The sequence below is a fragment of the Massilia sp. CFBP 13721 genome (assembly GCF_014842025.1).
In the GTDB taxonomy this organism is placed as follows: domain Bacteria; phylum Pseudomonadota; class Gammaproteobacteria; order Burkholderiales; family Burkholderiaceae_D; genus Telluria.
The window spans coordinates 1-57,671 of record NZ_JACYUY010000015.1 but is presented as its reverse complement, the minus strand read 5'-3'; the positions used below and the strand labels follow the sequence as shown (position 1 = coordinate 57,671).

Genomic DNA, 57,671 nt, shown 5'->3' with positions numbered 1-57,671 from the left:
GCGGGTGCTGGTCGGCAGGTTGGTGGTGAAGATCACCAGCTCGCTGGACGTGTTATTGAGCAGCACGACCTCGGTACGCCAGTCGCCGTGGATATCGCCGAAGAACATCGGATTGCGGTTGTTCAGGCGCGGCGAACCCCAGGTCGAACTGGTCATCGAGACCAGGCGCGGCAGCGAGTTGCTGGTGCGCGGCACGAGCGGGTCCCACTTCTCGATCTTGAAGTCGTTCAGCCCTTCGGCCAGCACGTCGCCATCCCACCAGATCGAATGGCTCGGCCACGGCGAGAGGTCGGTGCTGGCCTGGGTCAGCGTGTTGGTTTCGCCGTTGAAGACGCCCGAGAACGACCACACCTCGAAGCCCGGGAAGCGCGGATCGATGTCGCCCACCAGGCCGCGGCCGACGTCGACGATGTTGCCCGGCGTCGTGCTGTGGTTCCAGATGATCGAACCCGCGGTCGCATCGTAGTAATACTCGAGCAGCCCGCTCGGGTTGTTCTGCTGGATGCCGTAGCCGCGCATGCCGGCATGGTGCTTGTCGAATTTGCCGATGAAGAAGCGGTCGCCGTGGATCACGCCCGGCAGGATGTAGCGCAGCGAGCCGTCGCTGTTGATCATGAAATTGCCGGTCGCGACTTCGTCCTTGCCGTCGCCGTCGACGTCGATGATGCGCATCTGGTGCGAGGCCTGCTTGCCGCTGGCCTCGTCCAGCGGCATGCGCCAGTTTTCGCGGATCTCGGCGCCGCCGCTCCAGGTGTAGGATGCGAACACGTCGTTGAAGCTCTTGTCGCGGTTGCGGTTGCGGCCCCAGAAATAGAAGGTCGGATTGACGCCGTCGGCGTAACCGATGCCGAGCTGGGTACCCATCCGCCCCGCCTGGGCATAGAAGTCCGCCGGGAACGGGCGCGTCGCCAGCGGCGTGCCGGTGAGGCCATCGAGGACCGCGAAGTGCTGCTGGTTGGGGTCGGCATGGGTGAAGGTGCTGCCATCGCCGAACTTGACGCCATCGGCCACCTTGAGCACCACTTCGGCCTTGCCGTCGTTGTTCAGGTCATACACGGTCACGCCGTCGTACATGCCCATGCTGAGCGTGGTCGGACCGGGCGTGATGTTGTAGGTGTTGCGGCTGCCCGGGCCAAGGTCGATTTGCCACAGCCGGGTGCCGTCGCGCTTGTAGGCTTCGAGGTACTGGTTGCCGGTGCCGAGGTCGTCGTTGCTGCCGGCGACGAAGGGGGCGATGCGGTCGATCACGAAGTCGTATTCGCCGTCGCCGTCGAGGTCGCCGACCCAGACGTAATTGGTGGTGTAGCCTTCACCCGGCACGGCGGCGAGCGGAATGCGCACGATCGGTTCGGATGCGCCGTTGGCTTTCAGGGTGAACGATCCGCTGGCAGGCCCCTCGACGCCGCTCACCACCGGCCGCACCGAATAAGTGAAGGCGCCAAGGGCGCGGTTGGCGCTCGTGTCGCTGTAGTTGGTGCCGCCCGTCAGCGGCGCCGCGTTGAGCTTGACCGGGGCGGCGCCATTGAGCGAGCGGTAGACGTTGAAGGCGATCCCGTCGGGGTCGAGGCCCAGCAGGCGCCAGCTGACGAAGGCGGCGCTCGTCGAGGTGCGCACCGCGACCACGCCGCGGCCCAGGTTTTCCATCACACGCGCCGGGCCGGCGCTGGCCGCAGTGGCCGCCGTGCTGCCGACTACCGATGCAGTGGCCAGCCCTTTCGCTTCCGGCGTAATGCTGTCTCCGCCGCCGCAAGCGGCGAGCGCTGCCGACAACAACGTGGCGCTGCCGAGGGTGCGCGCCGTCCTTCCTTTGTTCAGAATGTCCAAGCTTGTCTCCGTCATGTTTTTTGATGGGGATGCCCCGGCGAGCCGCAGGGGCGGAACGTCATGCAAACGCAGCAGACAACGAAAACTGGTCAGGTACGAGCTAAGGCAGCACGAGCGGCCTTGCGCCGTGCGGCGCCGGCAGCGGCCAGGCCGGCAACCAGCAAGCCGAGGCTGGCCGGTTCGGGCACGTCGCCGGCGGCCGCGGCGATGGTCCAGGACAGCAATGGCGACTGGTCGAGCTGGCCCGGAAGGTAATAGGCGTAGTCGGACGACCAGTCGTACAGGCTGTTGTCCATCGCCGTGTCGACGCCGAGGCTGGCGCCGAGGTCGACCAGGTGCAGGTAGAAGGCGGCGTCGTAGTCGTCCGGATCGCTGCCGTTGGCATTCGTGAACGACGCCCATGGGTCCGCGGGTTCAGCGTGGGAGACGTTCCAGACGTCGGTGATCGCGGTCGTTTGCGCGATGTCGGTCAGGGTGCCGCTGACTTGCAGCACGCGGTAAGGCGAGGCGTTATCGTAGAACATCTGGCCGCTGAAACTGCCGTCGCGCCAGGTGAGATCCAGGGTGTACCAGCCGACCGGCGCGGCAGCGGCGCTCCCGATCCAGCAGCCGAACAGCGTGCACAGCAGGGCAATTTTCTTGAACATGTTTGTCTCCGTTGTTTGAGCTAATGTATTAGTACTCTAGCGAGCCAGGACATTAGAACATGGAGATTTATTGACAACTAGTGTACTTACGCACCCAATCATCGAGTTGATCGGGAGCCGTTGTTAAATCGCCGACAAGGTATTTGCAGCGGGTGGCGCCATGGTCTCCGGTCCCGAATGTTGATGTGTTAGCATGTTGCTTTCCAGATCAACTTATTCCATTTATGACCCTCGACGCGCTGTCGGGCACGTTCCGGCTGGACCGGTCGCGCAATGCAACCGTGCAGGTATATGAGCACTTGCGCCAGCTGATCGTCGAGCTCCAGCTAAAACCCGCAACGGTGCTGCCGCGCGCCCAGCTGACCGACTATTTCGGCCTGTCGTACACGCCCATCCGCGATGCGCTGGCCCGGCTCGACGACGAGCGTCTGGTCGAGATCTTCCCCCAGCACCTGACGCGGGTGCGCGCCATCGACCTGAATTCGGCGCGCCAAGCGCACTTCCTGCGCGTCTCGGTCGAACTGGAAATGGTGCGCCTGCTGGCGCAGGCGCCGAACCCGGAACTGGAACGATCGCTGCTGGCGCTGGTGGCGCAACAGCAGGCCAGCCTCGGCGCGGACGACCTGGCCTCGTTCACGGCGGCCGACCAGGCCTTTCACCGCCGGATGTATGGCGCCGCCGGCCTGGGCGAATTGTGGGACGTCGTCCGTAACCTCAGCGGCAACCTGGACCGCCTGCGCCGCCTGCATCTGCCGCTGAATAACAAGGCGCGCTCGATCATCGACCAGCACGACGAGATCGCGCGTGCGATCGGCCAGGGCGACGCGGCGCGTGCCCAGGAGGCGGTGCGCACGCACCTGTCGGGCACCCTGTCCGAGCTCGACGCCCTGCGCGACCAGTACCCGGACTATGTGCTGCGCACCTGAGGCAGATACACGCCTTCAATCGTCCTGCTGATTGTTTTTCGGGTGGCGGTGACGCCGCCGGCGTCCCGTTATACGCTTGCGCCAACCTGCCCGCCCGGTAATCCGAGGACTCTCATGACCAGAACCCCACCCGGCCTGCCGCAGGCCGGCTTCGTTTGGCTGCTCCTGCTTTGCTGCGCGCCCGCCAGCGCCGCCGTGCGCCTGCCGGCCATCATTTCCGACCACATGGTGCTGCAGCGCGCGGCGAAGGTGCCGGTCTGGGGCTGGGCCGCGCCGCAGGAACAGGTAAGCGTGCAGATCAACGGCCGGACGCACAGCACCCGCGCCGACGGCGACGGCAAGTGGCGCATCGAACTCGACCTGTCGGCCGCGCCTCCCGCCCCGACCACGCTGGCCGTGCGCGGCGACAGCAACGCCATCATCGTCGACGATGTGCTGGTGGGCGAAGTCTGGCTTGCCTCCGGCCAGTCGAACATGCAGAAACCGCTGGGCGAGCAGCGAGGCCAGAAGCCGACCTTCGACGCCGAAGCCGCGATCGCGGCCGCCAGCCATCCCGACATCCGCCTGTTCAAGGTGGCGCGCGCCAGATCGGGGCAAGCCGCGGACGACGTCGGCGGCAGCTGGGTGCGCTGCGCGCCGGCGTCGGTCGAGGCGACGAAATTCTCGGCGGCGGCGTATTACTTCGGGCGGCGCCTGCACACCGAGCTGCGCACCCCGGTAGGCCTGATCGATTCGACGGTCGGCGGCACGCGCATCGAGCTGTGGACGCCGCCGGAGAACCTGCAGCCGCCTGCGCAGAAAGACGATGCGACCCTCTACAACGGCATGATCGCGGGACTGGCGCCCTTCGCCCTGAAAGGCGTGATCTGGTACCAGGGCGAATCGAACATCATGGATACCGACGACGGCCCCGCCTACACGCCCAAGATGGAGGCCTTGGTGGCCGGCTGGCGCCAGCGCTGGCAGTCCGCCTTCCCGTTTTATTATGCGCAGGTGGCGCCGCACCTGTATTCGGTCGTGCGCCCCGACCGGGTGTTCCACGGCGCCGAGTCGGCTCCGCTGCTGTGGGAAGCGCAGGCGCAGGCGCTGCGCATTCCAAAGACGGCAATGATCGCCACCACCGACCTGGTGGACGACCTGCGCGACATCCACCCGCGCGACAAGAAATCGGTCGGCCTGCGCCTGGCCAACCTGGCGCTGGCAAGCAGCTACCGCCGCAGCGACATCGAACCCTACGGGCCGGTCTACCGGTCGCTCGAAATCCGCGGCGCCAAGGCGGTGCTGAGTTTCGACCATGCCGACGGCCTGGCCGCGCGCGACGGCAAGCCACTGGACTGGTTCGAGATCGCCGGCGCCGACGGCCGCTACCACCCGGCCAGCGCCACGATCGATGCCGGCAAGGTCATCGTCGCTTCGCCGGATGTGCCGAAGCCGGTGTCGGTGCGCTTCGGCTGGCACGAAGCGGCGCAGCCGAACCTGGTGAACAAGGCGGGACTGCCCGCCTTTCCGTTCCGCTCCACGCACCCGCTGCCGCGCAACGAATTCCTGCGTTAGGCGTCCCCTTTCCGCGTCAATCGGCGCGGCGCGTGCGACGCGTCCGGCCAGCCAGGCCTGCCAGCGCGATCCCGAACAGCGCCAGCGAGCCTGGCTCGGGCACCTCCGCTACCGCCTCGGCCTCGACCGTGATCCCGAAGCGGTTGATGCGGCCATCGTCGCCCGCTTCATGGTCGGTCACGACCAGCGTCCACAGTCCGAACACGTCTTGCCCGAGAAAGGCGGCCAGCGCCTGCTGCGGCCGGAACGACCCGGTATAGGGCGCGTAGGCGTAGCCGGCGTCGATGGCGACCGCGGCCCCGTCATCGAATACGGTGTCCGTGTAGTTGGCCCCGCCCGAGCCGCCCTGGCGGTTCGACAGCAGGACCGAGGTGCCAGCATGGCTCAGCGAGATGGTGAGATCGGCGTCGTAGCTGTGGGTGATGTCGAGCAGTGCGTTGACGTCGAGCAGGCGGCCATGGCTGGTCACGTCGAGCACCGAGGTCACGGTGCACAGGTCGCAGATGGCGACCGGGGTGCTGTTGCTGTAGGTCGTCGGGATGACGGCGGCATGCGCGCGCGTGGCGCCCAGGGTGCAGACGGCGGCGGCGGCCAGGCAGATGGTCAGGAGTCGGGATTTCATGTTCACGGCAGGTCTCGTTTTGTATGTGATGGTTGTTGATCGCTCTCCCGCGGTATCGCGGGAGAGCGGGAAAACTTACGGCGTCTTGATCAGGTCCATCGCATCGAGCGCATAACCGGGCGTGAGCCACGGCGAGGTCGAGCAGGAACCGCTGACGACGGAAATCTTCATGGTGTTGCTGCCTGCGACCAGCGCCGACGCCGGGATCGTGTAGTCGTAGGTGATGTTGCGGGCGCGGTAGGTCCCGACCGTCATGGTGCGCGTCGACGGCTGGCCTGGCGGGAACACGTCGCCCGACTGCGAGCCGACGTAACCGGAGGTCCAGTTGTTGACGGCGATCTGCGGCCGTCCGCCGGCCTGCGCGGTGGTGATCCCGATGCGGAACTTGTAGGTCGACGCCGCCGAGATCTGGCTTGCCTTGAGGTTGAACTGCACGGTCAGCGGCGGATTCTGCGCGTTCGGATTGGCGGCGCATACGCCGGCGCCGGTGGCCAGGCCCTTCCACTGGTAGGCCGGCATGGCGCTGGCGGCGTTCGAGCTGCCGACCAGGTAGGGGTTGGTCGGCACGGCGGTATTCCACCACGGCGCCATGCGCACGTCCTGCGGATGCATGACCGTGATCTTGTCGCCGTTTTTCAGTTCGCGCGGCGTGCCGTCCCATTCGCCGATGCGGAACAGCGCCGGCGTCATGCTCGGGTCGCCCTTGGCGATGTGCCACTTGCCGCGCGGGTCGTCGCCGTGCGCCAGCGGATCGGCGCCGATCGTCACCGCCGGGATGATGTTGGTCGTGCCGGCGGTGACCGTCACCTGGCTGGTCGCCACCGCCAGTTCGTTCTTGTACACGGTCATGGTGTAGTCGCCCGGGATCATGCCCTCGCTGCTGGCGTGACCGTCGTTGGCGGCGGCGTCGGCCCAGTACTGCGCCGTGGCGTTGGCGAAGCCGACCGTGTAGCCGAAGTTGCCGGTGCGGCCGGCAATCGACGGCACGAACACGTTGCCGCGCGCGTTCGGCGCCACGTAGCCGAGCAGGTTCATGGCGCCGAACCAGGCGGTGTCGACCGGCTCGGGCGCGCTGCCGTCGGTGAAGCTGAGCGTGTAGCGGTTCAGGCGGTTCATGCGGAAGCCTTCGGTCTGGCCCTCGCCATAGTTCACGATATACGTGATCTCGTTGTTGGTGCTGGTGATCTGGTTGAGCAGGCTGCGGTAGAAGGGGCCACCCGAGCCGCCTTCCTGGTTGTCGCGCACGATCCACAGGCCGACGTTGGGACCGGTGCCGCCGATGTACTGCCAATCCTTCAGGCGCATGTTCGAATAGTGCTTGGAACGGGTCTGGCCGGCGAACGGGCCACTGGCGAAGCCGAAGATGTCGCCGGACTCGATCGCGCCCGTGGTGCCGCGCAGGTCGTCGGGCCAGGCGCCGTCGACCAGGCCGCCCGGCGTGCCGGCCGGGGTGCCGTTCGGCAGGACGCCGATCGGCACGCGCACGATGAAGCGCGCCAGGCCCAGCGTGCTCGGCTCGGTCGTGAAATAGGTGCCCATGTAGATCTTCGGGTCGCCGCGCCGCGCCATGTAGTAATGGGTCAGGTCGCCCGCCACCACGGTGACCTTGATGTAATCGCTGCCGACCGTTTCGGCGCTGACGTTGACGGCGGAGATACCCGTATACAGGTAGTCGAAGCCCGAGTTGACCTGGGTGCCGCGCGCCGGGTCCTGGTACTGCACGCCCTTGTAGACCATCGAAGAGATGTCGCCCGCCGAGCGGGTGCTGGCGCCGTCGTCGAAGCGGCGGATCTTGAAGACCAGGCCGGCGCCGGTGTCGACGGTGAAGAAGGTGGCGTCGGTGGTGAGGCCGAACGACGAAGTCGCCTCCGCCGCCGTGACCGCCGTGACCGAGGCCAGCGTGGCGACCTTGGGTGCGTCCGATGCCGTGACGGCGTCGCCGCCGCAGCCCGCCGCGAGTGCCGCCAGTGCCGCCAGCGCGATGGCGGTGCGCCGCGGCTGCGTGTTCATCCTGTGCTTGTTCATCCTGTCTCCGTGATTGTCGACGCCAGGGCGCGATTGCCGCTGCCGCACATTCCGCAAGCTTCTCGCGCCGGGCCGAGCGGCCGGGGCGGGCTTCGTGTAATCGAAACGTGGGCTTCAGTATCGGGACGTAAAGACGGAATCGTCAATCGCGCCGTGGCAGTCTGGCGAAACAATCACGGGCGTGATCGGCGTACGCCGGCTGCGATTCAAAAGCGGCGCGAATCTGCCCGAATCGCGCATTTTTCGGTATCGGTCCGACTGCGGCCAGCCCGCGCTACTCGTGATACAGCTGCGACCTGCCGCCATCGACCAGGATATCGGCCGCGTTGATGAAGCGCGCCTCGTCGCTGGCCAGGAACAGCGCCGTGTAGGCGACTTCCTCCGGTTCGCCGATGCGCCGGTTCGGCAGCAGCGCTTCCTGGCGCGCGCGCTCTGCCTGCGGATCGGGGCAGGACGCCAGCCAGGCCTCGGCGCTCTCGGTCATGATCAGCCCGGGCGAAATCGAATTCACGCGGATGCCGCGCGCGGCGTATTCGATCGCCAGCGAGCGTGTCAGGCCGATCAGGGCGTGCTTGGCGATCGGATAGGGAAAGCTGCCGGGGATGATCTTGTGGCCGTGCACCGAGGCGATGTTGAGGATGTTGCCGGCGCCCTGCGCCAGCATGGCCGGCAAGGCGGCGCGGCTGACGTTCCAGGCGCCTTCGAGGTCGACCGCGAAGCAGCGCTGCCACTCTTCCGCGGTGAGCGCCAGCGGATCGGCGAACACGTTCATGCCGGCGTTGTTGACCACCACGTCGACCCGGCCGAAACGCGCGATCGTGGCCGCCACCATCGCATCGACCTCGTCGCGCCGCGCGACGTCGGCGCGCACGTACAGCGTGCTCCCCGCCGGCAGTTCGGCGCGCAGGCGCGCCGCGTGCTCGTCGTCGCGGTGGCTGTTGAGCACCACCTGCGCGCCTTCCGCGACGAACAGCCTTGCAATCGCCCTGCCGATGCCCTGGGTCGAGCCGGTGACGATCGCCACCTTGTCTTTCAGTCTGCCTGCCATGTTCGTTCTCCTGTTTTTGGCGACAGGATAGCCGGATTCATGGCGCAAGCAGCGCTTTTCCAGGCGCATTTGCTGTCAGATCAGCTTTCGCGCGCCGCGATGAGTATTTCGCCGTGGCCGATGTGGCAAGGCGATTCTCGGATAGACTCGTCGGCTCCCCATCATGGATGCCGCCAATGCGCTCTCTCGCCGCCGCCCTGCTCGCCCTTTCGACTTCGGTACAGGCCGCGCAGCCGGTACAGCCAATAACAAGCCGCTTCGCAGGCGACCCGTCGCCGCACTGGTTCGCGTCAAACGACGGCGGCAAGTTCTACCTCTACGCCACCGACGACGCCTCGAACTCCGGCAAGTACTGGGATTCGACCAGCTGGCGCCTGTACACCTCGCCCGACATGCAAGCCTGGCAGGATGCCGGCGTGCCGCTCGCGGTGACGGTGTTCAAGTGGGCGCGGCCGGATGCCAAGGCCTGGGCGCCGGAAGCGGCCTACCGCAACGGCAACTACTACTTCTATGCGCCGGTCGGCGGCGACAAGATCGGCGTCGCGGTATCGAAGCGGCCAGACGGCGGCTTCGTCGACGCCCGCGTCGACCCGCTGGTGGACAAGGCGCGCGACGCCAACGCCGGCGCCGAGCCGATCGACCCGGCCGTGTTCGTCGACGCGGACGGCCAGGCCTACCTCTACTTCGGCACCCGTGTGCCGAAGGTCGTCAAACTCAAGGCCGACATGGTGACGCTCGACGGCCCGATCCAGGATGTCGCCATCGCCGGCCTGCCCGCGGCGGACCCGAAGAAACAATACGGAGAAGCGCCGTTCCTGCACCAGCGCGGCGGCGTCTATTACTTCACCTTCTCCAGCGGCTGGCCGGGCCAGATCCTGTACGCCACCGGCAGTTCGCCGCTCGGCCCGTTTACCTATCGCGGCGTGGTGCTCGACTACCTGCGCATTTCGACCAACCACCAGGCCATCGTCGAGCACGCGGGGAAGAGCTGGCTGTTCTACCACGACAAGCTGCTGCCCGGCGGCGGCAGCCACCGGCGCGCGATCGCGATCGCACCGTTGACCTATGCGGCCGACGGCGCCATCGAGCAGGTACGGCGCACACCGCAACCGTGAGGACAGCATGATCCGCCAGTCTCCCCAGCCCGTCCTGCGCCGCATCGCCGCGTCCTGCCTGGCCGCGTTCGCCCTCGCCGCCGGCGCCGCGCCCGCCCCGGAAGCGGCCTACCTGCTGGTCCATTTCACCGGCGAGGCGGCGGACGGAGAGCAGATCTACTTTTCGGCCAGCCAGGACGGCCTGCGCTTCACCGACCTGAACGGCTCGCGGCCGGTGCTGACCTCGAACGTCGGCGAACGGGGCGTGCGCGACCCGGCGCTCATCCGCTCGGCCGGCGGCGACAAGTTCTACCTGCTGGCGACCGACCTGCGCATCGCCAGCCGCAAGGGCTGGGATGCCGCCATGCACCGCGGCAGCACGTCGATCGTGATCTGGGAGTCGAGCGACCTGGTGAACTGGTCGGCGCCGCGCCTGGCGAATGTCGCCGGCAACATCGCGCAAGCCGGCTGCGCCTGGGCGCCGGAAGCGATCTACGACGAAGCTGCCGGCGACTACATCGTCTACTGGGCCACCATCGCGCCCGCCGGCGGCCAGACCAAGCCGCGTATCTATTACTCGCGCACGCGCGATTTCGTCACCTTCACCCCGGCCACGCTCTACATCGACCGTCCCGGCACGGTCGGCCTGATCGACACCCAGATCGTCAAGGTCGACGACCCGCAAGCCAGGTACCGCTACGTGCGCGCCTCCGGCGACGGCCAGATCACCTTCGAGGGCAGCCAGTCGCTGCTGGGCGAATGGACCGTGCTGGGCGACCTGCGCGCCATCGGCCTCTCGGGCAAGGACGTCGAAGGCCCGATCCTGTACCGGATGCCGCAGGCCGGACTATGGGGCCTGTGGGTCGACCAGTACGCGACCCGCGGCGGCTACCTGGCCCTGCTCGCCTCCGACCTCGCGCGCCCCGCCAGCTTCGTGCGCGCCGCCCCGGGCCAGGTCGCGTACGGGGCCAGCAAGAAGCGCCACGGTTCGATCCTCAACATCAGCGACGCCGAATACCGCCGGCTGCTGGCCAGATGGCCCATCACTCCCACTTCGGCTCCGGCCGCCACCCAGCCCCCACCGCCATGATCCGACACCTATTCGGCCTCGCCGCCGCACTTTCGATGTCGCCGGCCTGCGCCGCCAATCCGCCGATCACCGCCATCTTCACCGCCGATCCGGCCGTGCTCGTCGATGGCGGCCGGCTCTACCTGTACACCGGCCGCGACGAGGCGGAGGTCGGCACGGAGCGCTACCGCATGCACGAGTGGCGCCTGTATTCGACCTGCGACATGCGCACCTGGGTCGACCACGGCGTACCCGCCAACGTCAAGACCTTCGCCTGGGCCAAGAGCGACGCCTACGCCGCCGACGTCGTCAAGCGCGGCGCCAGGTACTACCTGTACGCGCCGGTCAAGCATGGCGCCGTCAAGGGCATGGCGATCGGCGTCGCCGTGGCCGACCGGCCAACCGGTCCCTTCGTCGATGCGCGCGGCTCGGCCCTGGTCACCAACGACATGACGCGCGAAACGCCGAACGACTGGGACGACATCGACCCGGCCGTGTTCGTCGACGACGACGGCCAGGCCTACCTGTACTTCGGGAACAAGGTGCTCAAGTACGCCAAACTGAAACCCAACATGATCGAACTGGACGGCCCGATCCACACGGTCGGCCTGTTCGACTTCGAGGAAGCGCCCTACCTGCACAAGCGCAACGGCGTGTATTACCTGAGCTATGCCAGCGGCTTTCCCGAATCGATCGTCTACGCCACCGGCCCCGGCCCCACCGGCCCCTGGACCTACCGCGGTCTGATCATGGAAAAGAACAAGGTGACCAGGACCATCCACCAGGCCTTTGCCGATTTCAACGGCAAGTCCTACGCCTTCTATCACAACGACGTGCTGCCCGGCGGCGGCGACTACCGCCGTTCGGTGGCGCTCGAGGAATTCGAGTATGGCAAGGATGGCGCGCTTCCCCTCATCCGCCAGACGAGCGCCGGCCCCGCCGCCAACCCCACCCCCACCTGCAGGAACTGACACGATGTCCGTATCTTCACGTACCCAACGCATGACCCGGTTCCTGCTGCCGGCCCTGCTCGCCGCCTGCGCCGGCCAGGCTGCTGCCCAGACCGCGGCGCCGGCAGTACTCCCCACCTTGCCGCCGGCGCCGATCCTCGAAGGCTACACCGCCGACCCGTCGATCCGCGTGTTCGGCGACACCTATTACCTGTACCCGACCTCCGACAAGGACAAATGGCAGACCACCGATTTTTCGGTGTGGTCCTCGAAGAACCTGGTCGACTGGAAGAAGGAGCGGATGATCCTCGACGTGACGAAGGACCTGAAGTGGGGCAAGGTCGAAGCCTGGGCGCCCGATGCGATCGCGCGCAATGGCCGCTATTACTTCTATTTTTCGGCCGAGCGCAAGATCGGCGTCGCCACCGCGGCCTCGCCCACCGGCCCGTTCGTGGACGCCCTGGGCGCACCGCTGGTCACCCGCACCGGCAAGGTCAACACGAACACCATCGACCCCTACCCCTTCATCGACGACGACGGCCAGGCCTACCTGTATTTCGGTAACAGCAACCGTATCGCTAACGTCTTCAAGCTCAAACCCGACATGGTCACGCTCGACGGCGATCCGGTGGAAATGCGCATCCACCAGTTCCGCGAAGGGATCGTCGTCTTCAAGCGCAAGGGCGTGTATTACTTCATGTGGTCGATCGACGACGCCCGCAGCCCGAACTACCGCGTCGGCTGGGGCACCGCCACCTCGCCGCTGGGCCCCGTGGTGGCCGCCGACAAGGATTTCATCGTCCTGCAAAAGAACGGACCCGCGGTCGGCACCGCGCATCACAGCGTCGTCAACGTGCCGGGCACCGACCGTTGGTACGTGGCCTACCACCGCCACGCCATCCCGAACGGCAATGGCTATACCCGCGAAACCGTGCTGGCGCGGATGGAATTCAATGCCGACGGGTCGATCAAGCCCATGGATCCGATGACGGCGCCGTTCAAGCCGGGCGACGTCGGCGAGCCCATCGTCGGCGGCAAGGGCTTGCCGGACCGCTGAGCAGCGCAGGCGACGCCCCGGCGTCGCCACTGCACCGACCGGCCACGCCGCGGCCCACGCCATGGGGCGCGCACCGCTGCGGCGCTGCGCCCTTTTGCATGCCCAAAACAATGTAATATTGTCACGAAAACGAAGGCGGGTCACCGGTGCGCCTGCCTGCCAGTCACATGCATAGACGAACACTGCCGCCGGAAAGCGTTTTACGAAACTTATGACAGTCGACCAGAACAGCATTGCCGCGCTCATGCAGGGCGAGCACGCGGACCCGTTTTCCATTCTTGGCATGCACGTCCGCGATGGCGACGTCGTCGTGCGTGCGCTGCTGCCGGGCGCGCTGGGAGTCGAGGTGACCGGCGCCGGCACGCCGGTCGCGCTGGCGCGCCAGGGCGACAGCGCCGTGTTTGCCGCCACCCTGCCGGGCTGCAAGGCCCCGTTTCCCTATCGGCTGCGCGTCGACTGGGGCAGCCACCAGCAGGAAATGGACGACCCTTACCGCTTCGGGCCGGTGCTGGGCGAGATGGACATCTGGCTGCTGTCCGAGGGCACCCATTACCGGCCCTACGAAAAACTGGGCGCGCATCCGCTGCGGGTCGAGGGCGTCGATGGCGTGAATTTCGCGGTCTGGGCGCCGAACGCGCGCCGCGTGGCCGTGGTCGGCAGCTTCAACAATTGGGATGGGCGGCGCCATGCGATGCGCAAACGGGGCGCGTCCGGCATCTGGGAAATCTTCATCCCGGGCCTGGCCGCCGGCGACGTCTACAAGTTCGAGATCAAGACGCAAGCGGGCGAGCGCCTGCTCAAGGCCGATCCCTTCGCCTTCCGCGCCGAGCTGCGCCCCGCGACCGCATCGGTGGTGGCGCAATTGATGCCGGTGGTGCCGTCGACGGAAGAACGCCGCCGCGCCAACGGCCTCGGCGCACCGCTGAGCATCTATGAAGTCCATCTCGGCTCGTGGCGCCGCGTTCCGGAAGGAGGCGACCGCTGGCTGACTTACCGCGAACTGGCGGCGCAGCTGATCCCCTACGTGAAGGAGCTCGGCTTTTCCCACATCGAGCTGCTGCCGGTCAGCGAGCATCCCTTCGACGGTTCTTGGGGCTACCAGCCGATCGGCCTGTATGCGCCGACCTCGCGTTTCGGCAGCCCCGAGGATTTCCGTTACTTCGTCGAGACCGCGCACGCCAACGGCATCGGCGTGCTGCTGGACTGGGTGCCCGGCCATTTTCCGAGCGACGCCCACGGCCTGGCCCGTTTCGACGGCAGCTGCCTGTACGAGCATGCCGACCCGCGCGAGGGCTTCCACCAGGACTGGAATACGCTGATCTTCAATTACGGCCGCCGCGAGGTGCTCAATTACCTGGTCGGGAATGCCCTGTACTGGATCGAGCGCTTCGGCATCGACGGGCTGCGGGTCGACGCGGTCGCCTCGATGCTGTACCGCGACTACAGCCGCAAGGAAGGCGAGTGGATTCCGAACGTCCACGGCGGCCGCGAAAACCTGGAAGCGATCGATTTTCTGCGCAAGCTGAACGCCATCGTCTGCGCCGAGCGGCCGGAAGCCATCATGATCGCCGAAGAGTCGACCAGCTTCCCACAGGTGTCGCGCCCGCTGCACACGGGGGGCCTGGGTTTCCACTACAAATGGAACATGGGCTGGATGAACGACACCCTGCACTACATGGGCGAAGACCCGGTGCATCGCCGCTACCACCACGACAAGATCACCTTCGGCCTGGCCTACGCGTTTTCCGAGAATTTCATGCTGCCGCTGTCGCACGACGAAGTCGTGCACGGCAAGGGCTCGATCCTCGGCCGCATGCCGGGTGACACCTGGCAGCGCTTCGCCAACCTGCGCGCGTATTACGGTTTGATGTGGGGCCATCCGGGCAAGAAGCTGCTGTTCATGGGCTGCGAATTCGGCCAGGAGGGCGAGTGGAACTTCGAGCGCAGCCTGGACTGGCACCTGCTCGACTCGCCGCCGCATGCGGGCGTGCAGCGCCTGGTGCGCGACCTGAACGCGGTCCAGCGCCACTATCCGGCTTTGCACGCGGTCGATTTCGAGGCGCGCGGTTTCGCGTGGATCACGTACGAGGACCGCGAAAATTCGGTGTTCTCGTTCATGCGCAAGGCTGACGATGGCGCGACGGTACTGGTGCTGTGCAATTTCACGCCCGTGCCGCGCCATGGCTACCGCATCGGCGTGGCGCAGCCGGGGCGCTATCGCGAAATCATCAATACCGATGCGGCGGTCTATGGCGGCAGCGGCGTGCACAATGGCGAGTTGCAGACCGAGGCGGTGCCGGCCCATGGTCGCGCCTGTTCGCTGAGCTTGACGGTACCGCCGCTGGCGACGCTCATGCTGACGCTGGAGCCGTGAGCCGATGGCGGTCATGACCGAACCAGTCACCGCATTGCGCGCCGGTGCGCCCTACCCGCTCGGCGCGGGTTGGGACGGGCATGGCGTGAACTTCGCCCTGGTGGCGCCGAACGCGCACGCGGTGCACCTGTGCCTGTTCGATGCCGGCGGCGTGCTGGAACTGGCGCGCCTGCGCATGCCCGCCTGCACCGACGGCGTCTGGCACGGCTATCTCGATGGCGCGGCGCCGGGACAGGTGTACGGCTACCGCGTCGACGGCCCCTACGCGCCGGAACAGGGCCAGCGCTTCAATCCCGGCAAGGTGCTGCTCGATCCCTACGCGCGCATGGTGATCGGCGAATACCGCGCGCAGGACGGCTTCCTCGACCAGACGCCGGACGGCGCGGGTCCGAACCCGTTCGACAATGCCGCCATCGCGCTCAAGGCGCAGGTCGTGCACGACTCCTACGACTGGGGCGCGGATGCGCCGCCGCGCGTGGCGCCGGGCGACACCGTCCTCTACGAACTGCACGTGAAAGGTTTTACGAAGCTGCATCCGGACGTACCGCCGCCGCTGCGCGGTACCTACGCCGCGATGGCGCATCCGGCGGTGCTCGACTACCTCGAACAGCTCGGGGTCACCACGGTGAGCCTGATGCCGGTGCATTTCCGCGCCGACGAGATGCGCCTGCAGCAGCTGGGCCTGTCGAATCACTGGGGCTATTCCAGCATCGGCTTCTTTGCGCCGGAGACGCGTTACTGGTCGGGCCGGCCCGGCAGCACGCCGATCGGCGAATTCCGCGACATGGTCAAGGCGCTGCATGGCCGCGGGTTAGAGGTCGTGCTCGACGTGGTCTACAACCATACGGCGGAAACCGACGAATTCGGGCCAACCCTGAGTTTTCGCGGCATCGACAACGCCCTGTACTACCACCTGCGCCCGGACGACCCGGCCCTGTACGAAAACTGGACCGGCTGCGGCAATTGCCTGAACCTGGCCGAGCCGCGCGTGCTGCAGCTGGTGATGGATTCGCTGCGCTACTGGGTGCAGGAGATGCACGTCGACGGTTTCCGCTTCGACCTGGCGCCGGAACTGGCGCGCGGCGCGCAAGGCTTTTGCAGCAGCGCCGCCTTCCTCGCCGCGCTGCGCCAGGACCCGGTGCTGGCGCGCGTGAAACTGATCGCGGAACCCTGGGACATCGGTCCCGGCGGCTACCAGCTCGGCAACTTCCCGCCCGGCTGGCTCGAATGGAACGACGGGTACCGCGACACGATGCGCGCATTCTGGCTGCGGCCCGCATCCAGTTCACGGGGCGCCTTCGCACAGCGCTTCGCCGGTTCCAGCGAAAAATTCCAGAAGAACGGGCGCCTGCCGACCGCCAGCGTCAATTTCGTGACGGCGCACGACGGTTTCACCCTGCGCGACCTGGTCAGCTACGACCACAAGCACAACGAGGCCAACGGCGAGGACAACCGCGACGGCCATCACGCCAACCTGAGCTGGAACTGCGGCGTCGAAGGCGCCACCGGCAACGCCGAGGTGCTGGCGCTGCGCGCGCGCCTGCAACGCGCCTTGCTGGCGACGCTGTTCTTTTCGCAGGGCACGCCGATGCTGCTGGCGGGCGACGACATCGGCCACTCCCAGCGCGGCAACAACAACGCCTATTGCCAGGACAACGACCTGTGCTGGCTCGACTGGCACGGGGCCGACCATGGGCTGTTCGCGTTGACCAGCGCGCTGATCGCCTTGCGGCGGCGCTATCCGGCCTTGCGCCACAGCGGCTGGTACGACGGCGCCGCGCGCGCCGACGGCACGGCGGACATCCTGTGGCGCGGACCGGATGGCGCCGCACTCGACGAGGCGGCCTGGAGCAGGCCTGGCGCCATCGGCATCCGCCTGGGCGCGGCCCCCGCGCACGAACCCTGCCTGCTGCTGTTCAATCCCCAGCCGGAGCCGGTCGATTTCGTCCTGCCCGCCGGCGCATGGCGACCTGTGTTCGGCAGCGCCGGCGACCCCGTGCCGGCGCAAGAAACGGATGGCAGCATGGTGGTACCCGCACATGCGGTGCTGCTGCTGGTGATACCCAATAAAAATTCATCCAACGATCAAAACACCCTGGAGACGACATGATGCACACGGAAACCGACAAAGCCATCCTCACCCACCGCCTGCCGGAGCGCGCCATCGTCCTGGTGCTGGCCGGTGGCCGCGGTTCCCGCCTCGAGCAGCTGACCAACCGGCGCGCCAAGCCGGCGGTCTATTTCGGCGGCAAATTCCGCATCATCGATTTCGTGCTGTCGAACTGCATCAACTCGGGCTTCCGGCGCATCGGTGTCGTGACCCAGTACAAATCGCACTCGCTGCTGCGCCACCTGCAGCGCGGCTGGAGCTTCCTGCGTGGCGACAACAACGAATTCGTCGACCTGCTGCCGGCCCAGCAGCGCGTCAACGAAGAGCACTGGTACCGCGGCACCGCGGACGCCGTCTACCAGAACATCGACATCCTGCGTTCCTACAATCCGGCGTATGTCGTGGTGCTGGCGGGCGACCATATCTACAAGATGGATTATTCGCTGATGCTGCGCGACCACGTCGCCACCGGCGCCGGCTGTACCGTCGGCTGCATCGAGGTGCCGAAGGTGGAAGCGTCGGCCTTTGGCGTGATGGCCACCGATGCCGAGCGCAAGATCACCGCTTTCGTCGAGAAGCCGGCCGATCCGCCGACCATGCCCGGCCGGCCCGACGTCACGCTGGCAAGCATGGGAATCTACATCTTCAATACCGACTATCTGTTCCAGCTGCTCGACGACGACATCGCAAATCCGGAGTCGAGCCACGACTTCGGCAAGGACATCATCCCGCGCGTGGTCGGCGAAGGCCGCGCGGTGGCGCATCCGTTCAGCATGTCGTGCATTCCCTCGTCCAACGGCAGCGCCGGCTACTGGCGCGACGTCGGCACGGTCGACGCCTTCTGGTCGGCCAACCTCGACCTCGCCTCCATCTCTCCGGAACTGAACATCTACGATGCCGACTGGCCGATCTGGACCCATCAGCAGCAACTGCCGCCGGCCAAGTTCGTGCATGACCGCGCCGGCAAGCACGGCATGGCGGTGAACGTGCTGGTGTCCGGCGGCTGCATCGTGTCCGGCTCGCACGTGGCGCTGTCGGTACTGTTTTCGAACGTGCGGATACACTCGTTCTGCCACATCGACCAGGCCGTGATCCTGCCGAATACCGTGATCGGCGAAGGCTGCCGCCTGACCAAGGTCGTGATCGACCGCGGCTGCACGGTGCCGCCCGGGACGGTCATCGGCGAAGATCCCGAACTCGATGCGCAGCGCTTCTTCCGCAGCGCGGGCGGCGTGGTGCTGGTTACCTGCGACATGCTGGAGAAGCTTTGAACAACATGGAAATGACGATGCGTGTACTCCACGTTTGCAGTGAAATTTATCCCTTGCTGAAAACGGGCGGCCTGGCCGACGTGGCGGGCGCCCTGCCGGTCGCGCAAATCGCGGGCGGCTGCGATGCGCGCGTGCTGGTGCCGGGCTTCCCTGCCCTGCGCGCCGGCATCCTCGAGCAGGAAACGGTGGCCGAGCTGGAACCGATGTTCGGCGCCAGGTCGATCCGCCTTGTTCGCGGCGTGCTGCCCGGCAGCGCCATCGCCGTGTACGTGATCGACGCGCCCGACCTGTACGACCGGCCCGGCAATCCGTATGCCGACGCCGACAATCACGCCTATCCCGATAACTACCGCCGCTTCGCCCTGCTGGGCTGGGTGGCGGCGCGCATGGCGGAAGGGCTCGATCCCTCCTGGCGGCCGCAGGTGGTGCATGCGCACGACTGGCACGCCGGCCTGGCGCCGGCTTACCTGAAGGCGGCCGAGCAAGCCTCGGGCCAGCGCCTGGCCAGCAGCGTGCAAACCATCCACAACCTGGCTTACCAGGGTAATTTCCCGGCGCACGTGTTCGAGGAATTGCGCTTGCCGTGGCATTTTTTCGCTGTCGACGGCATCGAATTCCACGGCCACTGTTCGTTCCTGAAGGCCGGCCTGTTCTACGCCGACAAGCTCACCACCGTGAGCCCGACCTACGCGCGTGAAATCCAGGGACCGGAACAGGGCTTCGGCCTCGACGGCCTGCTGCGTTCGCGCGCGGGCGACCTGGTCGGCATCCTGAACGGGGTCGACGACACCGTGTGGAATCCGGCCGCCGACCCGCTGATCCCGCGCCCCTACGCCGTGGGTTCCCTGGCCGGCAAGCGCGCCGGCAAGACGGCGCTGCAGCGCGAAGCCGGCCTGGCGGTGCAGAACGACGCGCCCCTGTTTTGCGTCGTCAGCCGCCTGACCGACCAGAAGGGGCTGCACCTGGTGCTCGACGCCCTGCCCGGCATCGTGGCGCGCGGCGGCCAGATCATGCTGCTCGGTTCGGGCGACGCGGCGCTGGAAGCCGGCTTCCAGGCCGCCGCCGCCGCGCAGCCGCAGTCGGTGGCGGTGAAAATCGGCTACGACGAGCAATTGTCGCACCGCCTGATCGGCGCCAGCGACGTCATCCTGGTGCCCTCGCGCTTCGAGCCGTGCGGGCTGACCCAGCTTTACGGGCTAAAATACGGCACGTTACCCCTGGTGCGCCGGGTCGGCGGACTGGCCGACACGGTCGTCGACTGTTCGCTCGAGAACCTGGACGAGGGCCTGGCGACCGGCTTCGTCTTCGACAGCTTCGATGCGGCGGGAATCGATGCCGCAGTACGCCGTGCCTTTGCGTTGTATAAACGCAAAAGCAACTGGAAGCTGGTACAAGAACGTGGCATGCGGCAACAATTTGACTGGAATGCCGCTTCAGCTCACTATCTCGCGCTGTACCATCAGATTGCCTCTTGAATATTCCTCCACTAGAGGGTGTGAAAAAAACGTCAGGGCAAGGCGCCGAGTCGAAGACAGTACGAGTGTACGGCGAGACGAGGCAACGCAGCCATGGCGATTTTTTCACATCCTCGTAGGACGACATGTTCGGCACATGCACCACTTATCCTTATTGAACGCGAACATGCAATGAAGCTTACCGATCTCAACCAGGGCAACGTCGCCCGCCTCAAGCAAGCCATCACCGACAAACTGGTGTACACCGTTGGCAAGGACCCGGCAACGGCGCAAGCGAAAGACTGGCTGCACGCGACGGCCTACGCCGTGCGCGACCGCCTGGTCGACCGCGCGCTCGTAACGGGCCAGGCGCAGCGCCAGCCCGACGTGAAACACGTGTATTACCTGTCGATCGAATTCCTGATCGGCCGCGCGTTCACGAATGCCATGCTGGCACTCGGCATCGGGGAAGACGTACGTCACGCGCTGAGCGAACTCGGCGTCGACGCCGCCACGCTGCCCGACCTCGAACCGGACGCGGCCCTCGGCAATGGCGGCCTGGGCCGCCTGGCCGCCTGCTTCCTCGATTCGATGGCCACGCTCGGCATTTCCGGCTTCGGCTACGGCATCCGCTACGACTATGGCATGTTCAGGCAGCAGATCGTCGACGGGCGCCAGGTCGAAGCGCCCGATTACTGGCTGGCCGACGGCAATCCGTGGGAATTCCCGCGTCCCGACGTGCAGTACCGGGTGCGCTTCGGCGGGCGGGTCGACCAGGACGGCGAGCGTGCTGTCTGGAGCGGCACCCAGGACGTGCTGGCCATGGCCTACGACATCATCGTGCCGGGCCATGCGACGCAGGCGACCAACACGCTGCGCCTGTGGTCGGCCAAGGCCGCGGACGAACTCGACCTGGCTGCCTTCAACGGCGGCGATTACCAGGGCGCGGCGGCTGAAAAAAACCTGGCCGAAAACGTCACGCGCGTGCTGTATCCGGACGATTCGACGCCGGGCGGGCGCGAGCTGCGCCTGCGCCAGGAATACTTCTTCTGCGCCGCCAGCCTGCAAGACCTGGTCGGGCGCTTTTTCGCCACGCACAGCGAGGTCGAGAAACTGCCGCAGCACGTGGCCATCCACCTCAACGACACGCATCCGGTGCTGGCGATTCCGGAACTGATGCGCATCCTGATCGACGAGCGGGAACTGCCGTTCGCGCAAGCCTGGGCGCTCACCCAACAAGTGTTCAGCTACACGAACCACACCCTGATGCAGGAAGCGCTCGAGACCTGGCCGGTCGAGATGCTGGAACAGGTGCTGCCGCGCCACCTGCAGATCATTTTCGCCATCAACGAGCTGCTCATTGCCGACATCAACACCCGCTTCGGCCCCGATTTCGACCTGATGCGGCGCGTGTCGCTGATCGACGAAGACGGCGGGCGGCGCGTGCGCATGGCATACCTGGCGGTCGTCGCCAGCCACAAGGTCAACGGCGTCTCGCAACTGCACTCGGACCTGATGCGGCAATCGATCTTCGCCGATTTCGCCAAGCTGTTCCCGGACCGCTTCAACAACAAGACCAACGGCATCACGCCGCGGCGCTGGCTGTCGCAGGCCAACCCGGCCTTGTCACACCTGATCGACGAACGCATCGGCCGCGCCTGGCGCGGCGACCTCGACCAGCTCGCCGGGTTGCGGCCGCTGGCCGGCGACGCCGTCTTTGCGGAGCAGTTCCGCGCCGCCAAACTGGCCAACAAGGAACGCCTGGCCGGCTGGATCGAGAGCAACCTTGGCATGACGGTCAATCCGCATTCCCTGTTCGACGTCCACGTCAAGCGCATCCACGAATACAAGCGCCAGCTGCTCAACGTGCTGCACGTGATCACCCGCTACAAGCGCATCGTCGCCAATCCCGACGCCGGCTGGGTGCCGCGCACGGTGATCTTCGCCGGCAAGGCCGCGTCGGCGTACCACATGGCCAAGCAGATCATTCACTTGATCAATGACGTCGCCGCCACGATCAATGCCGACCCGCGCGTGGGCGACAAGCTGAAGGTCGTGTTCCTGCCGAACTACAGCGTCAGCCTGGCCGAGCTCATCATCCCTGCCGCCGACCTGTCCGAGCAGATTTCGACGGCCGGCACCGAAGCCTCGGGCACCGGCAACATGAAACTGGCCCTAAACGGCGCGCTCACCATCGGCACGCTCGACGGCGCCAACGTCGAGATGCGCGAAAGTGTCGGCGCCGAGAACATCTTCATCTTCGGTAACACGACCGAAGAAGTCGCGGCACTGCGCGCGCGCGGCTATCAGCCACGGGCGATCTACGATGAAAACGCCGAGCTCAAGGAAGTGCTCGACATGCTGCGCGACGGCGACTTCTCGCCGGACGAGCCGGGGCGCTACCAGGCGATTGCCGACGTCCTGCTGGAATGGGGCGACCATTACCTGCTGCTGGCGGATTACGCTAGTTACGTCGCCACGCAGGACGGGGTCGACGTGCTGTATCGCCAGCCGGACGAGTGGACGCGCAAGGCAATCCTGAACGTGGCCGGGATGGGGGTGTTTTCGTCGGACCGGACGATTGCGGAGTACGCAAGCGATATCTGGGGGGCGCAGCCGCTGGGGTTGTAAGACAGTAGTATAGACGAGGCAAATTTTATTTTCCTCTGAAGCAATTCATGCAAACTTCCTTTGCATGAATTGCACAGACCCGTAAGGTGGGCGGCTATACCCGGACGTGTCCCTGCCGGCTGCCTGAACGCCGCCCACGCGTTCAACCACACGCTGAAACTTCGCGACGAATTACCCGCTGGTTGAACGCGTGGGCGGCGCAAACGCTTCTGGTCCACAACCTGAAGAGGTGCAGCCGCCCACCTTACGGGTCTGTACATCATGCCCATATCTCAGCTCATTTCTGATCGAGCACCGCTCCGATCGCCTCTCTGCCCTGCGCCACCTGCGCCGCATCCTGCCGCAGCAGGCGCAAGCGCCGCTGCAGCGGCGCCCACCCCGGCCATTCCGCAATCCAGGTCGTTTGCGCTTCCGGCGCAGCGGGCCCACTTTCAGCCGGCGCTCCCAGGCTCGCCCGCACCTCGGCAAACATGCCCTCGAGCGCCGCCTCCACTTCCCGCACCGGCAAATTCTCCCGGTAGCGCTGCAACAGCAGGCGCAGCGCCGCCATGTGCGCCACCAGCAGGTAATTCTGCACGGTGAAGCGATTGAGTTCATCGGGTGCGCGCCGCTTGCCGGCCGGTTCGTCGAGCATGCGCCCGAGCGCCGCGCTGAGCGTGGCGAGGCTGTCCATGAAGCGCTTGCGGCTGATGCGGTACTGGCCATCGTCGGCGGTGCGCTTCAGCAGCAGGTCGGCGGCGGCGTCGATGTACCGGCGGTTGGCGTCGAGCACCGCATCGACCAGGCGCGGCAGGTTCTGGTATTCCCAGTTCGGCAGCACGCGGCTGAAGACGGTGGCGATCAGGGTGCCGAGCAGCGTGTCGAACAGGCGCTCGCCGATGACGCTGGCGCCATGCGGGACGGTCAGGCCGATCAGCAGCAGCGCCTGCACGCTGGCGGCGACCGCCGTGTAGCGGTATTTAATCGAGAGGAAAGTGGGCGCGGCCGCGGTGGCGACGAACAGGAAGCCGATCAGCGCCGCCGGCGACTGGACGAAATGCAGGATCACGGCGGTGATCATGCAGCCGACCAGGGTGCCGACCAGGCGGTCGGCGCGGCGCTGGCGCGTCATGCTGAAGCTGGGTTTCAGGATCACGGCAATGGTCAGCGCGGTCCAGTAGCCATGCGAGGTGTACGGCAGCCATTGCGACGCCACCAGGCCGACCGTGATCGCCATCGCCACCCGCAGCGCGAAGCGGAACACCGGCGAACTCCAGCGCAGGTTCGCCACCAGCATGTCGAAGCTGTAGCGCTGCTGGGTAAGGAAGGGCGTCATGTCCGCATGCGGCACCATCGGCAGCGCGTCCCCGTCCGCGCGGTCCGCCTGGGATGCGTGGCTGGCCGCATGCAGGCGCCCGATCATCGCGATCACCTCGCCGATCTTGTTGGCGGTGGCGCGCAGCGTCGCCTGCGCATCGAAGTCGTCACCGTCGCCGGCAGGCAGCTGGCGCAGCATCGCCTCCAGCGTGCGCAGCTCGTCGCGGTAATCGACCGCCGGGCGCGAGGGCTGGTCGCGCGTCATCGCATACGCGACCGCCTCGATGTCGCGCGCGGCCTTGCCGATCAAATCGCCCAACAGCGGCAAGATGGGGCCGGCCGTGAAATGCTGGCGCAGCAGGACGTAATCGGTATGGGTCGACAGCACCAGCTCGTACAGGTCGATCATGGCGTAGTGCACCTGCACCAGCACCGCCTCGCCCGCCGTCGGCTTGCCGCGCAAGACCAGGTCGCGCGAGGCTTGCTGGCGTTCGGCCAGCACGCTCTGCTCGCGCACCAGCTTTTCCATCTGCGCCGGCAGGCTGTTGGCGACGTCGTAGCAGCCGGCCTTGATGTTCGTGTAGACCGCCAGTTCGTACAGCGCTTCGGCCAGCACCTGCTGCTTCAGGCGCCGCTGCAGTATCCAGACGACGGCCATCGCATACGCCATGTAGCCGGCGCCGCCGGCAAAGAACAGCGCGCCGTGGCGCAGCGCCTGCAGCGGCGTCGACGGCGCCTCGCTCGACAGCATCATCACGAACAGCGCCGCGAACTGCAGCGGCATCGCCTTGCGGCCATACACCACCATCATGCTGGACAGGAAAGACACCAGCACGATGACCGTGAACAGCAGCCACTCCACCTGCGAACTGAGGCTGACCAGCAGCGCTACCACAGAGCACAGCAGCACGCCGGCCAGCATCTCGTTGAACTTGTGGCGCAAGGGGCTGGGCATGTCCATCAGGCTGGTGCACAGCGCGCCCATGGCGACGGCGATCGCGGTCGGCAGGTCGGCCAGCGCGTAGGTGAGGAAGGTCAGGCCGACGATGCCGGTGGCGATGCGCAGGCCGGTAGAGAAGTAGTGGCTGAAGAGGAAGGTGCGGGGAGCGAGGGCGTAATGCATGGGCGGGTAGCTCGCTTCGCCGGAGGGCGAACGCTGGGGAATGATGAGCGGATTATAACGTCGGCGGCCGACTGGCCCGGATTGAACCGTGCGTGCCGGCCGCCGCTGTTCCACTAGTCACTGTGCTGTGGCTAGCGTCGTCCGCTGCCCGTCGCCACGTCGAGCCAGACCGCCAGCGTCAGGATCAGGCGCATCAGGCCGAAGATCCACAGCTTGACGGCGCGCACGTCGATGTCCGACAGGCGCGTCGCTTCCATGCTGCTGCCGACGGCGTCGATGCGGCGCCCGAACACGGTCTGGCGCGCGAGTCTCACACCATGTACCCGCAAGCTTGCCGCGCCAATTCGGGAAGCATGGACTGCGAACAGGCTGCACGTTTGTCACATGAGGTTGGCTCTTCGCTGCACTACTGGAATTGGTTCTGAGGTTGCGCAGCGGCTGGGGGTGGCACCCGGGAACTGCCGGCGGGGGTCAATGACCAGACGTATTGGACCGGAACCCAGGCGCGCTGGGGCTGGCCATCTTTTACGGCTGGCTTGAAGCGGCATTTGGACAATGCCGAGCGGGCCGCCTCGTCAAGCGACAGGTCGCCGCTGGATTTCAAGATAGTGGACTGGGCGACGCTGCCGTCGGTATCGATCAGGAAGCGGACGGTCGTGGTGCCCTGCGAGCCGCGTCGGCGCGCTTCCTTCGGATATTGGGGCTTGGCGCATATGGCATTCTTCTGGGCCGACGTCGTCGTGCTGGCGACGGCGGTGCTACCGCGTATGACAGTGTCTGCTTGTGTAGCGGGTGCCTGAGCACAGCCGGCGAGGCTGGATAGGGCCGAGACAAGGACCGGGACAAGGGCCAGGTCAAGGAAGGCAATCGCCCCATTCGATTTGGAGCGTGGGTTCGCGGCAACGACCGCTCGTTCAATGCGTAACATAATACTCCTGGTTGGCGGCAAAGCTGGTATGCAGCTCTGTTCATTCCAAGGTCCGCTTACGGCGAAAGCAGACATACGGAATGGCTCAGTGTACGGTGTCGCTGCCGGCACAAGCAAGGAATGTGTCAGGGCGCTCGAAGACGCAGCACGAACCGGCCGCCACCAACGCAGCGTCTCCAATGCGAGTTTTGCTCTACACTTCCTGGCATCCCTTTGGGCAGACGGTGCCGACGCATATTTCGCGCGCGTGGGCAACGGGTGCGCACCGCCTCGACAACCTGGCATCAATCCGCGAATGGAGATCTGGAAAACATGAATTTAAGCATGCTCGGCCCTGCCACCACTTTCTCGCTCACCCTGCTCGCGTTCGCCGCCGCCCCGGCGGCCGCAAACGCGCAGGCCAGTGCAACCGCGACCGGCGGCCTGCCTTTCGAGGTCAAGCCGGTCGGCACATTCAACAGCCCATGGGCCATGGCATTTCTGCCCAACGGCAACGTGCTGGTGACGCAAAAGGAGGGGGCGCTGATCCTGTTCGATCCGGCAACCGCTACCAGGCGAACAGTGTCCGGCACACCCGCCGTCAGCAGCAAGGGCCAGGGCGCGCTGATGGACATCGTGCCCGCTCCCGATTTCGCAGCCAGCAAGCTGCTCTACTTCAGCTACTCCGAAGCGGGTCGCGGTGCCGACACCCGCGTCGTGCTCGCCACGGCGACACTGGATCAGGCAGGCGGCACGCTCAAGGATACAAAGGTCATTTTCCGCAGCCAGGATGCGTCGACTGGTGGGCACTATTCGGGCCGTATCGGCTTCTCGCCGGATGGCAAGTATCTCTTCTTCACCAGCGGCGACCGCCAGCTTTTCGATCCGGCGCAGGACCCCAAGTCACCGCTCGGCAAGGTGCTGCGCCTGAACCTCGACGGCACGCCAGCTGCCGGCAACCCGCTCGCGGCCAGGGGCTTCCATGCAGCCGTCTGGTCGTATGGCCACCGCAACCTGCTGGGCATTGCCTTCGACAGGCAGGGGCGCCTGTGGGAAATGGAGATGGGACCGCGCCATGGCGACGAGATCAACCTGGTCAAGCCAGGCCTGAACTATGGCTGGCCGAAAGCTTCGAATGGCAACCACTATGACGGCCGGGACATCCCGGACCACGCGCCCGGCGACGGCTTCGAAGCCCCGAAAGTGTCCTGGAATCCGGCCATTTCACCAGGCGGCCTCGCCTACTACGATGCGGACCTGTTCCCGAAGTGGAAAAATTCCCTGTTCATCACCGGTCTCTCGGGCAAGTCGCTGGACCGCATCGCCCTCGACGGCGAAAACGCGAGCAAGGTGGACCATTGGGACATGGGCGAACGCATCCGCGCCGTTCGCACCGGGCCGGATGGCGCGCTATGGCTGCTGGAGGACGGTCCGCGCGGCCGGCTCCTGGTGCTGACACCGAAGAGGTAGGCCAGCGGGAACTGCGTGGCGCGGGCATGTCCGATTTGGCGGGGCGTGGACGTAGCGTAGCCAGACTCGAGGACGCCAGCGCGATAGGCGTCGACCTCCTGATCACCGAATTCGACGTCAACGACCGCCGCCTGCCCGCCGACATTGCGGGCCGCGCTGCCGGCGTTGCGGCCGCCGCGCGCGACTATCTCGACCTGACGCTGTCCTATCCGCGCCCCCGGACACGTAAGGTGGGCGGCTCCGCCGCCCACGCGTTCAAGCACACGCCGGGATCGCGCGAAGTTTCATCGGCTGCTTGAACGCGTAGACGCGACGGCCGCTACCAGCACCGCACTCAGATCAATCGCTCACCATATTGATCGATCGCCCCCTGGACCGGCGCAATACGTCGGCTAGCATGGGCGACCATGTCGCGCCCTAGCCGGATCACCTTCCCGCCAGGCGCGAGACCCCGCCCTCATCGTTACGCCAGCCTGCCATGACCGAACCGATCCGCCGCGCCTTTCTCCGTCAATCCATGTTCCTCGCCTCCGGCATGCTGGGTGCAAGCGCCTGGGCCGCTACCGCAGCGGCGCCGCTCGCGCGCACCCGCCACGGGCAGGTGCCCGGCTATCGCGACAATGGCGTCAACGTCTTCAAGGGCGTGCGCTATGGCGCCGATACCGCGCCGCGCCGCTTCATGGCGCCGCTGGCGCCGCAGGCCTGGAGCGGCGTGCGCGACGCGTTGGAGCACGGCCCGTCCAGCCCGCAGTCGAGCCGCGAAGACGCGACGGGCGAAGATTGCCTGTTCCTGAACGTCTACACCCCCGCCCTGCGCGACGGCCTGAAGCGTCCGGTCATGTTCTACATCCACGGCGGCGCCTACAACAATGGCTCCGGTTCGAGCCCGCTGTACGACGGCGTGCGCCTGTGCCGGCGCGGCGATGTCGTTGTGGTGACGGTGAACCATCGCCTGAATGCCTTCGGTTATTTGTACCTGGCGCGCCTCGCCGGCACGGGCAGCCCTTACGCCGACTCGGGCAATGCCGGCCAGCTCGACCTGATCCTGGCGCTGCAATGGGTGCGCGACAACATCGCCGAGTTCGGCGGCGACCCAAGCAACGTCACCGTGTTCGGCCAGTCCGGCGGCGGCGCCAAGATCGCCACCCTGATGGCCATGCCCGCGGCCGCCGGCCTGTTCCACCGCGCCGCCACCATGAGCGGCCAGCAGGTGACGGCCAGCGGTCCGCTCAACGCCACGCTGCGCGCCCAGGCGCTTCTCGACGCCCTCAAATTGCCGCCGCAACGGGCGGGCGAGATCCGCAGCATGCCGTACCAGCGGATTGTCGAGGTGCTGGGCACGCGCGATCCCGTCCTGCCCTTCGGCGGCATCTCGTTCGCGCCGGTGCTCGACGAGCGCAACCTGCCGCGCCATCCGTTCTACCCCGACGCGCCGGGCCAGTCCGCCCACATCCCGATGATGATCGGGAACACGCACGACGAAACGCGCGCCTTCCTGGGCGGCGATCCCGCCAACTTCGCGCTGACGTGGGAGGCGCTGCCGGCCAGGCTGGCATCCAACATGCGCGTCGATATCGAACCCGAGACGGTGATCGCCGCCTACCGCAAGCTGTACCCGGGCCTGTCGGCGAGCGACCTGCTGTTCAAGATCACCACCGCCTCGCGCTCCTGGCGCGGTGCGATCATCGAAGCCGAAGAGCGCGCCAAGGCCGGCACGCCCGCCTTTGTCTACCAGCTGGACTGGGCGACGCCGAAAGACGGCGGCAAGTTCGGCGCGCCGCACGCGTCCGACATCCAGCTGGTCTTCGACAACATCGCCAAGCCCGGTGCGACGGCGATCGGGCCGCAGGCGCAGGTCATGGCCGACATGATGAGCGACGTCTTTATCGCCTATGCCAGGAGCGGCGTCCCCGCCGCCAGGCAGTTGCCGCGTTGGGAACCGTACGATCTCGCGCGGCGCCAGACCATGATCTTCGACGTTCCGGCGCGCATGGAAGACGATCCGCGCGGCGCCGAACGGCGGCTGTTCGCCAAGGTGCCGTACGTCCAGCCCGGCACCTGACAGGTCCAGCCAATCTTTCCTCTCTGGTCCAGCCAGACGGAATTGGTTGTGTCATAATTTCTGCACAACAAAACTGGAGACCACCATGCGAAACTCGTTGCGCCTCGGCGCGCTGGCGCTGGCCTGCAGCTGCCTGCATGCCCAGGCAGCTGCGCCTTCCACGCCTTTCACCGATCCGGGCCCACTGTCGCGCGCCGGCATCGACGCCAAAGGCTGGGCCGACACGACCGGCGGCGCCGGCGGCAAGATCATTCGCGTGACCAACCTGAACGCGGCCGGCGCAGGCTCGTTCGCTGACGCGGTGGCCGAAACAGGGCCGCGCATCGTCGTGTTCGAAGTGGGCGGCGTGATCGACCTGCAGGGCGCGAGCATCCGCATTCGCGAACCGCACCTGACGATCGCCGGCCAGACCGCACCCGATCCCGGCATCACCGTCATCCGCGGCGAATTCGGCGTCGCCACCCACGACGTAATCGTCCAGCACATCGCGGTGCGCCCCGGGGAATTCGGACGCGCAAAGAAGAGCGGCTGGAACGCCGATGGCCTCTCCACCAGCGCCGCCGACAACGTCATCGTCGACCATTGCAGCTTCAGCTGGGCCACCGACGAAAACCTGTCGGCGTCCGGGCCGCGCTTCAATGGCGCGGGCGTCGAGGAATGGCGCCAGGCGACCTCGCGCCGCATCACCTTCAGCCACAACATCGTCGCCGAGGGTTTACGCGATTCGACGCACAACAAGGGCGAGCATTCGAAAGGCACGCTGGTCCACGACAACGCCAACCGGGTGCTCATCTACGGCAACCTGTACAACGCCAACCACGAGCGCAATCCGCTGGTCAAGGGCGGCGCCCACGTGGCCGTCGTGAACAACCTGATCCACGACTTCGGCGCCCGCGCGATCCACTACAACCTGATCGCCCACGAATGGGACACGCACGCGCCGCAGCCCGGCATCGTGACCCTGGTCGGCAACGTGGCGCGCGGCGGTGTCGACACGCTGCCGGGCGTGCCGCTGTTCAGCCTGGGCGGCGCCGGCGACGTCAACCTCTACCTGCGCGATAACCTGGCGGTCGACGCCCACGGCAAGCCCTTGCCGCAGACCGGCAGCTATACCACCTCCGGCGCGCGCATCGTCGAAGCCAGAACGCCCTACCTCCCTCCCAACCTGAAGCCGCTGCCGAGCGCCCGGCTGGAAACCGCGATCTACATGAGCGCGGGCATGCGGCCGTGGAAGCGCGATCCGATCGACTTCAAGATCATCTCCGACGTCGCCGAGGGGCGCGGCCTGATCGTCGATTCGGAAGCGCAATCGAGCGGCTACCCCAACTATGCGGCGACGCGCCGCGCCTTCGATCCGGCTGCATGGAACCTGGCCGACATGTCGCCCAAGGCGGGCTGGGATTCGCTGTTCCGGTAAGAGCAAGTTCGCTCCCACATGATCTGGTGGTGTTTTCAAAGCCTTGGCGGAATCGCTTCGTGAATGCGCTGCCACGCTGGACCCAAAGCGGACACAGACTACATACGGGCAATCCAGTCTGCAAATTCCTTTGCCAATCCAATGGGGTTGGCCGATTGGGTTTGTACGGCAATCTTGTCGTAGTATTCAAGCTCATGCACGACAACTGGGATCGGACAGGAAAACTGCTGCTCGATGACCCCATTTTCGTGCAGCGCTTGAGCGATCCGAACACATGCGTCCACGAAGTAGGCGGTTATGTCGCTTCCAATCTGCATGCATCGATCAAAGTCGGCTTCCTCATCTTCGTCCGTGTACCAAAGGCTTCGCGACCTCAAAAGCTCTTCTAGCAGTCGTGCGTCCTCCGTCTCAGGCACACCAATGAACTCCAGTTCGTTCTGGAGCCAGAATGCGAAGTTCCATTTCGCTTCTTCAACACTGGATGCAGAGGCTGCGCTGTCCACCACATGCTTCAGGGTGTTGTAGCCCACTTGGAGAACGGGATAACGTGGATCGTCGTCATTGTCGTAAACGAAGAATGACAACGCGTATATATCTGGGACGGCAGATGGATCGATGTCCGCTAACGCAGCGCAAATTTTCTTGTAAGAGAACTGTTCAAAATCATTCATAGGCGTTCTTTGCTCGTGCTGTCGTGTAGGTTCGATGTAATTGCGGCCGCTTCTGGCCCAGCCTGTGTAAAAACGCAGGCCGATGTAAACGAAACCGGTCCGCTAAACGTTGAGGAAGTATCTCATCACTGGGGTGCCAAATGAAGCGCTTTATCGAAGGCGAAGAACGCGGGCAAGGCACGCTGCTGCCGGAGCATCTGGACGACTACGTGACTGACGATAATCCGGTTCGTGTAGTCGATGTGTTTGTCGAAGAGCTTGATCTTGCCAGCCTCGGATTCGGGCGCGTGCACCCGGCGAAGACGGGACGACCGGCTTACCATCCCGCCGTGCTGCTCAAGCTTTATATTTACGGGTACCTCAACCGTATTCAATCGAGCCGACGGCTGGAGTGCGAGGCCCAGCGCAACGTCGAGCTGATGTGGCTGACGGGACGCTTGGCGCCGGATTTCAAGACGATAGCGAACTTCCGAAAAAATAACGGCAAGGCGATCGGCAAGGTTTGTCGGCAGTTCGTCGTACTGTGCCAGCAGCTGGATCTTTTCTCGGATGCGGTCGTCGCGATCGACGGCAGCAAGTTCAAGGCCGTCAACAGCAGCGACCGCAATTTTACAGATGCAAAACTCAAGCGCAGGATGGCGGAGATCGAAGCGAATATCGGTCGCTACCTGGCAGAACTTGATACGGCTGACCGGCAGGAGCCAGGCACTGCACAGTCGAAAAGCGTTCGTCTGAACGACAAGATCGCAGCGATGAAATCTCAAATGGCTACGCTTAAGGAAATTGAAGCGAAGCTGATAGAGACTGGCGAAACGCAGATCTCGCTTACCGACCCGGACTCGCGCTCGATGATGACGCGCGGCTCAGGCATCGTTGGCTATAACGTGCAAACTGCAGTCGACGCCAAACATCATTTGATTGTCGAACACGAGGTAACCAATAACGGCAGCGACCGCGATCAGTTGTCTGGCATGGCCAAGAAAGCTCGTGCTGCAATCGGCACGGCGACACTGACAGCAATTGCGGACCGCGGCTACTTCAAGGGCGAAGAAATACTGGCCTGTCATGAAGCAGGCATCTGCACTTTGGTACCACCCACGAAAACCTCAGGGGCCAAAGCCGACGGCCGGTTCGACAAGGCCGACTTCATTTATGACCCGTCAAAGAATGAGTATCGTTGCCCGGCGGGCGAGTCCCTGATATGGCGTTTCGCGAGCGTCGAAAAAGGCATGACAAACCACCGCTATTGGAGCTCCAACTGTAAGGGCTGTCTACTCAAGGACAAATGCACGCCGAGCGCGCAGCGGCGAGTGACTCGATGGGAGCACCAGAACGTGCTCGACGACATGCAGTTACGTCTCGAGCAGGCGCCGGACGCTATGCGAATTCGGCGCTCGACTGTCGAGCATCCGTATGCGACGATCAAGGCATGGATGGGAGCGACGCATTTCCTGACAAAAGGTCTGGAGCGTGTGAAATCCGAGATGAGTCTGCACGTGCTCGCCTATAACTTCAGGCGCTTGATTGCGATTTTAGGCATTGAGAAGATGCTGGCAGCAATCCGGGCGTACGCCTGTTTTCCGACGCTGCACGCCCTGTTTGAAGCGTTTTCTGTGCTGCCATTGATGAAGCTGCCCAAATGGGACTATGCGGCCTGGAACGCCTTGGTATTCTCCAGAATGAGCGTTGGCGCGTACAAATCGGCCGCTAGTCCTTTATTTTGAGTTTTTACACGGGCTGGGCCGATTGCAGACTTGTTGTAGCGTCCGCTCCCGACCGTAATCGAACTGTCGTGCAGATGCTCAAGTCAGGCGGCGATAGAAAACTGTTTCTATTGATACATACATATTAACTGAATTTAATTTCTCTCACGGTGAATCGGGATTGAAAGCCATCGTCGTCATAGACGGAACGGGTGATATAGCGTGCATAGTCATCCAGATACCAAATTTCTGCATTAATTCCAAAGGACGTCTTGCAAAGAAAGACTGTCGCATTCCCTGTCAGCTTGCTATGAATGATGTTTGCTGGAATTCGTTCAGACGGTGCGCATTCTTCCACGGCTATTTCCCCACTTGGTTCCTTGATTTCCAGCGTGAAGGCTGAATCCCCGGAATACAAGCGTCCATTGATCAGGCGAACTTGGTTAGGCGCAGCAGCAATAACCCCGTTTTGAAATGGAGCGCGACTATTCCAGTACAAGACTGAACCTCTACCGAACAAATCTATACCTGCCTCCGTGAACCCTGAGTGGCTATGAGTAAAGTAATTGAGCGCTGCCGGTAATGTCGAGAACCGCATGAGCGAATGCTTCTCAACATTTCCTTCTCCAGAGATTACGCCAAGCTCCAGTTCGGAAATTTCTTGCTTTATCATAGGCCTCTCCGATGCGAGCAAAGAGGCCGATTTAAACTGAATACTCTCGTTAATTAATAGCTCCTTTGCAACACTAAGAGAAAGTGCTCTTGACGGGACTCGCGTCCCTGAAAATTGAACGTCAGAATTAGATTTTCCAGCCTCGTGCAATTCATTAGTCGAGCATCCGAAAAGAGTCGACATAATTATCAGCGTCACAAATACACCCGAGCTTGCAGTTATCTCCATATGTTTAATATTTCTCTTTGACGTGAGTTAAAAATACTTATCGGGTTGAACGGCCTACTTGGAAGCCCTTTTGGACACGCGAGAAAAATAAAGCTTACCGAATATCTATACAAGGGATAAAGGTCCGCTTCTGATCGATTGCGGACGGCTTGATCAGAATAACATGTTGCCGAATCGAAAAATTTCGTAGAGTGGCAAGTACGTCCGCTATCGACCCGATTGCGGACCTATTGTAGCGTCCGTTTACGACCCGGATCAAACGGTCAATCCGCTGTAGCACGGGCAGGATGATCGACCGGAATGATTGAAATCGGCACATCGGAAATCGGACGCGTTGGCATTACCAAGGCGCGATCAACAAGCTCCTCATCCGACATTGGCTCAAGACACTCGGCTACGAGCCGCCTGGCCTGGACAGGGTCGGGGCACCCAGCCCAGAAATCGATTAAGGTCTTTTCGATTGTTTGTTGGGTTAGACCATGCGCTTTAGGCTGACTTATCGATTTCAGCTTTCCCAGCAACTCCGTCCTGCTAAGTTTTCGGTCCATTGTTGTCGTTGATTATGCGCTGCGTTAGCGGAATTTTTGCACTAGGGTTGATTAACCCATTCTGGCCGGATGCCGCCGTTCAGAATAGCTCAGTGTACGACCTTGTCGTTCTGACCACAAGAAAGGGTTTTATCAAACGTCCTTGGTCCGTCGGCCGGTCAATGAAGCGACGATGGTGCTTCGGCGGCTCCCCAGTGCCTGCACGAGTTTCGCGTCGCGGCCGCGCGCTGCCCAGCCTGCCATTCCAGGCCCGATGCCCGACCATTCGTATCTCCGGTGCAACATCGCTAGCGTGCGCAGCTACTGTACGTTTATACAGTATGATGGCTTTCGTTCGGTGATCGAGAAGAAGCGGCAGGACGACGCACTGCTTGGCCAGATCCGATGACGCCACTGTTCCATGCGATTTTCCACACGAGCCCGGCGGCACGCACTCGCATCAACTCGTGACCCGGAATAGTTGCGAGGAACTTGCAATGAGCGACACGACCGGCTTGTCAATAACTTATTCACAGAGGATGAACAATGAATTTCACACTACATTTTCTGGAACACGACGTTTCGATTGCTGAGGACACATGGACCGCGTTGGTCACGACAGGTAGCGATGCGTCACTTGCGAATGTCCGGGCTACCATCCTGGGCATCCTGGAGCGAAACGGAACCTTTTCCCTCGAGGACAGCAATGACCAGGTCGTACGCCGTATCGAGACTGCCGCCGAATTCGAAGGATTCATGCAGGAAGTCGAGATGCAGCGTACCCAGTTTCAACAGGAGCAGGCGCAATAATATCCATTGCATGATGCGTGGTGCGGCCGGCATGCGCGGCCGTGCCAGCGCCAGCGAATCCGTCAATAGCGTCAGAACAATGCGCCCTGCAGGCTGGTAAGGCGTGCAAAACTGTCGCCGACAAACGGTAGGATGCCGTCGGCGACGGGTTCGAGCTGCTTTGCCAGGTAGTGTTCGTAGTCGATCGGCGAGCGCTTCTCTTCCCAGGCTTCCAGCGGTTGCGGCCCGGCGGTGGTCATCAGGTAGCGGATCCAGCCGCCATTGCGGTATTGCGCGCGCCGGCCCCGGGCGATATGGAAGTCGTCGGCGATGCGGGCGGCGCGCACGTGGGGCGGCACGTTGCGCTCGTATTCCTGGAGCGGCCGGCGCAGGCGCTTGCGGTAGACGAGCAGGTCGTCGAAGTCCCCGCGCAGGGTGCTCGCCACGTAGGCGCGCACGTAATCTTCATAGGGTTCGCGCCGGAAGATGCGGCCGTACAGGCCCTGCTGGAACTGCTGCGCCAACGGAGTCCAGTCGGTGCGTACCGCCTCCAGGCCCTTGTACACGATCTCCTCGCCACCACCGGGCGTGCCGGCCAGGCCGGCATAGCGTTTCTTGCTGCCTTCATCGGAGCCGCGCACGGTCGGCATCAGGAAGCGCCGGAAATGGGTGTCGACCTCCAGCTCGAGCGCACTGTCGAGCCCAAGCTCCTCGCGCAGGTGCGTGCGCCACCAGCCATTGACGTGCTCGACCAGTTCGTGCCCGATGCGCAGCGCGTCAACGTCGGCATGGGGTTTGGCACCAGTGTCGCCGAGCCACACGAAGGTGGAGTCGGTGTCGCCATAGATGACCTGGTAGCCGCGCGCCTCGATCAGCGCGCGCGTGCGGTGCATGATCTCGTGGCCGCGCATGGTGATCGAGGAAGCCAGCCGCGCATCGAAGAAGCGGCAGCCGGTGGTCCCGAGCACGCCGTACATGGCGTTCATGATGATCTTCAGCGCCTGCGACAGCGGCTGGTTGCCGGCGCGCTTGGCCGCCTCCCGGCCCTCCCACACGCGCGTGACGATGCCTGGCAGGCAGTGCCGCGTGCGCGAAAAGCGCGCGCCACGAAAACCCGGCACGGTGTCGGGTTCAAGCTCCTCCAGCCCCGCGACTAGCCCCACCGGATCGATCAGGAAGGTGCGGATGATCGACGGATAGAGGCTTTTGTAGTCGAGCACCAGCACCGAATCGTAAAGGCCCGCGCGCGAATCCATGACGAAGCCGCCCGCGCTGTCAGCGCCGGGCACGTCGCCGATGTTGGGCGCCACCCGGCCCAGGCGGTGCATCAGCGGAATGTAGGCGTGCTCGAACGCGGCAACCGATCCGCCGCTGCGGTCCGCCGCCAGGCCGGTGACACTGGCGCGCTCCAGCAGGAAGGCCATCAGGTTGGTCTTGTCGAAGATGCGGGTGACCAGCTCGCAGTCCTTCAGGTTGTAGCGCGCCAGCGCAGGCTTGTCCTGCGCGAACATGCGGTCGATGGACGCCATGCGGTCGTAGGGATTGTCGATCGCCTTGCCCTCGCCCAGCAGGCTTTGCGCCACGTTCTCCAGGCTGAACGAAGGAAAACTCCAAGTGGCCGAGCGCAACGCCTCGATGCCGTCGATGACCAGGCGGCCGGGCAGGCACGCGAAATAGCGCGCTTCCCTTTCAGTCCCTCGTTCCGTCCCGGCCTTGGCATTGGCGTTGTTCCGCCACTCCATCGACGTGCCGCCGCGGCCGATGCGCAGCGGATGCCCCAGGCGTTCGGCGTGCTCCTGCAGCACGCGCAGGTCGAACCCGATCACGCTCCAGCCGATGATGGCGTCCGGATCATGGCGCGCCATCCACGCTTCGAGCTTCTCCAGCAAGGCCAGGCGCGTGTCGCAATATTCCAGCTCGAAATCGAGCCCGGCTGGGTCGCCGTTCGGCGGCCCCAGCATGTACACCTGGCGCTGGCCGCAGCCTTCCAGGCCGATCGAGCGCAACTCGCCCTGCATGGTGGTTTCGATGTCGAGCGAGACGGTGCGCAGCCGCGGACGGTAGCCGGGCGCTGGTTTCAGGTATGCGTCCAGCAGCAGCGCGGGGTCGCCAGGGGCCGGCGTGCCCGCAAACGCCACCGGCGCCGTGATGAAGCGCTCCATCAGGTAGCGCTCGGGCGGACGGATGTCGGCCTCGTAGACGTCGATCCCGTGCTCGCGCAGGCGCTTCTCCAGCCGCAGCAGATGGCGGTAGTGGCGGCAGTACAGGCCAAGCACGGGACGCCCGCGGAAGTCGCACAAGGCGAGCGGACGCAGTTCGACACCGCGTTCGCGTTGCAACAGGCTCCTCGCCGCCGCCTCCTGCTCGGCCGGAACAAAGGCGACCGCCTCCGCCACCGGCAGGCGCAGGCGGCATGGACCGTCGTCGGTGGCGAGCCAGAGCTCGACCTCGACGCCGCCGGTCCCATCGGCGCCGTTATTGACAACATCGTGCCAGTGGCGCGTCAGCAGGAAGCCCTGCCTCGCTGTGTCACTCATGGGTAGTCATGGGATGCGATGCAATACGATGCGATTCACCGGGCCAAAGGCGGCAGTATATCAAATCCCCTGGAACGCCCTGGCAAAGCGGTTCGTCATACCGCAGCGACAGTCGGCACAGCTAAGCGTGCCCGGCTATTGCCTGGAGGATGACCGTAAAGTTTCGTTCGGCTTCTGACGCGGGCACAGGTCAGACCGATCAAACCAACGGGTTAAAGTGGCCTGAATACAACAGTAAAGTGGCCCGACCAGAGTTAGCTCTGGTAGTGTCAGCGGGAAAGAGTTACCTTCCTTACATTGCTGTACCTACAACAACGTAAAACATCAGGAGACTCCGCATGCACCGCCATACGCTTCCGCTCAAGCTCACCATCCTCGCCTCGGCCTTGCTGGCCATCGGCGCCCCGGCCCACGCGCAGGAAACGACCGAAGTTCCCCAGACCGTGGTCGTGACCGGCCTGCGCGCCTCGCTCGAGAGTGCGCTGAGCGCGAAGCGGACGGAAAACAGCATCGTCGACGTGGTCAAGGCCGAGGACATCGGCAAGTTCCCCGATACGAACCTGGCCGAATCGCTGCAGCGGGTGCCTGGCGTGGCGATCGACCGCGACGCCGGCGAAGGACGCAGCATCACCGTGCGCGGTCTCGGCTCCGATTTTACGCGCGTGCGCATCAACGGCATCGAGGGCCTGGCCACCACCGGCGGCACCGACAGCTCGGGCGGCAACAACCGCGGCCGCGGCTTCGACTTCAACGTCTTCGCTTCCGAACTGTTCAGCTCCCTCACGGTGCGCAAGAGTTCCTCGGCCGAGATCGAGGAAGGCTCGCTCGGCGCCACCGTCGACCTGCAGACCATGCGCCCGTTCGACACCCCCAAGCGCGGCTTCAACGCCACGGTGATGGCCAAGGCGCGCTACAACGACATCTCGAAAAATACCGATCCGCGTACCGCCTTCATGTTGTCGAATACCTTCAACAACAACACGATGGGCTTCCTGATCTCGGGCGCCTTCTCGAAGCGTAACGTGTACGAGGAAGGCTTCTCGACCGTGCGCTGGGATAACGGCCCGTCCTCGGGCGGCTGGTGTGCCCCGCTCGGCGGCAGCGTCACCTCCGCCAACTGCGCCACGCCGGTCGCCGGCTTCCCGACCGCCACGCGCCTGCCGGCCAGCGCCGCCGCGACCGCCGCCTACAACACCGCCTCGAGCGCCACCAACTTCCACCCGCGCCTGCCGCGCTACGGCCGCCTGACGCACGACCAGGACCGCGTCGGCCTGACCGCCTCGTTCGAGTGGAAGCCAATGAAGGGCACGCGCATCTCGCTCGACATGCTGTACGCCGACCTGTCGGCCACGCGCGAGGAAAGCTACCTGGAAGCGATCTCGTTCAGCCGCTCCGCCTCGCAGGGCGGCAAGCCGCAGACCTCGGTGGTGCAGGCCGAGTACGACGCCCAGGGCCGCCTGCAATACGGCGTCTTCAACGGCGTCGACATCCGCTCCGAGACGCGTTTCGACGACCTGTCGACCAAGTTCACCCAGCCGACCCTGACGGTGGCCCACCGCATCAGCGACACGCTCGAGATGAACGCCCGCATCGGGCGCGCCAAGTCGGACTTCAAGAACCCATCCCAGACCACGGTGACGCTGGACGCGCCGAACGTCAACGGCTACACGATCGACTTCCGCAACGGCGACCGCCTGCCGCTGATTTCCTATCCGTTCGACCCGGCCAGCGGCGGCGCGCTCGGGATTTTCGGCGTGCCGGCCGGCGCCGCCAGCGTCACCACCGCCACCCCGAGCGAGATCCGCATCCGTCCGCAAGGCTCGGTCAACCAGAACGACGTCGCCCACCTCGACCTGGCCTGGCGCGCCACCGACACCTGGACCTTCAAGGGTGGCGCCGACCTGAAGACCTACAAGTTCAAGACCTACGAATCGCGCCGTCCGAACGCTTCGGGCGAAGCGATCTACAGCCTGCCGGCCGGCACCAGCCTCTCCAGCATCACGCGCGTGCTGTCCGGCTTCGGCGATGGCCTCGACCTGCCCGCCGGCAGCGCCACCAGCTGGCTGATCCCGGACGTGCAGGCCATCACCAAACTGTACGACGCCTACTGCAACTGCCTGAAGAGCGGCCCGGCCGGCGGCCCCGGCGACTTCACGCTGACCTCGACCACCAACGGCAATGCGCGCGGCAACAACCGCGACATCAAGGAAGAAGACAAGGGCGTGTTCCTGCAGGCCGACTTCGACAGCGAAGTGTACGGCCTGCCACTGCGCGGCAACATCGGCGGCCGCTACGTCAAGACCAAACTGACCGCGCAGGGCTACCTAGCCACCGGCGGCGGCACCCCCGTCACCGCGACCAACGCCTACAACGACTTCCTGCCCTCGTTTAACGTGACCGCCAATGTCACGCCTGACTTCCTGGTGCGCCTGGCCGGCGCCAAGGTCATGTCGCGTCCGCCGCTGGGCAACCTGAACCCGGGCGGTACGGTCGCCACCTCCGGCTCGCTGTCGATCAACTCCGGCAACCCGACCCTGGCGCCGTTCCGCGCCAAGACGATGGACGCCTCGTTCGAGTACTACTTCAAGAACAAGGCCTTCTTCGGCCTCGGCCTGTTCCAGAAGAACATCGACAGCTACATCCAGGCCATCCGCCAGTCGCTGCCGTTCAACCAGACCGGCCTGCCGACGACGCTGCTGCCGGCCAGCTTCAACGGCACCGAAGTGTTCGACGTCACTTCGTTCGCCAACACGCCGGGCGGCAAGCTGCGCGGCTACGAGCTGAACTACCAGCAGCCCTTCACCTTCCTGCCGGCCTGGGGCCGCAACTTCGGCCTGATCGCCAACTACACCAAGGTCAGCTCGAAGATCAACTACCTGATCTCGGGCACCGCGGCCAACAGCGGCACCGTGACCGACGATCTGGTGAACCTGTCGCCGAAATCGTGGAACACCACCTTCTACTACGACGACGGCAAGTTCAGCGCCCGCCTCACCGGCGCCAAGCGCTCGGGCTACCTGCAGATCGTGCCGGCACAGAACAACAACGACGTGCAGGGCAAGAACGAAACCTTCAACGTCGACTTGTCGGTGTCGTACAAGTGGAACGACAACCTCGAGTTCACGTTCGAGGGGGTCAACCTGACCAATGAAGAGAATGACCAGTTCGTGAGCCGGGCACGCAACAGTGTGCTGGTGAATCACGTGACCGGGCGCGAGTTCCTGGTGGGGGCGCGCTACAAGTTCTGATGGCTGGTCTGCATTCGCAATGAGAAATCCTTGAAGCAGGGAATGCTGCTCAGTTAAGGTTAAGAGGCCACTCCAGATTCGCCGGAGTGGCCTTTTTGTTTGTCCCGGAAAACGCCTTGGACACGATGCTCGAAACGAGGCGATCGTCGGGGGGACTCTTGAGTCCACGCGGTACGTGGCGCGCATATCGAAACGCGGCGTACAGCCCGCTTCAGGTTCAACACGGCTGCCACTTTCAGGTCCGGAAGATGCAGCCCGCCGACAATGATGAAACTTCGGCGGTGTTCGGACATTCCGAGCGGTACTGGATGTAGCCGCCGTCGCCAACACGGGTCATATGGACTGGAGCGTAAATCCAATCACGTTCCGACGGCTTGGCTTTGTGGGCCACGATGCCGGAACGGCGCGCTTGCACTTCCCAGGCAGCAGCAGCGGTGCATGGCATCCTGCTAGACTGGCGAGCTTGCCACTTCCCCACCGACATCGACAAAACGCCATGGACCAGGAAACCTCCCGTTACTGCAGCAATGCCCTCTCCGTATGGATCACTGATGCATTCGCCGGGTGCGGCGTGGCACCGGACGATGCCGCTGCCGCTGCCCAGGTGATCGTGCGCACCAGCTTGCGCGGCATCGACACGCACGGCGTGGCGCGCGTCCCGGCCTATGTCGACCAGCTGCGCGCGGGACTGACCCGGGCGCAAGCCAGGCCGCGCACCTCGGGTAATCACGGCTTCCTGCACTGCGACGGCGACGGCGCGCTCGGCCAGCTGAGCGCCAGTACCGCGATGCGTGCCGCCATCGACCAGGCGCAGGAGACGGCCATCGTGGCGGGCACGGTGAGTAATTCGGGGCACATGGGCGCACTCGGCCTGTACGCCCTGCAGGCGGCCGAGCGAGGCCTGATCGCCTTCATTTGCCAGCGCACGCCGCCTATCATGGCCTTGCCGGGTGCGACCGCCCGGGCTATCGGCAACAACCCGATCGCCTATGCCTTCCCGGTGCCGGGCGGGGTACCGCTGGTGTTCGATATGGCGTCGAGCAAGGTGGCGCGGGGGAACGTTCTGGCCGCGGTGCGGCAAAAAGCGGCGGCGATTCCCGCAGGCTGGGCAATCGACCCTTCAGGACAACCGACGACCGATCCGCTTGCCGCACTGGCGGGTTCGATGTTGCCGATGAGCGGCCACAAGGGCGTCGGCCTGGCGATGCTGGTGGAAGGACTCGCCGGCAGCCTGAGCGGCATGGACTACGAGGGGCCGGGCGCCGCCGGCGCGATGCCGGGCGGCGTGGCGACCGCCAGCGCCTTCCTGTTCGTGATCAATCCGGACCATGTGTGCGGCCGGGAAGCGTTCGATCGTCACATCACCGCGTGGACCGCCCACTACCTCGCTGTTTCCGGTGTGGAGGCGCGCTATCCGGGGCAACGCCAGGCGCGGTGCGAGGAAGAGCGGCTGGTGCGGGGGATTCCGATGGATGCCGAACTAGTCGGGCAGTTGCGGCAAGTGGGTTCGCTGGTCGGCACGGCGTTCGAGGTCGAGCGCCTTACGCGGGATGGCGCGAGCGCGGCAGGCTGAACCGCTCGCACGGCCTGCGCATCGGCGTCCCGCGCCGCGTCGTGGCCGGCAATGTCAGCGCGCGCGGCAAGAGAACCCATGCTGGGTCACACTGCACCCGCGCTTGGCGCATTGCGCCGGCCCATAGCCCCGCTCCCTGCATGCCTTCAAGGTCGCTGCCGTCGTGGCAGCCGGCCGTGCGGGCTTTTTTGCGGCAACGGCGGATGCGCGTGCGGGCGGCCGGACCGGCTCGCGCTTGCGCCGTTCCTTTGCCGGCACGGTAGCAGCCGCGGACGGCGCCTGCGCCTTTCGGCTCGAGGGCTTCGGTGACGGCTTCGACGACGGCTTTGACGACGGCTTCGACGACGGCTTCGATGCCGGGGGAGCCGACCGTGATTTCGCGTCCTGCGGCGGCTTCGGCCGCGCCGGAAGCGCTGCCTCGCGCTTCACTGGTGGCGATGCCGGGTCGGCCTTGGTCGCCGTGTATTCCTCGGGCTTCAACATCACCAGCGGCGGCACGGCCGGCACAGGCGTGCTTGCGGCGGCGATGGGCTGCACGCGCGCGCCAGCGGCGGGTGCCGGCGTGACCTCCTTTGGCGCGATCGCCCCGTCGGCCCGCGCCATTTCCTTGGCCTGGCCAGCGACGAGCGCGAGCGATCCTGTATCGCTGCGTTCCTGGTACAACCAGCGGCCGCCCTGGATCAGCAGCCCGCCGGCCAGCACGCACGCGCCCCACAGGAAATAACGCCGCAGGGACCGCGTGGGCTCGCTCCGAACAGGCATGAATGGGGCGGCGGCCTGCGGTGGCGTTGCGGGCGGCGTGAAGTCGAACACCGGGTCTTGGGGCAACGCCGCGCCTGACGCCGGATTCCCGGCAGGCCTGTCCTGTTCCGCCATGCGCAGGGCCGGCTCGCGCTGGGACTGCGCCGGGGATGCCGGCAAGGGGAGTGTAAAGTCGAACAGTGGGTCCGGCGGCGGCGCGCTCGGCACCGGTTCGGTCACGGGAAGCACGAACCGCGCCTCCGGCGCGGTGATGTCCTCGACCGTGTCGTGCAAGGCCTGGGGCGCCGGCTCCCTCGCCTCTTCGATCACAGGGATTGCCGGCTCCCCGGCGGGTTTCTGCCTCCACACGCCCGCGGCAGCGCGGCGATCCGCAGGCCCGGCCTCCCATTCGACTACGCGGCCTGGCGCCTCCTTTGCGGCTTGCGGATGCCCGGCGGCGGCCGCCGGCAGGGAATATTCCGCGCTCAGTCCTATGTCTTCAAGCAATTGCGTCTTCATGATGTACTGCCCACCTCCCGATCTCAAGGGTAGAGCTTAGCGCCTTTTGGCATTCAAGCCTGCTCAGTTTGAAGATCAAGGTGCAAAGCGAATGGCTTGCCGGACTCCTCCTTCCTGCATGCCTAGTAGGCGTCGTGCCGGTTTTCCCGGAGTCGTCAGCGCCTGGTCAATCGGATTGGCTGGCCGCTTCTGTTGGTTAGTTACATTTATGGGTGGCGACCGATATTGGCCGGGTTTGGATGGAATACGGGTACGGCGTTGCCAGGGCCGGCGCGGCGGGATATCGCGTCCAGCCGACTTTTGACAACGGCTGACAGTCGGCGCCAGCACATGTCGGTCGCCGCCTGGTTGCGTACCGACGGCCGGGAATCAAGATGGCGCGCGCCGGAACGACGTCAAGCGGCGCCGGTATCGACCGACGCCGCTTCAACCCGGCAGGCCGCGTCAGTTCCTCTCCGCAGCCGACGCCCGCTCCGGCGTCGCCGCCATCGGCACCGGCGCCACAGCGCCATTGAGGTAGTAATCGCCAATCACCCGCTCGCGCAAGATCGCCGGATTACGCGACGCCGCCGTGCCAGGCCGGAAAAAATCTTGATGTCGTCGAAGCGCCGCCCTTCCTCGACCGCCAGCGTGCGGATGTTGGCGACGATCTTCGCCAGCGCCTTGCGATCCGGCGAAGCGCTTGCCGCGCTGCGAGGCGCCGGCCTGGAACAGTACAGGGGTGCGCTGGGGCGACGGTTCGGTCAGGTTATACACGCCATCGACCTTGTAGTACGGACCGTCGTGGAACACCCGGTGGATGCGCGCCGGGCCGGCATAGGTGGCGCGCACACGGTCGGCCAGCACCGCGCCATCTTCCCAGCTGCCCTCGAGCAGCTTGTAGAAGGCGGCCAGGAAATCGTCGCCGCGGTCGTAGCGGTCGTCATGGTCGATCTGCTGCTTCAAGCCGACGCCGCGCGCGGCGCTGTCGAGGTAACCGGTGACGATGTTCCAGGCCAGCCGCCCCATGGTGAGGTGGTCGAGCGTCGCCATGCGGCGCGCGAACAGGTAGGGATATTCGTAGGTCAGGTTGCAGGTGACGCCGAAACCCAGGTGGCGGGTGGCGTGCGCCATCAGCGGAATCACATAGGTGGGCTCATTCACCGGCAGCTGTACCGCCTCGCGCGCCGTGACGTCGATGCCGTCGCCCAGGACGTCGTAGACGCCGACGATATCGGCCAGGAACACGTTGTCGAACAAGCCGCGCTCGGGCAACTGCGCCAGTTCGATCCAGTAATCCGGCTTGTTATAGTCGACCGAGTTGTCGCGCGGGTGCTTCCACAACCCGTGATGAATGTGGCCGACGCAGTTCATGTTGAACGCGTTCAGGCGGATCTGTTTGCTCAATTCGCTTCTCCAGCATGGGCGCTGGCGCGGGGAACCGCTCAGCTGGAAGCCAGCGTAGCACCGGGGCTGTCGAATCGAAACCAACCAGAATTGCGTTCGTAATTCCTGAGGCGTTATAAGCTAAGCAGGCTGGCGGGATAGGGGCAAGCAGGTCGCTGGCGCCCGAATCGCTCGACCGGGCATTGGCTGATCTTCAGGCAAAGGTGTTTAGACCTGCAAGGTGGGCGGCCATACCTGAGCGCGTGCGTGCTCGCTTCCAGGATGCCGCCCACGCTTTCAACCACACTCTGAAACGTCGCGGCGAATTAACGGTTTGTAGAACGCGTGGCCGGCGCAAACGCCTCTGTTCGCAAACCGACGAGGTGAAGCCACCTGCACGCTCAAGCGCGCGTTCCTGACTGCAGGCGGGTGTATGCACCGACGGCGTGCATCTCGCGAGGCTTGCAGTCGAATCGCAGCGTGTACGTTTCCTCGCCCGACCTCAAGGTCATCGGCTCAGCCCGCACCTGGTTCACACGCCCTGCACGCCGTCGGCCTGTTTCGGGCACAGGTTGAGCGAGAAGCGCAGGCAGTGTCTCGAACGAACAGATGCCGCGTCGATCAGCGCTTCCAGGTTGCGGCTCCGGTCGTTGTCCTTTATCGACAGTAGGAGCTTGTCTTACGCGACGACGCCGCCCTTGCGCAGCCCTGCCCGACTGGCGCCGCATCACACCGTATAGCTCAACTTGCGATGTGCCGTGGGCGCCGTTTTCCAGGCTGCGTCGTTCGCCTTGGCCCAGCCGCCTGCACCGGCGAGCTCCTCGCCACCAGCCGCCATGACGTCGAGCTTCATTTTCCACCACATCGGATAATCCTGGGCTGGGCAACAAATAGACACCCATGGGTCGATCACGACAGCATTCGGGTTCCAGTTTGCAAAATTGTCGGGGAAGTACCCAAGTCCGTCGGGAAGCTGGTCGAGCACCAGGAAAATATGGTCGGCCGGCGCCTCCAGACAAACGAGCCGGAACTGTGGCAATTCGCTGCTGCCGGACAAGTAAACGCAGGCCGCGGCGCACTGCTCGAGACAGTTGCCCGCTTTCTTGCTGCTGACTTGACGCCCGTAGGCCACGATATCGGCCATCGTGCAATTGCGCGCCGGCGCCACCAGCTTCAACGCATTGACGGCAATCGTTGCAGACAGGCGCGTCGCCGGGTCACGCGGCGGATTCCACGCCTTCACTGCAGAGAGCTGACCCGCACCCTGGTTATTCGGTCCGTTGGGTACGCATGCCTTGGCGTACTTGAGAGCAGCTTGCGCAAGCGAGATCGGCATCGTCGTCTCCGAATTCGGTCAGGAATTTGAACATCGTAGCAGCAAATGGCATGCCGAAACATGGCAGTGACTGCTTTCGGGCCGGGCGACGCGCAAAAGGTGGAGTAGCTATCATCGACGCAGTCTTGTAGAAACCGTGGGAAGGCGCGCCGAGAAGTGCAAGCGGGTTGCGCACGCGCTGTCCAGCCAGCGCGACAGCTTATTGCGGCGGCCGGCCCGCCGCGGAGACGCGTTGCCTGCGGCGGGCCGCCAGTGCCTGTTCGAGCTTCGGGTCGCGGCCGTAGATATCCGCAGCAAAGCGCGGCTTCCCTTCCCTGTCGACGCTGGCTGTGGCGTAAAACATCACGACGGGAATCGCCTTGACCAGGTCCACGTGCCGGGTCGGTCCAGGCTGCAGCGCCTCCTGGATCGTATCGGCGTTCCATTGAAGCTGCCGGCCCAGCACGTACTGGGCCAGGGCCGCCGGATGTTCGACCCGGATGCAGCCATGCGACAGGTCGCGCCGGCTGCGCTGGAACGCCTCGCGCGCCGGGGTCGAGTGCAGGTAAATGTCCATCGGATTCGGCAACGCAAACTTGATCGCGCCCAGTGCATTCTTCAATCCCGGGCGCTGGCGCACGCGCGCCCGGCCTGCCTGGAGATCGGCTACGCTGGCGCCCGCAGGCACCGTCTCCATCTCGTTCTGCGCGAGGTAGGCTGGGTTGCGCTTGAGCTTGGGCAGGAGTTCCTTGTCGAGGATGCTGCGCGGGACGTTCCAGTACGGATTGAACTCGAGGTAGCGCATCTGGCCGACGAACAGCGGTGTTTCGGTCTTGACCGCGGAGCCGACCACGACCCGCATCTCGAGCGGCGCCGTGGCGCTGCCGGCATTCTGCAGCGCCCACAGGCGGTAGGCCGGCAGGTCGACCAGGATCAGCGGACCGGGGCCGACATCGGGCAGCCAGCGCAGGCGCTCGAGCGTCAGTTCCAGCTGGCGCACGCGCCGCGCCGGCGGCACGTTGAGGGCGTCGATCGTGCCACGGCCCAGCATGCCGTCATCGCTCAGTCCATGGCGGGCCTGGAAATGCCGGACGCCCTCTTCCATCCGCTCGTCGTAGATGCCGTCGGGTGGAAGCGGCGCATCGGCCGGCAGGTCGCCCAGCAGCACCAGGCGCGCATGCAGCGCCTGCGCCCCTGGATAGGCGCTGCCGGGCACGGCCTTGGCAGCCGGTCGCGGCAGCGCCGGATACGGCTGCCCGGACAGCGTGCGGTAAGCCGCCAATGCCGCCTTGACATGCCCGTACTGCCAGATTGTCGGCTGCGCAGCCTGCACCGCGGCCTGCAGCTTTCCGGCGGCGAGTCCGGCACGCAGGCGTTCGACCGGGTCGTACTGTTTCAGGCGCGGATCAGGCAGGCGGGTGTGGTATTCGGAGCGCACGCGGCCGACGCGCAGGTCCGCCAGGTAGCGCAGCATGGCCGCGGTCAGCGCGACGTCGAAACGGACGCTATCGGCTTTGCCTGCGCGCAGTTCGCGCTGCAGTGCGTCGGTGCCATAGTCGAGCGGGTCCAGGCCCTGCAGCCTGGCCTGGCCCAGCACCCACAAGGCTGCCGCGGCAGTCGACGGATTCCAGGCCGGCGCGTACTTGCGCGGGCCGTAGAAGCGATCGAGCCAGCCGCGTTCGTCGTAGGGTCCGGTGGGGACTACGGTCGACTGCGAGGCCTGGGCCGACAAGGCATGGATGGCGGCGGGTGCCGGCCGCGCCCCGGCGGTGGCATGGGCAAAACCGGGAACGAGTGCCGGGACGAGTGCCGCTACCGCACAGAGCACGAGCGCAACGCCGATTTTCTGGCTGAGCTTCATAACAGAATCATTAAAAATGCATCGAAGTCAAACAGGCCGGCATGACGAGACTGATGAATTTGCAGGTATATTCGTTGCCGAAATATACGGCGTCTACAATAACGAATGCCGCGGACCATGCCAGAAATTCAACAATCATGTCGCATCGGCCACTTTTCCATAAATTCAGAGAATGGCGACCGATAATCCACGGCACGCCGAGCGGATTCGGCCAATCAGCGAGCAAATGCATGATGCCACCCGCGGCAAAGCCAAATGCGACCGGTGCATAAACTGATTTATTCAGCGAAAAATATGAATAAGCCAATAAGACGACCCAGGCAATTCCCCAATGCGTCCAGGTCCGATGGGTAATCCACAGTTTTCGCTTCCTCGACCACCAGGCCACCTCGAGCCAGTCGGGCGCAGTTCCTCCGGAGATGCCCGCGACAACGGCGAGGATGCTCCAGATATGGTAGGGCCCACTTGCCCCCGCGTGAAATACAAGAGCAGCAGCAATCAACCCGGCAGCAATGCCGGTCGAATGATGCGCGTTACTGGAAGCCATGATTCTGAAACGATAGGCAGTCGACGATAAGGGACGCCAATATACAGTTCAGAAACAGGAAATCAAAATTTAAATGGGAATTCGGCAGTTCCGGTCATTGATCGAAAGGGATTTGCTAAAATAGCTTGCCTATATAGCATTGGAAAAGCGCCTCCTCATCATAAGATCGACAATATATTTGCGAATGTCGATTAATATGAAATCGCTGATTAAATTAACTTGCTCTCAGAGCGGTGCCATCTCCACCGCCACGCCGGACAGCACTGCATTCCCCGACAAGGGGTCGCGCAGGTTCTCGTCCAGCAGCACGTTCAGGTTAACGCCGGGCTGCTGCTGCGCCACGCCGAGACGGACGCCGGCCAGGTCGTGGCCCCAGCCATGCGGCAGGCTGACCACGCCGGGCATCATCTCGTCGCTCACCTCCACTTGTACCTCGACGCGGCGTCCGCCGTTACCGAGCCGCGCCATACCGCCATCGCGCAGGCCGAGCCGGGCTGCGTCGACCGGATGCACCAGCGCCGTACAGCGATAGGCGCCCTTGGCCAGCACCGGCAGGTTATGCATCCAGCTGTTGTTCGAGCGCAGCTGGCGCCGTCCGACGATGACGAGATCCGGCGCGGGCGCAGCCAGGTCCGCCGCCACCCGCGCCAGGTCATCGATCAGCATGGACGGCGCGAGTTCGATTTTTCCCGATGGCGTGCGCAAGGCTTCGGGAATGCGCCGGGTCATCGGTCCGAGGTCGATGCCGGAGGGGGCTTGCCTGATTCTATCGAGCGTGAGGCCGCCGGGCACCCGGCCAAACCCGTCGCCGTACGGGCCGGTGCGCAAAGCCAGGTCCAGCAGGCGTTGCGGCCCGCGCTGCGGCGCCAGCGCCGCCATCACCTCGGTGGCAGCCGGACCGAAGGCCTTGTCCAGCTCCTCCAGGAGCAAGGCGTCGTCCAGGGCCTCGATGTCGGCGTCGGCGCCCTTCCCTGCAGCGATCGCGGCGATGCGCAACACGCTCTCCCACTCGTCGGGCACCCCTGGCTGACGTTGAAGTACCGGCTCGCTGTAGCGCGCGTGGTTGCGGTGCGAGAACTGGGTGAAGGTGACGTCGTAATGCGCGTCCTCCAGCGGCGACGGTCCGGGCAGGATCACGTCCGCGTGGCGCGAGGTTTCGTTGAGGTAGATGTCGAGGCTGACCATGAACTCCAGCCGGTCCAGCGCGGCCGCCAGGCGCGGGCCGTTGGGGCTGGAGAGCACCGGATTGCCGGCGATGGCGATCAGCGCCTTGATCTGCCCGGGGCCGGGCGTGTCGATTTCCTCGGCCAGGCAGGTGATCGGCAGCTCGCCCGCCACTTCGACCGCGCCCGACACCCGCGAGCGATGGCGGCCGCTGACCACCCCGCGGCCGGCGCCCGGCTTGCCGCGCGTATTGGCAGCGAACGCCGCGGCCTTGGGAAACATGGCGCCGCCCTCCTCGTCGAGGTGGCCGCTCAGGACGTTGATCACATCGATCAGCCAGGAACACAAGGTGCCGAACTGCTGGGTGCAGGTGCCGATGCGGCCATAAATGGCGGCGCGCGGCGTGGCGGCGAGCGTCCGCGCCAGGCCGCGAATGGTGGCGGCATCGATGCCGCAGCGCGCGGCGACGCGTTCGGGCGCGTAGTCCCGCACCGCCGCGGCAAGCTCCTCGACGCCGTTGCAGTGCGCGCCCAGCCGGCCAGGACGCACCAGGCCTTCGTCGAACAGCGCCTGCACCATGCCGAGCAAGAAGAACACGTCGGCGCCGGGACGAATGAAATGGTGGGCATCGGCCACGGCGGCGGTCTCGGTGCGACGCGGATCGACCACCACCATCTTGCCGCCGCGCGCACGCAAGGCCCTGGCCTTGCCGCGGAAGTCCGGCACCGTCCACAAGCTGCCGTTCGAGACCATCGGGTTGGCGCCGAGGACCAGCAGGAAGTCGCAACGTTCGATATCGGGGACGGGAACCGACAGCCAGCTGCCGAACAGCAGGCCGCTCGACAGCATCTTGGGCACCTGGTCCACGCTGGACGCCGAGAACATGTTGCGCGTGCCCAGCGCCCGCGCCAGGCGCGGGAAATAGAGCATCAGGCTCATCTTGTGCGAAACCGGATTGCCCAGCACCGTCGCCACCGCGTCCGGGCCGCCGGCTGCGATGATCGGCGGCAGGCGCCGTTCGATCTCCGCATAGGCTTCGCTCCAGCTGGCTTCGACGAACTCGCCGCCACGCTTGATGAGCGGCAAGCGCAAGCGGTCGGGGTCGTCGTGCAAGTCCTTGAGGCCGATGGCCTTGGGGCACAGGAAGCCTTTTGAGAATACGTCATTCCGGTCGCCGCGAATGCGGACGACGCGGCCCTCCTCGACGTCCAGTTCGAGGCCGCAACTGGCCTCGCAGAAGGGGCAGATACGGTGGGCGACTGCGGTCGAGCTGGTCATGGCGAACCCTTGGGCAAGGAAAACCGAACGATCGTTCGATTGTGGTGCAGGGCTGGTGAACATGTCAAGCAGCTTGGCTCTCTTCTATACTTGTGGGAAATATCTCACATCACCATAAAAAATTGGCGCGTGATGCTGCACTGCACAATAATTCACGATCCCCCTCAAGAATTGAAGAACCCATCATGAAGAAATCGATCGCACTTCTCTGCTTCGCGCTCTGCACCGGTGCCGGCGCCGCAGCCCAGGCCGCAGACAATGACCACGCCTCCTGCACGCAACTCTCTTCCGACATCGCTGCTCGCAGCGTCCTGTTCGCGAAGGTCGCCGATGCCGAGCCGGCGCTGGCCGATATCATGCCGTCGGCCCCGGCAGCGGAGCGTCAAGGTGCCCACGACAAGACGCTTGCATTGCACAACCTTGCGAATGAAATCTGGTCGCTGCGCACACGCATGGCCTATCTAGATTGCACCCAGGCCAAGGCGTTTGCTTACTGAGCGGTAGGCGCTTCTGCTTATTGTTGAAACGTCCCGGTTTTACGACGAGCGCCCCTTCTTCATCATGACCAGCAAAGTCAGGATGCAGGCAAACACAGGCGGCCCCCAATCGTAGATCCGCAGCGGGCGCGAGCCCATGGTGGTGGAAAAAGCGACGACGACCAGCGTCCAGATGGCGGCGGCCGCGACCACGACAATGACATCCCTGCGGCTTGGTTTGGTATTCATGGCATGCATCCTTTACTGTTATTTGGACCAGAGGAAATGGGGCTGCGCCTTGCTGACCAGGAGTCCGGAATAGCTTTTGCCGTATGCCAGGATCAGCAGGCCACACAGCAACAGCTCCTGGGTCCCGGTAAACAACTGGCGCGGGTGCGGTGAAATGACGAGGTTCAGGTAGGCGATCTGGAACGCGATGCCGGCCATGACCGCCAGCGCCAGCGGCACGAAGAAATTGAACAACAACATCGACCCCAGCACGATTTCCAGGTACTTGATGAACGGGTAAAACCCGATGTTGTTCATTTCGGCGAGATAGGGACCGACAGCGCCGGCCTTGCTGAAATCCGGGATGACGCCGAAGACCGCGTAATTGATGCCGGATTTTAGAAAATGGATCGCGTAATAAAAACGCAGCCACATCACCAGGTACTTCCACGGCCCTTTTCCGGCATCGATCACTTGGTCTCCTTTGGGTTCTATTATGTGAAGTGAAGATCCCAATGTAGAGCGATCGTACAAGCCGAGCAACGGCCAGAATTGCAATTCTGCTATGCAGCCGGCGGCCGGCTCGGGCGGCCAGGTCAGCCCCCCGCCTCCTGGCCGAACAGGCCGGCAAACACCTGCCGCAACCAGCGGTTCGATCCATCGGCATGAAAGCGCTCGTGCCAGTGCTGCTTGACCTGGAAGCTCGGCAGGTCGACGGGCACCGGCAGCAGGCGCACGTCTTCGCTGTCGCCCATGGCGGCGGCGTAGCGGTGCGGCACGATGGCCAGCAGCTCGGTCTGGGCGACGATGCGGGCCACGCCGAGGAAGCTGGGCAGGCGCAGGACGACGCGGCGCTCGATGCCTTCGCGCGTGAGCACCTTGTCGACGATGGCGTGGCCGGTGCCGGAGGTGCGCACCAGCACGTGCTCTTCGCGGCGCAGCGCTTCCAGGTCGAGGTCCTTGTCGTTCCGAATGCGCGGATGGCGCTTCGACACCAGGCAGACGAAGTGCTGGTCGAACAGCTTCTGCTGGTAGAAGCCCGCCTCCAGGTGGGGCATGAAGCCGACCGCCAGGTCGACCCGGCCATCGGCCAGTTCCAGCGGGCTGTCGGGGGAAATCTTCGAGATCTCGACCTGGATGCCGGGTCCGTGCTCGGACAGGTAGTTCAGCAGGCGCGGCAGCAGGACGATCTCGCTGATGTCGGTCATGCAGATGCGGAACGCGCGCGTGCTGCCGCCCGGGTCGAACACCGGTTCGTCGAGGAGCGCGTGCTGCAGCGCCTGCAGGGCGCGGCGCACGTCGGCGATGGCGTTTTCGGCGCGCGGGGTCGGCTCCATGCCTTTCGCCGTGCGGCTGAACAGGCGGTCGTTGAAATGTTCGCGCAGCTTGCCCAGGCCCAGGCTGACCGTCGACTGCGGCAGCGCCAGGTTGTGCGCCGCGCGCGTGACATTGCCGGTCTTGTAGATCTCGTCGAAGATCAGCAGCAATTCGAGGTCGAAGCGTTTCATCGGGCTACCACTATTTAAAAAGCTGATTATAACAATCGGCGCCGATCAGTTTTCGATATAGTCAATCTGCGGCAGACTGGGTTCATTCAAGCGAAGTATGGAGCCCATCATGACCCCGAGCGACACCCATAAACCCACCGTCATCATTGCCGGCGCCGGCATCGGCGGCATCGCCGCCGCGCTGGCGCTGGCGCGCCTGGGCATCAGCGTGACGGTGCTGGAACAATCGCCGACGCTGGGCGAAATCGGCGCCGGCCTGCAGCTGGCGCCGAACGCCTTTGCCGCGCTCGACGCGCTCGGCGTCGGCGCCGCCGTGCGCGACCGCGCCGTGTTCACCGAACGCCTGGTGATGATGGATGCAGTCGACTGCAGCGAAGTCGGCTCCTTCGAAGTCGGCGAACCCTTCCGCGAACGCTTCGGCAATCCCTATGCCGTCATCCACCGCGCCGACATCCATACCGCCATCCTCGCGCACGTGCAGGACACGCCGCACATCGAGCTCGTTACCTCCTGCCGCATCGAGTCGATCGAACAGGATGTGGCGGGGGTCACGGTGCATGCGAGCGACGGCCGGCGCTTCCGCGCCGATTACCTGATCGGCTGCGACGGCATCAAGTCGGTGGCGCGCGACGTGGTGGTGGGCGACGCGGTGCGCGTCTCCGGCCACGTGGTGTACCGCGCGGTGGTGCCGGCCGCCGAGATGCCGGAGGCGCTGCGCCTGAACGCGCCGGTGCTGTGGGCCGGCCCCAACTGCCACCTGGTGCACTACCCGCTCAGGAGCGGCGACCAGTACAACCTGGTCGTCACCTTCCACAGCCGCGAACAGGAAGTCTGGGACGTGCGCGACGGCAGCAAGGAAGAAGTGCTGTCCTACTTCACCGGCATCGCCGAGCTGCCGCGCCAGCTGCTGCATTGCCCGTCGAGCTGGCGGCGCTGGAGCACGGCCGACCGCAACCCGGTCGGCAACTGGACGAAGGACCGCATCACCCTGCTCGGCGACGCCGCCCACCCGACCCTGCAATACCTGGCGCAGGGCGCCTGCATGGCGCTCGAAGACGCCGTCACCCTGGGCGAAGCGGTGCGCCACTGCGGCTTCAACATGGAAGCGGCGTTCGCGCTGTACCAGAAGTCGCGCATCGCGCGCACCGCGCGCGTGGTGCTGTCGGCGCGCGAGATGGGTCGCCTGTACCACGCCCACGGCGTCGAGCGCCTGGTGCGCAACGACCTGTGGAGGGGCCGCGAACAGCGCGGCTTCTACGACGCGCTGCAGTGGCTGTACGGCTGGAACGCGGCCGACTGCCTGGCCACCAACTGAACCCGATCAGGAAAACCACCATGCAACACACGACACCGCAGGACATCGCCGGCGCGCGCCGCGCCCTCTACGACGACATGCTGGGCCTGCACCTGACCCCGCTCTGGGAATCGCTCCATTCGCTGGTGCCGAAGCAGCCCTCACCCGGCTACGAAGCCGCGCTGTGGCGCTTCGCCGACCTCGCGCCGCTGCTGGCGCGCGCCGGCGCGCTGATCTCGGCCGAGGAAGCCGTACGCCGCGTGCTGGTGCTGGAAAACCCGGCCCTGCCCGGCAGCTCCTCGATCACCCATTCGCTGTACGCCGGCATGCAGCTGATCCTGCCCGACGAAGTGGCGCCGGCGCACCGCCACACCCAGTCCGCGCTGCGGTTCATCGTGCAGGGCGAAGGCGCCTACACGGCGGTCGACGGCGAACGCACCACCATGCACCCGGGCGACTTCATCCTGACGCCGTCCTGGGCCTGGCACGACCACGGCAACCCGGGCGCCGGCGGCGTGGCCGAACCGGTGGNCGGCGAAGCCGCCAGCCAGCAGGTGGCGCGCCCGGAAGGCCGCAGCCTGGCCGCCTACGGCTACAACATGGCGCCGGTGCGCCGGCTGCATACCCGTTCCAGCTCGCCGATCTTCAACTATCCCTACGCCCGCTCGCGCGAAGCGCTCGACACGCTGCGCCGCCAGCAGGAGATCGATGCCTGGGTCGGCGTCAAGCTGCGCTACATTAACCCGCTCACCGGCGGCGCCCCGATGCCGACCATCGGCGCCTGCATGCAGCTGCTGCCGGCCGGTTTCAGCGGCCTGCCGCACCGCAGCACCGACGGCACCGTCTACAGCGTGGTCGAAGGCAGCGGCAGCGCCACCATCGGCGGGCGCCGCTTCGATTTCGCGCCGCGCGACACCTTCGTGGTGCCGTCCTGGGCCACGCTGGTACTGGACGCGTCGCAGGACGTGGTGCTGTTCAGCTTCTCGGACCGCCCCGTGCTCGAAGCGCTCGGCATGCTGCGCGAAGAATTCCTCCCCGCTTGACGTTTAACGAAAGAGACCACCATGAACCAGCAATTCGTCTTCGCGCCGGCGCCCGCCGTCGGCCTCCCGGTCAATGGCCAGGAAGCCGCCTTCCCGGTGCGCCGCGTCTACTGCGTCGGCCGCAACTACGCCGCCCACGCGCGCGAAATGGGCTTCGACCCGGACCGCGAACCGCCCTTCTTCTTCTGCAAGCCGAACGACGCCGCCTCGATCGTGCCGGTGCCGGCCGGCGCTACCGTCGAGCTGCCCTACCCGCCGCGCACCGGGAACTACCATTACGAGATCGAACTGGTGGTCGCCATCGGCAAGGGCGGCCGCGACATCGCGCCCGAGGACGCGGCGCAGCACATCTTCGGCTACGCGGTGGGCCTGGACATGACCCGGCGCGACCTGCAGATGCGCATGCGCGAAGCCGGCCGCCCCTGGGAAATCGGCAAGGCCTTCGATTATTCGGCGCCGATCGGCCCGATCACGCCGCTGAGCGCTTCCGGCCCGATCGACGCGGGCGCCATCGCGCTGACGGTCGACGGCAAGACGGTGCAGAGCAGCGACGTCACCCACCTGATCTGGAACATCAGCGAAACCATCGCCCAGCTGTCGACGCTGTTCGAACTGCAGCCGGGCGACCTGATCATGACCGGCACGCCGGAAGGCGTTGGCGCGGTCGTGCGCGGCCAAACCATGCACGGCAGCGTCGCCGGCCTCACGCCGATCAGCGTCAAGGTCGTATGAACATGGAACTGCACACCTATTACCGCAGTTCGGCTTCGTACCGGGTGCGCATCGCGCTGAACCTGAAAGAATTGACGGCCGAGGAAAGCTACGTGCACCTGTCGAAGAACGGCGGCGAGCAGTTTGGCGCCGCCTTCGACGCCGTCAATCCGCAGCACCTGCTGCCCGTGCTGGAAATCGACGGCCTGGTGCTGCCGCAGTCGCTGGCCATCATGGAATACCTCGACGAGACGCGCCAGGGTGCGCCGCTGCTGCCGCCCGACCCCGCCGGCCGCGCACGGGTGCGCGCGCTGTCGCAGATGATCGCCGCCGACATCCATCCGATCAACAACCTGCGCGTGCTGAAGTACCTCGGCGCGGAGCTGAACGCGAGCCAGGACCAGAAAAACGCCTGGTACCGCCACTGGGTCGCGCTCGGCCTCGACGCGCTGGAGCGCCAGCTGGTCGGCAACCCGGCCACCGGCCGCTTCTGCCATGGCGACACGCCCGGCATGGCCGACTGCTGCCTGGTGCCGCAGCTGTACAACGCGCGCCGCTTCGACTGCGACCTCTCCGGCTATCCGACGCTGCTTGCCATCGACGCTCACTGCGCCGAACTGGCCGCCTTCCGCGCCGCGCATCCGGACCTGCAGCCGGACGCCGAGTAATCCGTAGATACCGTCTTGACCGTCAAGCCCTACATCGCAAATTTTGGATCGTAGGGCTTACCGGAATGGACGA

General features: G+C 65.1%; 42 protein-coding genes and 3 pseudogenes (1 of these 45 running past the window's edge). 25 read left to right on the top strand and 20 right to left on the bottom strand.

From position 1 onward, the window contains the following. Window positions 1-1,824, bottom strand: the 5' portion of a protein-coding gene (locus IFT60_RS15370) for a rhamnogalacturonan lyase family protein (RefSeq protein WP_197986348.1). It extends 513 nt beyond the left edge of the window; only the first 1,824 of its 2,337 coding nucleotides appear in the window; its start codon is at window positions 1,822-1,824; its stop codon lies beyond the left edge, outside the window. 89 nt (window positions 1,825-1,913) lie between these two features. Further along, window positions 1,914-2,471, bottom strand: a complete 558-nt coding sequence (locus tag IFT60_RS15365; RefSeq protein WP_192053012.1) for a PEP-CTERM sorting domain-containing protein — start codon at window positions 2,469-2,471, stop codon at window positions 1,914-1,916. A gap of 224 nt (window positions 2,472-2,695) precedes the next feature. Between IFT60_RS15365 and IFT60_RS15360 the strand changes: the two genes are divergently transcribed. Then, complete coding sequence (locus tag IFT60_RS15360; RefSeq protein WP_192053011.1) at window positions 2,696-3,397, top strand: GntR family transcriptional regulator; 702 nt, start codon at window positions 2,696-2,698, stop codon at window positions 3,395-3,397. 114 nt (window positions 3,398-3,511) lie between these two features. Further along, on the top strand, window positions 3,512-4,951 hold the full coding sequence (locus IFT60_RS15355; protein WP_192053009.1) for a sialate O-acetylesterase: 1,440 nt from the start codon (window positions 3,512-3,514) through the stop codon (window positions 4,949-4,951). Between the two features lie 16 nt (window positions 4,952-4,967). On the opposite strand, the gene IFT60_RS26290 is transcribed toward IFT60_RS15355, so the two are convergent. The 3 genes from IFT60_RS26290 to IFT60_RS15340 all read right to left on the bottom strand — a co-directional run bounded on the left by IFT60_RS26290 (window position 4,968) and on the right by IFT60_RS15340 (window position 8,646). Further along, the gene (locus tag IFT60_RS26290; RefSeq protein WP_197986352.1) at window positions 4,968-5,573 is read right to left on the bottom strand and encodes a proprotein convertase P-domain-containing protein; all 606 of its coding nucleotides are present in this window, start codon (window positions 5,571-5,573) and stop codon (window positions 4,968-4,970) included. 75 nt (window positions 5,574-5,648) lie between these two features. After that, window positions 5,649-7,598: a rhamnogalacturonan lyase B N-terminal domain-containing protein gene (locus tag IFT60_RS15345; protein ID WP_229510895.1), complete on the bottom strand. Its 1,950-nt coding sequence runs from the start codon at window positions 7,596-7,598 to the stop codon at window positions 5,649-5,651. Between the two features lie 274 nt (window positions 7,599-7,872). Further along, window positions 7,873-8,646: an SDR family oxidoreductase gene (locus IFT60_RS15340; RefSeq protein WP_192053007.1), complete on the bottom strand. Its 774-nt coding sequence runs from the start codon at window positions 8,644-8,646 to the stop codon at window positions 7,873-7,875. A 176-nt stretch (window positions 8,647-8,822) separates the two neighbouring features. Between IFT60_RS15340 and IFT60_RS15335 the strand changes: the two genes are divergently transcribed. From IFT60_RS15335 to IFT60_RS15295, 9 genes are all read left to right on the top strand, one after another. Further along, on the top strand, window positions 8,823-9,761 hold the full coding sequence (locus IFT60_RS15335) for a family 43 glycosylhydrolase (protein ID WP_192053005.1): 939 nt from the start codon (window positions 8,823-8,825) through the stop codon (window positions 9,759-9,761). A gap of 7 nt (window positions 9,762-9,768) precedes the next feature. Beyond that, window positions 9,769-10,830: a glycoside hydrolase family 43 protein gene (locus IFT60_RS15330; RefSeq protein WP_192053003.1), complete on the top strand. Its 1,062-nt coding sequence runs from the start codon at window positions 9,769-9,771 to the stop codon at window positions 10,828-10,830. Further along, the gene (locus tag IFT60_RS15325; protein ID WP_192053001.1) at window positions 10,827-11,780 is read left to right on the top strand and encodes a glycoside hydrolase family 43 protein; all 954 of its coding nucleotides are present in this window, start codon (window positions 10,827-10,829) and stop codon (window positions 11,778-11,780) included. The genes IFT60_RS15330 and IFT60_RS15325 overlap by 4 nt, the downstream gene beginning before the upstream one ends. A 4-nt stretch (window positions 11,781-11,784) precedes the next feature. Continuing rightward, window positions 11,785-12,816: a family 43 glycosylhydrolase gene (locus IFT60_RS15320; RefSeq protein ID WP_197986347.1), complete on the top strand. Its 1,032-nt coding sequence runs from the start codon at window positions 11,785-11,787 to the stop codon at window positions 12,814-12,816. A 211-nt stretch (window positions 12,817-13,027) separates the two neighbouring features. After that, window positions 13,028-15,190 carry a 1,4-alpha-glucan branching protein GlgB gene (glgB, locus tag IFT60_RS15315; protein WP_197986346.1) on the top strand — a complete coding sequence of 721 codons (2,163 nt, stop codon included), beginning with the start codon at window positions 13,028-13,030 and terminating at the stop codon, window positions 15,188-15,190. A 13-nt stretch (window positions 15,191-15,203) separates the two neighbouring features. Next, complete coding sequence (gene glgX / locus IFT60_RS15310; protein ID WP_192052997.1) at window positions 15,204-17,300, top strand: glycogen debranching protein GlgX; 2,097 nt, start codon at window positions 15,204-15,206, stop codon at window positions 17,298-17,300. Beyond that, window positions 17,297-18,571, top strand: coding sequence for a glucose-1-phosphate adenylyltransferase (glgC, locus tag IFT60_RS15305; RefSeq protein WP_192052995.1), 1,275 nt, complete (start codon window positions 17,297-17,299; stop codon window positions 18,569-18,571). The genes glgX and glgC overlap by 4 nt, the downstream gene beginning before the upstream one ends. An 11-nt stretch (window positions 18,572-18,582) precedes the next feature. Next, window positions 18,583-20,046: a glycogen synthase GlgA gene (gene glgA / locus IFT60_RS15300; protein WP_192053112.1), complete on the top strand. Its 1,464-nt coding sequence runs from the start codon at window positions 18,583-18,585 to the stop codon at window positions 20,044-20,046. Window positions 20,047-20,217: 171 nt separating this feature from the next. Then, window positions 20,218-22,656, top strand: a complete 2,439-nt coding sequence (locus tag IFT60_RS15295) for a glycogen/starch/alpha-glucan phosphorylase (RefSeq protein WP_192052993.1) — start codon at window positions 20,218-20,220, stop codon at window positions 22,654-22,656. Between the two features lie 277 nt (window positions 22,657-22,933). Here IFT60_RS15295 and IFT60_RS15290 read toward each other — a convergent pair whose 3' ends face one another. The 3 genes from IFT60_RS15290 to IFT60_RS15280 all read right to left on the bottom strand — a co-directional run bounded on the left by IFT60_RS15290 (window position 22,934) and on the right by IFT60_RS15280 (window position 26,003). Then, a complete protein-coding gene (locus IFT60_RS15290) occupies window positions 22,934-25,075 on the bottom strand; it encodes an FUSC family protein (RefSeq protein WP_192052992.1) in 2,142 nt (713 codons plus the stop codon). 131 nt (window positions 25,076-25,206) lie between these two features. After that, on the bottom strand, window positions 25,207-25,389 hold the full coding sequence (locus tag IFT60_RS15285) for a hypothetical protein (RefSeq protein ID WP_192052990.1): 183 nt from the start codon (window positions 25,387-25,389) through the stop codon (window positions 25,207-25,209). A gap of 92 nt (window positions 25,390-25,481) precedes the next feature. After that, window positions 25,482-26,003 carry an energy transducer TonB gene (locus IFT60_RS15280; protein WP_229510894.1) on the bottom strand — a complete coding sequence of 174 codons (522 nt, stop codon included), beginning with the start codon at window positions 26,001-26,003 and terminating at the stop codon, window positions 25,482-25,484. Between the two features lie 312 nt (window positions 26,004-26,315). On the opposite strand from IFT60_RS15280, the gene IFT60_RS15275 reads away from it, so the two are divergent. The 4 genes from IFT60_RS15275 (at window position 26,316) to IFT60_RS15260 (ending at window position 30,931) form a co-directional block, all read left to right on the top strand. After that, window positions 26,316-27,452 carry a PQQ-dependent sugar dehydrogenase gene (locus IFT60_RS15275; protein ID WP_192052986.1) on the top strand — a complete coding sequence of 379 codons (1,137 nt, stop codon included), beginning with the start codon at window positions 26,316-26,318 and terminating at the stop codon, window positions 27,450-27,452. Between the two features lie 26 nt (window positions 27,453-27,478). Next, window positions 27,479-27,751, top strand: coding sequence for a hypothetical protein (locus IFT60_RS15270; protein ID WP_192053129.1), 273 nt, complete (start codon window positions 27,479-27,481; stop codon window positions 27,749-27,751). Between the two features lie 179 nt (window positions 27,752-27,930). After that, window positions 27,931-29,514, top strand: coding sequence for a carboxylesterase/lipase family protein (locus IFT60_RS15265; protein ID WP_197986345.1), 1,584 nt, complete (start codon window positions 27,931-27,933; stop codon window positions 29,512-29,514). Between the two features lie 85 nt (window positions 29,515-29,599). Continuing rightward, window positions 29,600-30,931: a pectate lyase family protein gene (locus IFT60_RS15260; protein WP_192052984.1), complete on the top strand. Its 1,332-nt coding sequence runs from the start codon at window positions 29,600-29,602 to the stop codon at window positions 30,929-30,931. A 98-nt stretch (window positions 30,932-31,029) separates the two neighbouring features. Here the strand turns inward: IFT60_RS15260 and IFT60_RS15255 are convergent, their stop codons facing one another. Beyond that, complete coding sequence (locus IFT60_RS15255) at window positions 31,030-31,602, bottom strand: hypothetical protein (RefSeq protein ID WP_192052982.1); 573 nt, start codon at window positions 31,600-31,602, stop codon at window positions 31,030-31,032. Between the two features lie 140 nt (window positions 31,603-31,742). Between IFT60_RS15255 and IFT60_RS15250 the strand changes: the two are divergent. After that, a pseudogene (locus IFT60_RS15250) lies at window positions 31,743-33,170 on the top strand (IS1182 family transposase); the annotation flags it as partial. 280 nt (window positions 33,171-33,450) lie between these two features. On the opposite strand, the gene IFT60_RS15245 reads toward IFT60_RS15250, so the two are convergent. Next, window positions 33,451-33,978, bottom strand: coding sequence for a hypothetical protein (locus IFT60_RS15245; protein WP_192052980.1), 528 nt, complete (start codon window positions 33,976-33,978; stop codon window positions 33,451-33,453). Window positions 33,979-35,279: 1,301 nt separating this feature from the next. Between IFT60_RS15245 and IFT60_RS15240 the strand changes: the two genes are divergently transcribed. Then, entirely contained in the window at window positions 35,280-35,543 is a 264-nt protein-coding gene (locus IFT60_RS15240) for a hypothetical protein (protein ID WP_192052978.1), read from the top strand. A gap of 71 nt (window positions 35,544-35,614) precedes the next feature. Here IFT60_RS15240 and IFT60_RS15235 read toward each other — a convergent pair whose 3' ends face one another. Further along, window positions 35,615-38,059 carry a DNA polymerase II gene (locus IFT60_RS15235; protein ID WP_192052976.1) on the bottom strand — a complete coding sequence of 815 codons (2,445 nt, stop codon included), beginning with the start codon at window positions 38,057-38,059 and terminating at the stop codon, window positions 35,615-35,617. 338 nt (window positions 38,060-38,397) lie between these two features. On the opposite strand from IFT60_RS15235, the gene IFT60_RS15230 reads away from it, so the two are divergent. Both IFT60_RS15230 and IFT60_RS15225 read left to right on the top strand, forming a co-directional pair. Beyond that, on the top strand, window positions 38,398-41,307 hold the full coding sequence (locus tag IFT60_RS15230; RefSeq protein WP_192052975.1) for a TonB-dependent receptor: 2,910 nt from the start codon (window positions 38,398-38,400) through the stop codon (window positions 41,305-41,307). 496 nt (window positions 41,308-41,803) lie between these two features. Beyond that, window positions 41,804-42,880: an Ldh family oxidoreductase gene (locus IFT60_RS15225; RefSeq protein WP_192052973.1), complete on the top strand. Its 1,077-nt coding sequence runs from the start codon at window positions 41,804-41,806 to the stop codon at window positions 42,878-42,880. 54 nt (window positions 42,881-42,934) lie between these two features. On the opposite strand, the gene IFT60_RS15220 is transcribed toward IFT60_RS15225, so the two are convergent. From IFT60_RS15220 to IFT60_RS15195, 6 genes and pseudogenes are all read right to left on the bottom strand, one after another. Next, complete coding sequence (locus tag IFT60_RS15220; RefSeq protein WP_192052971.1) at window positions 42,935-44,140, bottom strand: hypothetical protein; 1,206 nt, start codon at window positions 44,138-44,140, stop codon at window positions 42,935-42,937. Between the two features lie 575 nt (window positions 44,141-44,715). Continuing rightward, a pseudogene (locus IFT60_RS15215) lies at window positions 44,716-45,493 on the bottom strand (NtaA/DmoA family FMN-dependent monooxygenase); the annotation flags it as partial. A 739-nt stretch (window positions 45,494-46,232) separates the two neighbouring features. Then, entirely contained in the window at window positions 46,233-46,841 is a 609-nt protein-coding gene (locus tag IFT60_RS15210; protein ID WP_192052968.1) for a hypothetical protein, read from the bottom strand. 199 nt (window positions 46,842-47,040) lie between these two features. Next, window positions 47,041-48,681, bottom strand: coding sequence for a L,D-transpeptidase family protein (locus IFT60_RS15205; RefSeq protein WP_192052966.1), 1,641 nt, complete (start codon window positions 48,679-48,681; stop codon window positions 47,041-47,043). A gap of 10 nt (window positions 48,682-48,691) precedes the next feature. Continuing rightward, window positions 48,692-49,228 carry a metal-dependent hydrolase gene (locus IFT60_RS15200; RefSeq protein ID WP_192052964.1) on the bottom strand — a complete coding sequence of 179 codons (537 nt, stop codon included), beginning with the start codon at window positions 49,226-49,228 and terminating at the stop codon, window positions 48,692-48,694. Between the two features lie 225 nt (window positions 49,229-49,453). Further along, on the bottom strand, window positions 49,454-51,670 hold the full coding sequence (locus IFT60_RS15195; protein WP_192052962.1) for a molybdopterin-dependent oxidoreductase: 2,217 nt from the start codon (window positions 51,668-51,670) through the stop codon (window positions 49,454-49,456). A gap of 185 nt (window positions 51,671-51,855) precedes the next feature. Between IFT60_RS15195 and IFT60_RS15190 the strand changes: the two genes are divergently transcribed. Further along, window positions 51,856-52,167, top strand: a complete 312-nt coding sequence (locus IFT60_RS15190) for a hypothetical protein (RefSeq protein WP_192052960.1) — start codon at window positions 51,856-51,858, stop codon at window positions 52,165-52,167. Window positions 52,168-52,206: 39 nt separating this feature from the next. On the opposite strand, the gene IFT60_RS15185 is transcribed toward IFT60_RS15190, so the two are convergent. From IFT60_RS15185 to IFT60_RS15175, 3 genes are all read right to left on the bottom strand, one after another. Then, window positions 52,207-52,395: a hypothetical protein gene (locus IFT60_RS15185; RefSeq protein WP_192052958.1), complete on the bottom strand. Its 189-nt coding sequence runs from the start codon at window positions 52,393-52,395 to the stop codon at window positions 52,207-52,209. A gap of 18 nt (window positions 52,396-52,413) precedes the next feature. After that, window positions 52,414-52,809: a hypothetical protein gene (locus IFT60_RS15180; RefSeq protein ID WP_192053106.1), complete on the bottom strand. Its 396-nt coding sequence runs from the start codon at window positions 52,807-52,809 to the stop codon at window positions 52,414-52,416. Between the two features lie 161 nt (window positions 52,810-52,970). Then, window positions 52,971-53,882, bottom strand: a complete 912-nt coding sequence (locus tag IFT60_RS15175) for a LysR family transcriptional regulator (protein WP_192052956.1) — start codon at window positions 53,880-53,882, stop codon at window positions 52,971-52,973. A 109-nt stretch (window positions 53,883-53,991) separates the two neighbouring features. Between IFT60_RS15175 and IFT60_RS15170 the strand changes: the two genes are divergently transcribed. The 5 genes and pseudogenes from IFT60_RS15170 (at window position 53,992) to maiA (ending at window position 57,598) form a co-directional block, all read left to right on the top strand. Further along, window positions 53,992-55,197: a 3-hydroxybenzoate 6-monooxygenase gene (locus IFT60_RS15170; RefSeq protein WP_192052954.1), complete on the top strand. Its 1,206-nt coding sequence runs from the start codon at window positions 53,992-53,994 to the stop codon at window positions 55,195-55,197. Window positions 55,198-55,217: 20 nt separating this feature from the next. Beyond that, window positions 55,218-55,707 (top strand): annotated as a pseudogene (locus tag IFT60_RS26585) (cupin domain-containing protein); the annotation flags it as partial. A gap of 1 nt (window position 55,708) precedes the next feature. Then, on the top strand, window positions 55,709-56,219 hold a 511-nt coding region (locus IFT60_RS26580), incomplete at its 5' end, for a cupin domain-containing protein (RefSeq protein ID WP_374011020.1). Between the two features lie 21 nt (window positions 56,220-56,240). Next, on the top strand, window positions 56,241-56,951 hold the full coding sequence (locus IFT60_RS15160; RefSeq protein WP_192052950.1) for a fumarylacetoacetate hydrolase family protein: 711 nt from the start codon (window positions 56,241-56,243) through the stop codon (window positions 56,949-56,951). 2 nt (window positions 56,952-56,953) lie between these two features. After that, window positions 56,954-57,598 (top strand): maleylacetoacetate isomerase, encoded by a 645-nt coding sequence (gene maiA / locus IFT60_RS15155; protein ID WP_192053104.1) that lies wholly within the window; start codon window positions 56,954-56,956, stop codon window positions 57,596-57,598. Window positions 57,599-57,671 lie beyond the last annotated feature (73 nt).

Excerpts from the sequence above, each read along its gene's own strand:
- IFT60_RS15245 (WP_192052980.1), bottom strand. The coding sequence starts at position 33,978 with ATGATAAAGCAAGAAATTTCCGAACTGGAGCTTGGCGTAATCTCTGGA.
- IFT60_RS15185 (WP_192052958.1), bottom strand. The coding sequence starts at position 52,395 with ATGAATACCAAACCAAGCCGCAGGGATGTCATTGTCGTGGTCGCGGCC.
- IFT60_RS15180 (WP_192053106.1), bottom strand. The coding sequence starts at position 52,809 with ATGTGGCTGCGTTTTTATTACGCGATCCATTTTCTAAAATCCGGCATC.
- IFT60_RS15280 (WP_229510894.1), bottom strand. The coding sequence starts at position 26,003 with ATGTTACGCATTGAACGAGCGGTCGTTGCCGCGAACCCACGCTCCAAA.
- IFT60_RS15345 (WP_229510895.1), bottom strand. The coding sequence starts at position 7,598 with ATGAACAAGCACAGGATGAACACGCAGCCGCGGCGCACCGCCATCGCG.
- IFT60_RS15230 (WP_192052975.1), top strand. The coding sequence starts at position 38,398 with ATGCACCGCCATACGCTTCCGCTCAAGCTCACCATCCTCGCCTCGGCC.
- IFT60_RS15340 (WP_192053007.1), bottom strand. The coding sequence starts at position 8,646 with ATGGCAGGCAGACTGAAAGACAAGGTGGCGATCGTCACCGGCTCGACC.
- IFT60_RS15275 (WP_192052986.1), top strand. The coding sequence starts at position 26,316 with ATGAATTTAAGCATGCTCGGCCCTGCCACCACTTTCTCGCTCACCCTG.
- IFT60_RS15205 (WP_192052966.1), bottom strand. The coding sequence starts at position 48,681 with ATGAAGCTCAGCCAGAAAATCGGCGTTGCGCTCGTGCTCTGTGCGGTA.
- IFT60_RS15195 (WP_192052962.1), bottom strand. The coding sequence starts at position 51,670 with ATGACCAGCTCGACCGCAGTCGCCCACCGTATCTGCCCCTTCTGCGAG.
- IFT60_RS15330 (WP_192053003.1), top strand. The coding sequence starts at position 9,769 with ATGATCCGCCAGTCTCCCCAGCCCGTCCTGCGCCGCATCGCCGCGTCC.
- IFT60_RS15320 (WP_197986347.1), top strand. The coding sequence starts at position 11,785 with ATGTCCGTATCTTCACGTACCCAACGCATGACCCGGTTCCTGCTGCCG.
- glgX (WP_192052997.1), top strand. The coding sequence starts at position 15,204 with ATGACCGAACCAGTCACCGCATTGCGCGCCGGTGCGCCCTACCCGCTC.
- IFT60_RS15335 (WP_192053005.1), top strand. The coding sequence starts at position 8,823 with ATGCGCTCTCTCGCCGCCGCCCTGCTCGCCCTTTCGACTTCGGTACAG.
- IFT60_RS15170 (WP_192052954.1), top strand. The coding sequence starts at position 53,992 with ATGACCCCGAGCGACACCCATAAACCCACCGTCATCATTGCCGGCGCC.
- IFT60_RS15220 (WP_192052971.1), bottom strand. The coding sequence starts at position 44,140 with ATGAAGACGCAATTGCTTGAAGACATAGGACTGAGCGCGGAATATTCC.
- IFT60_RS15255 (WP_192052982.1), bottom strand. The coding sequence starts at position 31,602 with ATGAATGATTTTGAACAGTTCTCTTACAAGAAAATTTGCGCTGCGTTA.
- IFT60_RS26290 (WP_197986352.1), bottom strand. The coding sequence starts at position 5,573 with ATGAAATCCCGACTCCTGACCATCTGCCTGGCCGCCGCCGCCGTCTGC.
- glgA (WP_192053112.1), top strand. The coding sequence starts at position 18,583 with ATGACGATGCGTGTACTCCACGTTTGCAGTGAAATTTATCCCTTGCTG.
- IFT60_RS15260 (WP_192052984.1), top strand. The coding sequence starts at position 29,600 with ATGCGAAACTCGTTGCGCCTCGGCGCGCTGGCGCTGGCCTGCAGCTGC.
- IFT60_RS15290 (WP_192052992.1), bottom strand. The coding sequence starts at position 25,075 with ATGCATTACGCCCTCGCTCCCCGCACCTTCCTCTTCAGCCACTACTTC.
- IFT60_RS15270 (WP_192053129.1), top strand. The coding sequence starts at position 27,479 with ATGTCCGATTTGGCGGGGCGTGGACGTAGCGTAGCCAGACTCGAGGAC.
- IFT60_RS15160 (WP_192052950.1), top strand. The coding sequence starts at position 56,241 with ATGAACCAGCAATTCGTCTTCGCGCCGGCGCCCGCCGTCGGCCTCCCG.
- glgC (WP_192052995.1), top strand. The coding sequence starts at position 17,297 with ATGATGCACACGGAAACCGACAAAGCCATCCTCACCCACCGCCTGCCG.
- IFT60_RS15295 (WP_192052993.1), top strand. The coding sequence starts at position 20,218 with ATGAAGCTTACCGATCTCAACCAGGGCAACGTCGCCCGCCTCAAGCAA.
- IFT60_RS15190 (WP_192052960.1), top strand. The coding sequence starts at position 51,856 with ATGAAGAAATCGATCGCACTTCTCTGCTTCGCGCTCTGCACCGGTGCC.
- IFT60_RS15360 (WP_192053011.1), top strand. The coding sequence starts at position 2,696 with ATGACCCTCGACGCGCTGTCGGGCACGTTCCGGCTGGACCGGTCGCGC.
- IFT60_RS15210 (WP_192052968.1), bottom strand. The coding sequence starts at position 46,841 with ATGCCGATCTCGCTTGCGCAAGCTGCTCTCAAGTACGCCAAGGCATGC.
- IFT60_RS15240 (WP_192052978.1), top strand. The coding sequence starts at position 35,280 with ATGAATTTCACACTACATTTTCTGGAACACGACGTTTCGATTGCTGAG.
- IFT60_RS15365 (WP_192053012.1), bottom strand. The coding sequence starts at position 2,471 with ATGTTCAAGAAAATTGCCCTGCTGTGCACGCTGTTCGGCTGCTGGATC.
- IFT60_RS15225 (WP_192052973.1), top strand. The coding sequence starts at position 41,804 with ATGGACCAGGAAACCTCCCGTTACTGCAGCAATGCCCTCTCCGTATGG.
- maiA (WP_192053104.1), top strand. The coding sequence starts at position 56,954 with ATGGAACTGCACACCTATTACCGCAGTTCGGCTTCGTACCGGGTGCGC.
- IFT60_RS15355 (WP_192053009.1), top strand. The coding sequence starts at position 3,512 with ATGACCAGAACCCCACCCGGCCTGCCGCAGGCCGGCTTCGTTTGGCTG.
- IFT60_RS15175 (WP_192052956.1), bottom strand. The coding sequence starts at position 53,882 with ATGAAACGCTTCGACCTCGAATTGCTGCTGATCTTCGACGAGATCTAC.
- IFT60_RS15325 (WP_192053001.1), top strand. The coding sequence starts at position 10,827 with ATGATCCGACACCTATTCGGCCTCGCCGCCGCACTTTCGATGTCGCCG.
- glgB (WP_197986346.1), top strand. The coding sequence starts at position 13,028 with ATGACAGTCGACCAGAACAGCATTGCCGCGCTCATGCAGGGCGAGCAC.
- IFT60_RS15265 (WP_197986345.1), top strand. The coding sequence starts at position 27,931 with ATGACCGAACCGATCCGCCGCGCCTTTCTCCGTCAATCCATGTTCCTC.
- IFT60_RS15235 (WP_192052976.1), bottom strand. The coding sequence starts at position 38,059 with ATGAGTGACACAGCGAGGCAGGGCTTCCTGCTGACGCGCCACTGGCAC.
- IFT60_RS15200 (WP_192052964.1), bottom strand. The coding sequence starts at position 49,228 with ATGGCTTCCAGTAACGCGCATCATTCGACCGGCATTGCTGCCGGGTTG.